Source organism: Massilia sp. IC2-278, assembly GCF_020708045.1.
Lineage (GTDB): Bacteria > Pseudomonadota > Gammaproteobacteria > Burkholderiales > Burkholderiaceae_D > Telluria.
In genome coordinates this window covers 342,777-400,447 of record NZ_JAJFES010000003.1, presented here as the reverse complement: position 1 = coordinate 400,447, position 57,671 = coordinate 342,777, and the positions used below count along the sequence as shown (strand labels likewise).

Annotated in this window: 50 protein-coding genes, 1 tRNA gene and 1 pseudogene (2 of these 52 cut by a window edge); 35 read left to right on the top strand and 17 right to left on the bottom strand. The window is 65.7% G+C overall.

Annotated features, from left to right (window positions below; all coding sequences use genetic code 11):
- The 3 genes from LK540_RS09480 to LK540_RS09470 form a co-directional block, all read right to left on the bottom strand.
- On the bottom strand, window positions 1-1,530 hold the 5' portion of the coding sequence (locus LK540_RS09480) for a S8 family peptidase (protein WP_229437021.1). It extends 420 nt beyond the left edge of the window; only the first 1,530 of its 1,950 coding nucleotides appear in the window; it begins with the start codon at window positions 1,528-1,530; its stop codon lies beyond the left edge, outside the window.
- Between the two features lie 70 nt (window positions 1,531-1,600).
- Complete coding sequence (locus LK540_RS09475; protein WP_229437019.1) at window positions 1,601-1,876, bottom strand: splicing factor ESS-2 family protein; 276 nt, start codon at window positions 1,874-1,876, stop codon at window positions 1,601-1,603.
- Between the two features lie 112 nt (window positions 1,877-1,988).
- Entirely contained in the window at window positions 1,989-3,320 is a 1,332-nt protein-coding gene (locus LK540_RS09470) for a hypothetical protein (protein WP_229437017.1), read from the bottom strand.
- A 345-nt stretch (window positions 3,321-3,665) separates the two neighbouring features.
- Here LK540_RS09470 and earP point away from each other — a divergent pair, with 345 nt between their 5' ends.
- From earP to LK540_RS09455, 3 genes are all read left to right on the top strand, one after another.
- Window positions 3,666-4,832 carry an elongation factor P maturation arginine rhamnosyltransferase EarP gene (earP, locus tag LK540_RS09465; RefSeq protein ID WP_229437015.1) on the top strand — a complete coding sequence of 389 codons (1,167 nt, stop codon included), beginning with the start codon at window positions 3,666-3,668 and terminating at the stop codon, window positions 4,830-4,832.
- A 65-nt stretch (window positions 4,833-4,897) separates the two neighbouring features.
- A complete protein-coding gene (locus tag LK540_RS09460) occupies window positions 4,898-5,473 on the top strand; it encodes an elongation factor P (RefSeq protein ID WP_229437013.1) in 576 nt (191 codons plus the stop codon).
- Window positions 5,474-5,601: 128 nt separating this feature from the next.
- Complete coding sequence (locus tag LK540_RS09455; protein ID WP_229437011.1) at window positions 5,602-7,218, top strand: amidase; 1,617 nt, start codon at window positions 5,602-5,604, stop codon at window positions 7,216-7,218.
- A gap of 14 nt (window positions 7,219-7,232) precedes the next feature.
- On the opposite strand, the gene LK540_RS09450 is transcribed toward LK540_RS09455, so the two are convergent.
- The 7 genes from LK540_RS09450 to LK540_RS09420 all read right to left on the bottom strand — a co-directional run bounded on the left by LK540_RS09450 (window position 7,233) and on the right by LK540_RS09420 (window position 12,496).
- A complete protein-coding gene (locus tag LK540_RS09450; RefSeq protein ID WP_229437009.1) occupies window positions 7,233-7,709 on the bottom strand; it encodes a TssQ family T6SS-associated lipoprotein in 477 nt (158 codons plus the stop codon).
- Between the two features lie 3 nt (window positions 7,710-7,712).
- On the bottom strand, window positions 7,713-9,173 hold the full coding sequence (locus LK540_RS09445) for a PEGA domain-containing protein (RefSeq protein WP_229437007.1): 1,461 nt from the start codon (window positions 9,171-9,173) through the stop codon (window positions 7,713-7,715).
- A gap of 102 nt (window positions 9,174-9,275) precedes the next feature.
- A complete protein-coding gene (gene dbpA / locus LK540_RS09440; protein WP_229437005.1) occupies window positions 9,276-10,682 on the bottom strand; it encodes an ATP-dependent RNA helicase DbpA in 1,407 nt (468 codons plus the stop codon).
- Window positions 10,683-10,696: 14 nt separating this feature from the next.
- Window positions 10,697-10,933: a hypothetical protein gene (locus LK540_RS09435; RefSeq protein ID WP_229437003.1), complete on the bottom strand. Its 237-nt coding sequence runs from the start codon at window positions 10,931-10,933 to the stop codon at window positions 10,697-10,699.
- 75 nt (window positions 10,934-11,008) lie between these two features.
- Window positions 11,009-11,085, bottom strand: a tRNA-Met gene (locus LK540_RS09430).
- Between the two features lie 60 nt (window positions 11,086-11,145).
- Entirely contained in the window at window positions 11,146-12,285 is a 1,140-nt protein-coding gene (locus tag LK540_RS09425) for a class I SAM-dependent methyltransferase (RefSeq protein ID WP_229437001.1), read from the bottom strand.
- A gap of 1 nt (window position 12,286) precedes the next feature.
- A complete protein-coding gene (locus LK540_RS09420) occupies window positions 12,287-12,496 on the bottom strand; it encodes a hypothetical protein (protein ID WP_229436999.1) in 210 nt (69 codons plus the stop codon).
- Between the two features lie 162 nt (window positions 12,497-12,658).
- On the opposite strand from LK540_RS09420, the gene LK540_RS09415 reads away from it, so the two are divergent.
- Complete coding sequence (locus LK540_RS09415; RefSeq protein ID WP_229436998.1) at window positions 12,659-14,056, top strand: hypothetical protein; 1,398 nt, start codon at window positions 12,659-12,661, stop codon at window positions 14,054-14,056.
- 26 nt (window positions 14,057-14,082) lie between these two features.
- On the opposite strand, the gene LK540_RS09410 is transcribed toward LK540_RS09415, so the two are convergent.
- The 3 genes from LK540_RS09410 to LK540_RS09400 form a co-directional block, all read right to left on the bottom strand.
- Window positions 14,083-14,682: a DUF1287 domain-containing protein gene (locus LK540_RS09410; RefSeq protein WP_229436996.1), complete on the bottom strand. Its 600-nt coding sequence runs from the start codon at window positions 14,680-14,682 to the stop codon at window positions 14,083-14,085.
- 67 nt (window positions 14,683-14,749) lie between these two features.
- Window positions 14,750-18,514: an AAA family ATPase gene (locus tag LK540_RS09405; RefSeq protein WP_229436994.1), complete on the bottom strand. Its 3,765-nt coding sequence runs from the start codon at window positions 18,512-18,514 to the stop codon at window positions 14,750-14,752.
- The gene (locus LK540_RS09400) at window positions 18,511-19,749 is read right to left on the bottom strand and encodes an exonuclease SbcCD subunit D C-terminal domain-containing protein (RefSeq protein ID WP_229436992.1); all 1,239 of its coding nucleotides are present in this window, start codon (window positions 19,747-19,749) and stop codon (window positions 18,511-18,513) included. Before LK540_RS09400 ends, LK540_RS09405 begins: the two co-directional genes overlap by 4 nt.
- Before the next feature lie 137 nt (window positions 19,750-19,886).
- On the opposite strand from LK540_RS09400, the gene LK540_RS09395 reads away from it, so the two are divergent.
- From LK540_RS09395 to yiaA, 7 genes are all read left to right on the top strand, one after another.
- Entirely contained in the window at window positions 19,887-21,131 is a 1,245-nt protein-coding gene (locus LK540_RS09395) for a DNA glycosylase AlkZ-like family protein (protein WP_229436990.1), read from the top strand.
- Window positions 21,128-22,108: a DUF2804 domain-containing protein gene (locus tag LK540_RS09390; protein ID WP_229436988.1), complete on the top strand. Its 981-nt coding sequence runs from the start codon at window positions 21,128-21,130 to the stop codon at window positions 22,106-22,108. Before LK540_RS09395 ends, LK540_RS09390 begins: the two co-directional genes overlap by 4 nt.
- 244 nt (window positions 22,109-22,352) lie before the next feature.
- A complete protein-coding gene (locus LK540_RS09385; protein ID WP_229436986.1) occupies window positions 22,353-22,946 on the top strand; it encodes a hypothetical protein in 594 nt (197 codons plus the stop codon).
- 353 nt (window positions 22,947-23,299) lie between these two features.
- Window positions 23,300-25,927 (top strand): DUF349 domain-containing protein, encoded by a 2,628-nt coding sequence (locus LK540_RS09380; RefSeq protein ID WP_229436984.1) that lies wholly within the window; start codon window positions 23,300-23,302, stop codon window positions 25,925-25,927.
- 1 nt (window position 25,928) lies between these two features.
- A complete protein-coding gene (gene moaE / locus LK540_RS09375; protein WP_229436982.1) occupies window positions 25,929-26,387 on the top strand; it encodes a molybdopterin synthase catalytic subunit MoaE in 459 nt (152 codons plus the stop codon).
- A complete protein-coding gene (gene crcB / locus LK540_RS09370) occupies window positions 26,372-26,758 on the top strand; it encodes a fluoride efflux transporter CrcB (RefSeq protein ID WP_229436980.1) in 387 nt (128 codons plus the stop codon). The genes moaE and crcB overlap by 16 nt, the downstream gene beginning before the upstream one ends.
- 106 nt (window positions 26,759-26,864) lie before the next feature.
- Complete coding sequence (gene yiaA / locus LK540_RS09365; protein WP_229436978.1) at window positions 26,865-27,296, top strand: inner membrane protein YiaA; 432 nt, start codon at window positions 26,865-26,867, stop codon at window positions 27,294-27,296.
- Between the two features lie 60 nt (window positions 27,297-27,356).
- Here the strand turns inward: yiaA and LK540_RS09360 are convergent, their stop codons facing one another.
- Entirely contained in the window at window positions 27,357-28,343 is a 987-nt protein-coding gene (locus LK540_RS09360; protein WP_229436976.1) for a TerC family protein, read from the bottom strand.
- Between the two features lie 4 nt (window positions 28,344-28,347).
- A complete protein-coding gene (locus LK540_RS09355) occupies window positions 28,348-28,761 on the bottom strand; it encodes a TerB family tellurite resistance protein (RefSeq protein WP_229436974.1) in 414 nt (137 codons plus the stop codon).
- A gap of 201 nt (window positions 28,762-28,962) precedes the next feature.
- On the opposite strand from LK540_RS09355, the gene clpB reads away from it, so the two are divergent.
- From clpB to LK540_RS09320, 7 genes and pseudogenes are all read left to right on the top strand, one after another.
- Window positions 28,963-31,587 (top strand): ATP-dependent chaperone ClpB, encoded by a 2,625-nt coding sequence (gene clpB / locus LK540_RS09350; RefSeq protein ID WP_229436972.1) that lies wholly within the window; start codon window positions 28,963-28,965, stop codon window positions 31,585-31,587.
- A 140-nt stretch (window positions 31,588-31,727) separates the two neighbouring features.
- Window positions 31,728-33,911, top strand: coding sequence for a metallophosphoesterase (locus tag LK540_RS09345; RefSeq protein WP_229436970.1), 2,184 nt, complete (start codon window positions 31,728-31,730; stop codon window positions 33,909-33,911).
- A gap of 169 nt (window positions 33,912-34,080) precedes the next feature.
- Entirely contained in the window at window positions 34,081-35,472 is a 1,392-nt protein-coding gene (locus LK540_RS09340; protein ID WP_229436968.1) for an alpha/beta hydrolase, read from the top strand.
- A 102-nt stretch (window positions 35,473-35,574) separates the two neighbouring features.
- On the top strand, window positions 35,575-36,783 hold the full coding sequence (locus tag LK540_RS09335) for an MFS transporter (RefSeq protein ID WP_229436966.1): 1,209 nt from the start codon (window positions 35,575-35,577) through the stop codon (window positions 36,781-36,783).
- A 384-nt stretch (window positions 36,784-37,167) separates the two neighbouring features.
- Window positions 37,168-38,466, top strand: coding sequence for an isocitrate lyase (gene aceA, locus LK540_RS09330; protein ID WP_229436964.1), 1,299 nt, complete (start codon window positions 37,168-37,170; stop codon window positions 38,464-38,466).
- 178 nt (window positions 38,467-38,644) lie between these two features.
- Window positions 38,645-39,517, top strand: a pseudogene (locus LK540_RS25395) (23S rRNA (adenine(2030)-N(6))-methyltransferase RlmJ); the annotation flags it as partial.
- Between the two features lie 746 nt (window positions 39,518-40,263).
- Window positions 40,264-41,532, top strand: coding sequence for an EAL and HDOD domain-containing protein (locus tag LK540_RS09320; protein ID WP_229436960.1), 1,269 nt, complete (start codon window positions 40,264-40,266; stop codon window positions 41,530-41,532).
- Window positions 41,533-41,717: 185 nt separating this feature from the next.
- On the opposite strand, the gene LK540_RS09315 is transcribed toward LK540_RS09320, so the two are convergent.
- Both LK540_RS09315 and LK540_RS09310 read right to left on the bottom strand, forming a co-directional pair.
- Window positions 41,718-42,467, bottom strand: coding sequence for an SAM-dependent methyltransferase (locus LK540_RS09315; protein WP_229436958.1), 750 nt, complete (start codon window positions 42,465-42,467; stop codon window positions 41,718-41,720).
- An 18-nt stretch (window positions 42,468-42,485) separates the two neighbouring features.
- Complete coding sequence (locus LK540_RS09310; RefSeq protein WP_229436956.1) at window positions 42,486-43,100, bottom strand: Maf-like protein; 615 nt, start codon at window positions 43,098-43,100, stop codon at window positions 42,486-42,488.
- 225 nt (window positions 43,101-43,325) lie between these two features.
- Here LK540_RS09310 and LK540_RS09305 point away from each other — a divergent pair, with 225 nt between their 5' ends.
- The 17 genes from LK540_RS09305 to rnc form a co-directional block, all read left to right on the top strand.
- Window positions 43,326-43,823 (top strand): DUF177 domain-containing protein, encoded by a 498-nt coding sequence (locus LK540_RS09305; RefSeq protein WP_229436954.1) that lies wholly within the window; start codon window positions 43,326-43,328, stop codon window positions 43,821-43,823.
- Window positions 43,824-43,997: 174 nt separating this feature from the next.
- Window positions 43,998-44,180 carry a 50S ribosomal protein L32 gene (gene rpmF / locus LK540_RS09300; protein ID WP_028104096.1) on the top strand — a complete coding sequence of 61 codons (183 nt, stop codon included), beginning with the start codon at window positions 43,998-44,000 and terminating at the stop codon, window positions 44,178-44,180.
- A 170-nt stretch (window positions 44,181-44,350) separates the two neighbouring features.
- Complete coding sequence (gene plsX / locus LK540_RS09295; RefSeq protein WP_229436952.1) at window positions 44,351-45,376, top strand: phosphate acyltransferase PlsX; 1,026 nt, start codon at window positions 44,351-44,353, stop codon at window positions 45,374-45,376.
- 33 nt (window positions 45,377-45,409) lie between these two features.
- Complete coding sequence (locus LK540_RS09290; protein ID WP_229436950.1) at window positions 45,410-46,399, top strand: beta-ketoacyl-ACP synthase III; 990 nt, start codon at window positions 45,410-45,412, stop codon at window positions 46,397-46,399.
- A gap of 39 nt (window positions 46,400-46,438) precedes the next feature.
- Entirely contained in the window at window positions 46,439-47,377 is a 939-nt protein-coding gene (fabD, locus tag LK540_RS09285; protein ID WP_229436948.1) for an ACP S-malonyltransferase, read from the top strand.
- 33 nt (window positions 47,378-47,410) lie between these two features.
- On the top strand, window positions 47,411-48,148 hold the full coding sequence (gene fabG / locus LK540_RS09280; RefSeq protein ID WP_229436946.1) for a 3-oxoacyl-ACP reductase FabG: 738 nt from the start codon (window positions 47,411-47,413) through the stop codon (window positions 48,146-48,148).
- Window positions 48,149-48,328: 180 nt separating this feature from the next.
- On the top strand, window positions 48,329-48,568 hold the full coding sequence (gene acpP, locus LK540_RS09275; protein WP_020653257.1) for an acyl carrier protein: 240 nt from the start codon (window positions 48,329-48,331) through the stop codon (window positions 48,566-48,568).
- Between the two features lie 27 nt (window positions 48,569-48,595).
- Entirely contained in the window at window positions 48,596-49,843 is a 1,248-nt protein-coding gene (gene fabF / locus LK540_RS09270; protein WP_229436945.1) for a beta-ketoacyl-ACP synthase II, read from the top strand.
- Between the two features lie 92 nt (window positions 49,844-49,935).
- A complete protein-coding gene (locus LK540_RS09265; protein WP_229436943.1) occupies window positions 49,936-50,427 on the top strand; it encodes a protein YgfX in 492 nt (163 codons plus the stop codon).
- A 169-nt stretch (window positions 50,428-50,596) separates the two neighbouring features.
- Window positions 50,597-51,199, top strand: a complete 603-nt coding sequence (gene rpoE / locus LK540_RS09260; protein WP_229436941.1) for an RNA polymerase sigma factor RpoE — start codon at window positions 50,597-50,599, stop codon at window positions 51,197-51,199.
- 63 nt (window positions 51,200-51,262) lie between these two features.
- Window positions 51,263-51,565 carry an RseA family anti-sigma factor gene (locus tag LK540_RS09255; protein ID WP_229436939.1) on the top strand — a complete coding sequence of 101 codons (303 nt, stop codon included), beginning with the start codon at window positions 51,263-51,265 and terminating at the stop codon, window positions 51,563-51,565.
- A gap of 250 nt (window positions 51,566-51,815) precedes the next feature.
- Complete coding sequence (locus tag LK540_RS09250; protein ID WP_229436937.1) at window positions 51,816-53,270, top strand: DegQ family serine endoprotease; 1,455 nt, start codon at window positions 51,816-51,818, stop codon at window positions 53,268-53,270.
- The gene (locus LK540_RS09245) at window positions 53,270-53,530 is read left to right on the top strand and encodes a glutaredoxin family protein (protein WP_229437140.1); all 261 of its coding nucleotides are present in this window, start codon (window positions 53,270-53,272) and stop codon (window positions 53,528-53,530) included. Before LK540_RS09250 ends, LK540_RS09245 begins: the two co-directional genes overlap by 1 nt.
- A gap of 490 nt (window positions 53,531-54,020) precedes the next feature.
- The gene (gene lepA / locus LK540_RS09240) at window positions 54,021-55,814 is read left to right on the top strand and encodes a translation elongation factor 4 (protein WP_229436935.1); all 1,794 of its coding nucleotides are present in this window, start codon (window positions 54,021-54,023) and stop codon (window positions 55,812-55,814) included.
- Entirely contained in the window at window positions 55,811-56,728 is a 918-nt protein-coding gene (lepB, locus tag LK540_RS09235) for a signal peptidase I (protein WP_229436933.1), read from the top strand. Before lepA ends, lepB begins: the two co-directional genes overlap by 4 nt.
- 22 nt (window positions 56,729-56,750) lie before the next feature.
- Complete coding sequence (locus tag LK540_RS09230) at window positions 56,751-57,143, top strand: DUF4845 domain-containing protein (protein ID WP_229436931.1); 393 nt, start codon at window positions 56,751-56,753, stop codon at window positions 57,141-57,143.
- 165 nt (window positions 57,144-57,308) lie between these two features.
- Window positions 57,309-57,671 carry the beginning of a ribonuclease III gene (rnc, locus tag LK540_RS09225; RefSeq protein WP_229436929.1) on the top strand. Its footprint extends 468 nt past the window's final position, so the window shows 363 of its 831 coding nt (coding positions 1-363); it begins with the start codon at window positions 57,309-57,311; its stop codon lies beyond the right edge, outside the window.

The following is a 57,671-nucleotide window of genomic DNA, read 5'->3' as shown; positions in this document are numbered from 1 at the left end:
CAGGATCAGCGCCGCCAGCCCGGTGATGTGCGGCGCCGCCATCGAGGTGCCGTCCCAGGCCGCGAAGTTATTCGGCGGCACCGACGAGACGATCGCCACCCCCGGTGCGCAAACGTCGACCTGCGGCCCGAAGCAGCTGAACTTGGCGCTGTAGTAGCCCTGGCCATCGGCGTCGGGACTGACGGTTTCGGTGTGATAGCTGTCGGCCGGGAACTCGCCCAGCTTGCCCAGCGCCGCCACGGCCAGCACGTTCGGCGAGGCGGCGGGATACTGCACCGGCCCGCCGGAATTGCCGGCGGCGGCGATGCAGGCCACGCCGGCCTGGCGTGCACGCACGATCTGGCGTTCCAGGGCTTCGGACGGCGCGCCCCCGCCCAGGCTCATGTTGACGACGTCGATCCCTTGTTCGATGCAGTATTCGAGCGCCTCGATCAGCTGGCTGACCTGGCCGCCGGGGAAGAGCTTGCAGACATGGATCTCGGCCTCGGGTGCAAAGCCGCGGATGCCCCAGGCCGGGTCGCTGGCCGCGATCACGCCGGCGCAGTGCGAGCCGTGGCCCAGCGTGTCCTCGCTCCAGGTGTTCGGGTCGGTGCGCTTGTTGATGATGTCGAAGCCGGCGCGGATGCGGTTCAGGTTGCCGTGGCTGAGCGCCGCACCCGAGTCGATGACGGCGATCTTCACGCCCTGGCCGCGGAAATGGGGCGGTAATTGATCCAGGCGCATGGCGCGCGCACCCCAGCCGAGGGCGTTCTGGCGCGGGAAGCCCTGCAGCGACGGCGATTCGGACAGCGCATGCAGGGTGACGAGGTTCGGCTCGTCCATGCTGAGGTCGGGATCGCGCTGGTAGAAGCTCCAGTAGTCGACGCGCGGCTTCACGTACAGGCCGCTGATGGTGCGCGGATCGTCGCCGTACAGGCGCAGCTGGACCATGCCGTTGGTGTCGGTGACGCCCGAGGCCGGCAGCATGCCGCCGAACAGCGACACTTCCGCCTCGGGCAGGGGCTTGCCGTCCTGGCCCGCCACGGAAATGGTGACGTCGACGGCCGGGCTGCTGTACGGCGTCAGCGAGGACACCAGGTCGGGCCGGCGCAGCATCGGGTCGAGCAGTTGCAGGTGCTGGTCGCGCTCGACCAGCAGGCGCCCACCGCCACGCCCGTGCAGGTCCGCGGCCTGGCGGTCGGTCATGCGCGCCACCAGCACGCCTTCGCTGCCGCCGCCATTCATGCCGGAGGTTTCCAGCGAACTGCGCGGGGCGATCTTGTCGACCACGTCGATGTCGGGGCTGGCCTGCAGCGCCTGCTCGACCATCGACAGGGACAGCGGCGCCAGGCCCGCGGCTTCCAGGCCCAGGGTGCCGAAGCCGCCCAGCGGCTGGCGCGGCGCGACCAGGTATTTTTTCTTGCGTTCGGCCACGGTGCGGCCGCGCGGTTCCCGTGCTGCGCCGTCGACGCCAGCGGCGCCGTCGGGGCCATTCGGCTGGCCGCCGTGCTCGGGAGTATCGCCGGGGCCGCCTTGAGGAGTTTTCGGCATGTCGTTTTCCTTTCTTTCGTTTTTGTCGGGGCCTCCTGGCCGGCCGTCCTGACCAGCCGCCTCGGCCGCATCAGAACAGCGACAGTGGGCTGTCGGGTTCGAACATCAACTGGTTGCGGGAGCGTTGCTTCCATTCTTCGGCGGTCGCCGGGTCGGTTTCGACGACGACGGTGTGCGGCGGCCCGGCGCTGGGACCGATGGTGTCGACCAGGCGTACCGCCGGGTCGCTGCGGATGCTGACGACGAAATTGGCGAGTGCGCCGTCATCGTTGGCTGCGCGCACGATGTAACGGACCGGTCCTGCGCCAGTTGGTCCTGCGCTACCCGGTCCTGCGGAACTCGGCATCGGCATGTCCTCCTGTTCGAACCTCCCGCCCGCAGGCGGGAGGCGCCCGTCAGCCTGGCTGCAATGAGCGGCGGAGGCGACACCTGGCCGTTTCCGCCGCCGCCGGCAAGCGTCAATGCATGGTTTGCTGGCCGCCCATCTGCGCCATTTGCGCCAGCTGGGCCTGCTGCGCCTGCTGGGCGTAGGCCGCGTACGGGTCGACCGACTGCGGCAACATGCGGCCCAGCTGGCCGGTCAGTTGGCCGGCAATGCCGCCGATCTGGCTGCCCAGCTGCTGGTTGCCGAGCTGGCCGCCGATGAAGCCGCCGAGCGGCTGTGCGATCTGGCCGGCCAGGCCGGTCAAGTCGGTCAGCCAGCTCTGCGGTGCAATCTGGCCGCCGGCCTGCTGCGCCTGCTGGGCATAGGCCGTGTACGGGTCGACGGACTGCGGCAACATGCGGCCCAGCTGGCCGGTCAGCTGCCCGGCGATGCCGCCGATCTGGCTGCCCAGCTGCTGGTTGCCGAACGCGCCACCGATGATGCCGCCAACGGGCTGCGCGAGCTGGCCAGCCAGGCCGGTCAGGTCGCTCAGCCAGCTTTGCGGTGCAATCTGGCCGCCGGCCTGCTGTTGCTGGGCATAGGCCGTATACGGGTCGACGGACTGCGGCAACATGCGCCCCAATTGGCCGGTCAGCTGGCCGGCGATGCCGCCGATCTGGCTGCCCAGCTGCTGGTTGCCGAACGCGCCACCGATGAGGCCGCCAACGGGCTGCGCGAGCTGGCCAGCCAGGCCGGTCAGGTCGCTCAGCCAGCTCTGCGGTGCAATCTGGCCGCCGCCCTGTACCTGGGCCTGCGCCTGGGCCGACAGCTGGCGCTGCAGTGCCACGGCCTGTTGCTGCACCTGTTGCAGTGCCTGCTGCAGCTGTTGCTGCTGGGCCTGGAGTTTCTGCAGCTGCTGGACCAGCGGATGCTGTTGCTGCTGCATGCCGCCCTGGGCATCGACGGATTGCGGCAGGAAGCCGCCGATGGTCTGCAGGCCGCCGCCGACGATGCCGCCCAATGAGGGATTGCGGGTCACCTGGCCGACCACGGCGCCGGCGGGTTTGGCCAGTTTCCTGACCCAGCTGCCCAGGCCTTGCGGAGCAAATTGATCGGCCTGCCCCTGCTGCTGCAATTGCTGCAACTGCTGTAGCTGCTGTAGCTGTTGCAGTTGCTGTAGTTGCTGGACCTGCTGTGGGTCCTGCTGCTGGCCGTAGGCGGCTGTTGGGTCGGCGCCGAACGGAGACAGACTGCCGATGAGGCCACCGGCAAACTGGCCGATGCGGCTGCCCAGATTCGGGTTGCCGAAGATGTCGCCGACGCCGCGGCCAACGGCGCCACCGGCCGGCGCGCCGATCAGCCCGCCCAACAGGGATTGCGGGGCGATCTCGGGCTGGCCATATCCGAACTGCTGGAATTCGTTCATGCTTGACTCCTTGTATGGAATGCGGCTGCCGGCAACGACGCCGACGTTGGGCACGCGACGGCGTGCCTGGCTGATGTCGATTTTCCTCGCCCACGCGTTGCAAGCGGCCGCGTACGTGGATTCCGCGCGCCGCATGAGGCCGGAGCGTGGACAAAGGGCAGGGGACGAATCGGTGTCCGCCTTCCTGCGGGTATGGATTGGACCGGGTGTCTTCCATGAAGTTTGAAGCGATTCGGTGCTATGCCCGGTTTGCGGAGAGTGGTTTGCGCTGGCGCAGACAAGCGGCAGTCAGGCCCGATGAATGGGTTAGAATGGCGCGCTTTTCCGCAGTAATCCTCTCCAAACATGTCCCAGAATCCACCCCAGACCACCCTGACCATCTTCTGCAAGGTCGTCGACAACTATGGCGATATCGGCATCTGCTGGCGCCTGGCACGCCAGTTGCGGCACGAGCACGGCGTGGCCGTCACCCTGTGGGTGGACGACCTGAAGAGTTTCCGCCGCATCTGCCCGGACGTGGATGTCCACGCCGCGCAGCAGGAGGTGCAAGGGGTGCGGGTGCGCCACTGGCTTGGCCAGGACGGCAGCTACACGCCCGCCGAGGTCGACGACATCGTCATCGAGTTCTTCGGCTGCGACCTGCCGCCGGGGTATGTCGAGGCAATGGCGCAACGCAGCCCGCGCCCGGTCTGGCTGAACTACGAGGGGCTCAGCGCCGAGGAGTGGGTCGAGGGCTGCCACCGTTTGCCGTCGATGCACCCGCGCCTGAAGTTGACCAAGCATTTCTTCTTTCCCGGCTTCACGAACCGGACCGGCGGCCTGCTGCGCGAGCGCGCGCTCGGCGCCGAGCGGGGCGCCTTCCAGTCCGAACCGGGCCGGGCGCAAGCCTTCCTGCGCGGGCTGGGACTGAGGGAGAGCGAGATCGCTGCCTTCAAGGTGTCGCTGTTCTGTTACCCCTTCGCCCCGGTGGCCGCGTTGTTCGGGGCCTGGGAAAGGAATGCCGCACCGATCGCCTGCCTGGTGCCGGAAGGCGTGGCAGCCGATGCCGTGGCCGCCTTTTTCGGCAGGGCCGCGCAGGCCGGCGACTGCGCCACGCGCGGGGCGCTGACCGTGCGCGTGCTGCCTTTCGTGGCCCAGCCCGATTACGACCGCCTGCTCTGGGCCTGCGACCTGAACTTCGTGCGCGGCGAAGATTCCTGGGTGCGCGCCCAATGGGCGAACCGGCCCTTCGTCTGGCATATCTATTTGCAGGACGAGAATCTGCACCACAAGAAACTGCGCGCTTTCCTCGACCGGTATGCGCAGGGGCTCGACAGTTTGCGCGATGTTTCCCTGCACTGGAACGGCACCGGCCCGGGCTTGGCCGAAGAGCAGGACTGGCAGGCGCTGTGGCTGGCGCTGCAAGCCGAATTGCCTGCCATTGCCGGGCGGGCAGGAGCGTGGGAAGCGGAAATGCTGGAGAACGGCGACGTGGCGTCGAACCTGCTCGGCTTTGCCGCTTCACTTCGTTAGGCACGCCGCACATAACATGATATGATGCTCGGTTACTGCAACCCCTTTTTTCGATCATAATTCATATGAAACCCGCAAAAGAAATCCGTGTCGGCAACATCATCATGGTTGACGAGAAGCCTTTTATCGTGCTGCGTTCCGATGTCAACGGATCGAGCCGCACGGGCTTCACCTACAAGTGGAAGATGAAGAATCTTCTGACGAATGCTCCGCTGGAAAACGTGTTCCGTGGCGATGACAAGTTCGACGTCGTCGTGCTGGACAAGAAGCCGGTGACCTACTCGTACTTCGCCGACCCGCTGTACGTCTTCATGGATGAAGAGTACAACCAGTTCGAAATCGAAGAAGAGAACCTGGGCGACGCACTGCACTACCTGAAAGACGGTATGGAATGCGAAGCTGTGTTCTACGACGGCAAGGCGATCTCGGTCGAACTGCCGACCATCATCGCACGCCAGATCGTGTACTCGGAGCCAGCCGTCAAGGGCAACACTTCGGGCAACGTCCTGAAAGAAGCGAAAATCGAGAACGCCATCGAAGCCCACCAGCACACCGTGATGGTGCCGCTGTTCGTCAGCCAGGACGACGTCATCGAGATCGACACCCGCACCAACGAATACAAGAAGGTCGTTCGTAACTGATCGATTGCACTGTAAAAAAACGCTGCCCCTCACGGCAGCGTTTTTTTTCGTCCTTGCGCGGCGCGGCAGGGCCGTCTCCGGTCCGTGGCGCTGCTATTCTATTGCTCTAACAATATAAAGGAGCGGAAATGGATCGTAGGGACTTTGTTCGGATTGGCGTCGTTGCCGGCTCGTTTGCCGGCGCACTGGCCGGCGCGGCAGGAGCGGCCTCGGCGGTGACGCCCAAGCCCAGGCCGCGTGCCGAATCGGACATCCTCGAAGCGGGCGTGCGCGAACAGTCGGCGGCGATGGCGGCCGGGACCATCACTTCCCAGGCCCTGGTGCAGCGCTACCTGGCGCGCATCGCCGCCATCGACAAGGCCGGCCCGCGCCTGAATGCAGTCATCGAAACCAATCCCGAGGCGGTGAAGATTGCCCAGGAGCTCGACCGCGAGCGCGCCGGCGGCAAGCTGCGCGGCCCGCTGCACGGCATCCCCGTGCTACTCAAGGACAACATCGCCACCGGCGACCGCATGTGCACCACCGCCGGTTCGCTCGCGCTCGACGGCGTGCGCGCCAGCCGCGACGCCTTTGTCGCGGCGCGCCTGCGCGCGGCCGGCGCCGTCATCATCGGCAAGACCAACCTGTCGGAATGGGCGAACATGCGCTCGACCCATTCGGTAAGCGGCTGGAGCGCGCGCGGCGGCCAGACCCGCAACCCGTACGCCCTTGACCGTAACCCGAGCGGGTCCAGTTCCGGTTCCGGCGCGGCAATCGCCGCCAGCCTGGCGACCCTGGCAGTCGGCACCGAGACCGACGGCTCGATCGTCTCGCCGGCCTCGAGCTGCGGCATCGTCGGCCTGAAGCCGACCCTCGGTTTGGTCAGCCGCAGCGGCATCATCCCGATCGCCCACTCCCAGGATACCGCCGGCCCGATGACGCGCAGCGTGGCCGACGCCGCCCTGATGCTGGCCGCCATGACCGGCGTCGATACCGAAGATGGCGTGACGAAAGAGAGCCAGGGCAAGGTCGCTGACTATGCGGCGGCGCTGCGGCTTGATGGCCTGCGTGGCAAGCGCATCGGTGTGGCGCGCAATTTCTTTGGCGGCAGCACGGCGATCGATGCAATCGTCGACAAGGAACTGGCGCTGCTGCAGGCGCAAGGCGCGGTGCTGGTCGACGTCACGGTCCCGAACACCGACAAGTATGGCGAAACCGAAATCGAGGTGCTGCTGCACGAGTTCGCGCCGGATCTAAAGGACTGGCTGGCGGCCTACGCCCCGCATGCGCCGGTGAAGAACATGGCCGACGTGATTGCCTTCAACGAAAAGCAGGCGGCGCGCGAGATGCCGTATTTTGGCCAGGAGCATTTGATTGCGGCCCATGCCAAGCGCGGGCTCGACGCCAAGGTCTACCGCGAGGCCCTGGCCAATAACCTGCGCTATGCGCGCGAGGAGGGCATCGACCAGGTGCTGCGCGCGCATCGCCTGGACGCCCTGGTGGCGCCGACCGGCGGCGTGGCCTGGCTGACCGACTACATCAACGGCGACCACTACGGCATGAGCTTTTCCTCGCCGGCGGCGGTGGCGGGCTATCCGCACATCACGGTGCCGGCCGGGCAGACGCGCGGCTTGCCGGTCGGGCTCTCCTTCGTCGGCACGGCCTGGAGCGAGGCCACGCTGATCGGCATGGCCTATGCCTACGAGCAGGCTTCGCAGCGGCGCCGCGCGCCAGGCTTCCCGGCCACGGTGAACGTGCAGGTGTAAGCCTGCAGGCGCGCTCAGCCGCGCTTGGCGCGCTCGAAGGCCGGGCCCCACAGCGGGTGGCCCTGTTCGCCCGGCTCGAGCGAAAAGTCGGGGTCGATCTTCAAGGCCTTTTCAAAGGCCTGCTGGCATTGCTTGGGACGCGAGGTGACACAATAGCTGAAGGCCGTGTATTTCAGGGCCGTGGTGCGGGTCTGCAGCGGGGCGCCGCTGCGGATATCGTTCGAGTTCAGGCGCTTGATGGCACCGTTGAAGTCGCCTTCGTTGTACAGGCGGATGCCTTCGCGCAGGGCCAGCTGTTCGCGCCCGTTCGACGCGTCGGGGCGGGTGTCGGCGCGCGGACGGCTTTCGCTGCGCGGCTCGGGGCGCGACTCGGCTTTCGGATGCTGGCTCGATGGGTTGCGTTCGAGCAGGGGCGCGATCTGGGCGCAGCCGCCCAGGGTGCTTCCGGCGAGGATGGCCAGCAGCAAGCGATGGCAAGTGTTTCGGTTCATCGTTTATCGGCCTCCTTCGGCTTGCGCCGCAAAATCGTGTTCGATGGTCGCGCTTTCCGCGGTGCCGGCATTGACGGTCATCACGTGCTCCGCAAAGTTCGGGTTGACGATGCGGATCGTGTGCTCGCCCTGGCCCAGCGTCAGGCGCTTGACCGGCGGACTGACGCCGCGGTCGACGCCGTTCACGTACACCGTGCCCCAGGGCTTGATCAGCAATTTATAGGTGGTGCCGTTGACGACGGCGTCGGCCTGGCGGGCGGCCGGCGCGGCGGTGTTGTGCGGGAGCGCGGCGGCGTTGCCGGCATCCGGCAGCGTGCCGGGCGTGGTATCCGCATCCGTGGCGGCGGCGGGCTGCGCTTCGGACGGGGTGTCGCCGCCTGCTGTGGCGCCGGCGCTCGCGGCGGGCGGCGTGACCACGGCTTCGCCGGCGTCCAGTCCCTGCGCGGCCTGTTCCTGCGGCAACGACAGCGCCAGGGTGTCGTCGGAATTGTCCTGGTTCAGGTGGACATACAACGCGCTGCCGGCCGCCAGCAGCACGATGGCGGCGCCGGCGATCATGGCCCAGCGCTCCACGCCGCCTTTCTTGCGGGCAGGCTGGGACGGCGTGCGGGCTGGTGCACGCGCTGGCGCGGCAGCGGCCATGGCAGGAGCAGCTGCGGAAGCAGCCGCTGTGGAAGCAGCCGCGGGCACGGAATGGGCCGAGGGCTTGAGCGGCGTGGCCGCAATCGGCTTGTCGGATTGCGCTTCCCGGGCTCGGGCTGGTGATGGCATGGCGGCAGGGGCGGCGGGCGCCTCTTGCCGGGCCGGCGCAAGCACCGGCTCGACAGGCTCCGACGCTTCCGCCTTGCTCAGCTCGAACGGCGGGTTGAGCGGCGTGTCGAGCGGCACTTCGAGGACGGCCGGCACCGGCACGCCTGGCGCCGCGTTTTCTGCCTGCGCCGCCTCGAATGTGGGCGCAGGAGCAGCCGGTTCATTGGCAGGCACGGCGGGCTCAGCCGCAGCGGCACCGATCCCGAGCATGGCGCGCAGCTCGGGAATGGTTTTCGGCCGCAGCCGCAGGTTCGGCCCCAGGCAGCGGTCTATCGTCCGGGTCAATTCATCGCTGTAATTGTCGTACAGGCGCGGGCCGAGCGGGCCTTCGGGCGGGAATTCGGCGCTGATGGCATAGTGGATGACCAGGGCCAGGGCGTGGATGTCCTGTGCGCTGTCGGCTTCGTCGGAGGCGAGCCCGTCGGGCGATGGCAGCAGCAGCGCCTCGCCGCTCTCCAGCACGGCCAGGCTGTCCGGCGTGATGATGCGGTGCGGCGCGTTGTTGGCGTATTGCTGCTCCAGCGATTGCAGGATGTGCTGCACGATCTGGCGGCACCACGCTTCGCTCACGAGCGCAGGGCTGTGCTCGACGATGTCGCGGACCGTGCGTCCGCCTGCGAACGGCGTATAAAGGACTGTGTTTTGGCTGGTCATTTTGCTAACCGTTTATTTTTAGCAAAACTATGCCAGATTTGGCGCGAGCGTGTCGCTGCTGAGTCAACCGTGCGCACTGGCGGCGCACGGTCGGGAACCGCGTTATACGTCGAGGAAGCGCATCTTGAAGTTGCGCCCCTTGATGGTGCCAAAGTCCGGTCCCAGGCGGTTGCCTGCATTCAGGCGGTCGAATGCGTCGTGCGCCATGCGGCGGTCGATCGCCACATAGGTCTGGAACTCGGACACATTGATCTTGCCAACCTGTTCCTTCAGCAAGCCGGCGTCGCCGGTCAGGGCGCCGAGCACGTCGCCCGGACGCAGCTTGTCCTTCTTGCCGCCGGAGATGACCAGCGTCACCATCGGCGCCGGATCGGCGGCCAGGTCGTTGTCGCCCAGTTCGTCCAGCTTGTGCCAGGCGACAGGTGCGTTCTGGTATTCCTCGATCAGGCGCACCCATTTCTTTTCGTTCGGCGCGCACAGCGACAGCGCCAGGCCCGATTCGCCGCCACGGCCGGTGCGGCCGATGCGGTGCACGTGGACTTCGGCATCCTTCGACACGTCGACGTTGATCACCGCTTCCAGGTTCGAGATGTCGAGGCCACGCGCGGCAACGTCGGTTGCCACCAGCACCGAGCAGGAGCGGTTCGCGAACAGGATCAGGATCTCGTCGCGCTCGCGCTGCTCGAGTTCGCCGTACAGGGCGAGGGCCGAGAAGCCCTGGGCGCGCAGCGAGTCGGCCAGTTCGCGGCAATGGGCCTTGGTGTTGCAGAAGGCCAGGGCCGAGACCGGGCGGTAGTGGCTCAGCAGGCGCGCGACGGCCTCGTCGCGGTTGTCGAAGCCGACTTCATAGAAGCGCTGCTCGATGGTCGACTCGTCGTGCTGGCTCTCGACCACCACTTCCAGCGGGTCGCGCAGGAAGTGCGAGGTGGCGTGGCGGATGTCGTCCGGGTAGGTGGCCGAGAACAGCAGGGTCTGGCGGCGTTCCGGGCAGGCGCGCACGATGTTCGCGATCTCGTCGTAGAAACCCATGTCGGTCATGCGGTCCGCTTCGTCCAGCACCAGGGTCTGCACCTTCGACAAGTCGAGCGTGTTGCGGCCCAGGTGATCGCGGATGCGGCCCGGGGTGCCGACCACGATGTGGGCGCCGTGTTCGAGCGAAGCGATCTGCGGACGCATGGCCACGCCGCCGGTAAGGGTCAGCACCTTGACGTTGCCGACGCCGCGCGCCAGGCGCCGCAACTCGCCGGCCACCTGGTCGGCCAGCTCGCGCGTCGGGCACATCACCAGGCCCTGGACCGCGAACCACGCCGGGTTCAGCTTCTGCAGGATGCCGATGCCGAAGGCCGCCGTCTTGCCGCTGCCGGTGGCGGCCTGGGCGATGAGGTCGCGGCCTTCCAGCACGGCGGGCAGGCTTTCGGCCTGGATCGGCGTCATCTCGCGGTAGCCGAGGGTGTCGAGATTGGCGAGGAATTGCGGTGCCAGCGGCAGCGCGGAAAAGGGATGGGTCATGGAGATTCCAGCGGTTAGGCCGGAGTCGCCGGCGCCCAGACCGGCAGGCCGGTCAAATCGAGGTTGTCGTCGCGGCGCCAGACTGGCAGGCCGGTGGTGTCGGTTTCTTCGAGCAGGGTCAACTGCTCCTGTTTCATGGAGGCACGACGAGGACGGGAAGCGCGCTTCGGCTCGACAACGCTGGGTTCGAGCGGTGCGGCCGCCTCAAAACCCGGCAGGTCGAACGTCGCGTTGTCTTTCTTGTCTCTCATCGGCGTATCTGGTGTTGGTGCCCCAGAAAACAAAAGCCCGGCTACAAGAGTCGGGCTCGTTTCGTGCTAAGTGTTTGGTTGCGGGGACAGGATTTGAACCTGTGACCTTCGGGTTATGAGCCCGACGAGCTGCCAGACTGCTCCACCCCGCGTCTGAGGCAAGCATTGTACCGCGTCTGGCGGCCTGACGCAAATGCCGCTTGGGATTGCTTCTAGGCGACGCGCAGGCGCCACAAGGAAGTCACCTCGCGCGAGCGCGCCGCGTGCAAGGGATCGTCGGCATCCTGGGCCTTGCCGTGGGTCGGTTGCACGTCGTGACGGCCGGCCACCTGCAGCCCGGCCTCGCTTATCCAGTTCAGCAATTGCTCGCGCGTACGCAGGCCCAGGTGCTCTGCCAGGTCGGAAATGATCAGCCAGCCTTCGCCGTGTTCGGCCAAGTGGGCCTTCAGCCCGCCAAGGAAACCGCGCAGCATGCGGCTGTCCGGATCGTAGATGGCGTATTCGATGGCCGAGCTCGGCTTACCCGGCAGCCAGGGCGGATTGCAGACCACCAGGTCGGCCTGGCCTTCGGGGAAGAGGTCGGCTTTCACGATCTCGACCTGCTTCGACAGGCCTAGGCGCTCCACGTTCTCGCGCGCACAGCCGAGGGCGCGTTCGTCCATGTCGGTGGCCACCACGCGCTGCAGGCCGCGCCGCGCCAGCACGCTCGACAGCACGCCGGTGCCGGCGCCGATGTCGAAAGCCAGCTTCGCATGCGCCGGCAGCGGCGCCTGCGCCACCAGGTCGACGTATTCGCCGCGCACCGGCGAAAACACGCCGTACCAGGGGTGGATGCGGCCGTCGAGCGCCGGGATGTGCACGCCTTTGCGGCGCCATTCGTGGGCGCCGATCAGGCCCAGCAGCTCACGCAGCGAGGCGACGCTGGGTTCAATGGCTGGCCCCCAGGCTTCGCGGCAGGCTTCCTGCACCTCGGGCGCGCGGCGCAGCGGGATCGTGTAGTCGGCGTCGAACGGGATCAGTAGCATCGCCAGGGTGCGGGCGCGCTGCAGCTGCGACAGGCGGTGGCGGTGGAACCCCTCGGTCGGCGTCGGCGCGGCCTTGCCGGCCTTGGCCCGCCTGGAGTGCGATCCCTTGTGGTCGATGCGGCGCGCCAGCGCCTGCACCAGCTGGCGTGCATTCTGGAAGTCGCCGCGCCAGAGCAGGGCGGTGCCGTCCAGCGCCAGGCGGTAAGCCGTGTCGGCGGACATGGTGTCGTCGGCGAGCACGACCTTTTTCGGCGCCGGCCAGCCGCTTTCCGAGCGCCACAGCGCCGAGCGTTGCTGGCCGCCTTCCACCCATTCGATCTGCGTCATATTAATGGTGGTGGTGCCAGTTGGTGCCGTTCGAGTCGAGGAAGGACTTCACGGCATCGGCGCTGCCGGTGGCGTGCAGCTTGACTTCGCCGCAGCCGCAGATGCCCTGGTAAGGCTGGATGTGCGAGCAGGCCGAGACCTTTTGCAGGTAGACGGTGACAGGTTTCGCGCACTTGGCGCATTTGAAGGTGAGGGTGCGTGCGGGTTTCATGGCTATGAAGGTTTTTTTGTGCAAAGGGCGCATTGTACAAGGGGACGCAAGGGAACTGAGCGCCGTCTGCGCTAATCCGTCTCGCGGTTTGCGCCAGACGGCATGCCAGGATTGGCTTCACGACTAGGATTGATTCCCTGTGGAAACTATCAGGGGGAGCAAATGACGACGACCGATGCGGTGTCCTGTTTTTCGCGCCTGGAGGCGCTGGGCCTGATCGATGACGAGCAGTGTGCAAACGCAGCGGTGCGTCCGCGGCGCGACGATGCTGAAGCGATGGGGGACCCGGCCCGGCAACTAATCTGGATGGTAAGCCAGCGCATTGTCTCGCATGCCGATGTGGTGGCGATTGCGCAGCAGTCGCTGAATGCGGTGGAGGATGGTCCCCAGCGCGAACGCAATGCCGTACTGTTGGAGGTCTTGCCGCGGCTGGAAGCGCTGAGTGCCAGCCTGGATGCGCAGCTGTTCGATGCCTTGCTGGCGGACGGCCTGATCACGCAGGACCAGTGCGCGCGCATGAAGGCCAGGCCGTCCACGCTTGCCCTGGACAGCGAAGCACATGCATTGGCGGTGATGGTCGACTCCGGTGTACTGGCAGAGTCTGGCTTCGACACACTGATGGCACGAGTCGAGTCGGAGCAAGCCCGTGACGGCGGTGCAAGGCGCATGCGCATCATGGAGGATGCGCATGCCAGGTTCATTGCGATCCGTGCGGTGAGGCAGGCGGTCATTGACGCATCGCAGTCCGCGAACAAACGCAGGCTTCCGGTTTCGATACTCGGCGCCGTTGCCATGCTCTTCGTGGGCTATCACGTATATGCCTGGATGGGCGCGGTCCCTGGCTGTGACGACTTATCCACCCGCCACACGGTCAACGGGATGATCTCGCGCGTGGTGGGCAGTGCGGATCCTGGCAGTGCCGGTATGCCCAGGCTCAGCCAGATTCGCGAAGTCGGCTACGCACCGGCACGGGAGCAGCGTGGATGCAGCGCCAACCTGGAGGTAATGGGCGAATCCATCCCCTACGCCTATGTCATCGCGCCGGTCGAAGGCAAGGGGGGGCGTTTCAGTATCGGCGGCGCCCAGCCTGCGCTGGTTGAGGCACGTTTTGGCAAGATCGGCGAGGATGGCGACTTCGGAAACAAGGCAGAGCCGATCGGTCGCGTCCAGCTTGAGGCGGCAATGCGCGCCGCCCTCGAAAGCAAGCGTTCAGCGCTCGCGGATGTGATGGCCGGCGCTGCCGCGGTGGAAGCGGCATTTGCGGGCATCGACCTCGATCGCACCCGGGAAATCGCCGATATCGAGCCGCTCGGCGCATGCCGCGTCTTGCGGGGCGGCGCCAGCTATGCCTGCCGGGTCATGGTGGAGCGCAATGATCCCATGCTGTCCATGTTCGGCCAGCCGTCCGAAATCGTCGAAGGCGAGTTCACGTTCGAACGTGCCCAGGACGGCAAGGCATGGCAGGTATCCGAGGATTTCGGCGATGCATTCGCGCGTGCACTTGCCGAGTCGCGCGCCAGGACGGAACGTGACGAAAAAAACGCAGCGGAAGAAAGCTGATCTCGAAACAGGGTGGCCTGCACCTGTTACCGGTCCTGTCTGCTATTCTCCGGGAACCGGTAATGCCCGGTGATCGTATAGGCAAACAGCCGGTCTTCCATGCGCGTGCCGTTCCCGATGTTGTGGATGATGAGCGGCACGCCGGCAGCCGCGCGCACGTCGGCAACCAGGCCGATGTGCGGCAGGCCCGGCGGCACTTGCCAGGTCACGATGTCGCCCGCCGCGTAATCCTTCGCATCCTTGCTCACGCCCAGCGCCACGCCGTGGCGGCTGAAGAAGGTGGCGAGGTTGGGCACCCTGCGGTGGTCGATGTTGGTGTCGGGCCGCTTCAGCTTCCAGTTGGCCGGATGCGGGTAGGCCGTCCAGGCCTTCTTCATGTCGCGATGCACCAGTTCCTGCAAATCGTAGCCGACGCGCCGGAACGCCCGCACCACGACATCGGTGCACACGCCGCGCTCGATCGGCACGTCGCCGCGCGGGTAGGCCAGCTTGACGTAGGCCGGATCGTAATGCAGCGTGACGCCGATCTGCTCGCGGGCGGCAGCGACCAGGTCCTGCGGTTCGGCATGGGCTGCGCCGGTGGCGGATAACAGCAGCAGGGCGGCAAAGACGGGCAAGCGCGGCATGTTCATTTCTCCTGAAGTGAAGGGCCAGTATCGGCGCCCGGCCCCGCGCCCCGTTTGACGCACATCGTTACAGCACCGTCACCGCGCTGCTCCCGCCTCCGGCGCGCCGCACCTGGATCTTGGCCGCGATCCGCTCGGTCATCTCGTGCACGTGCGAGATCACGCCAACCTTGCGGCCCATCGACTGCAGCGCATCGAGCGCATCCATCGCTACCGTGAGGGTGTCGCTGTCGAGCGACCCGAAACCCTCGTCGATGAACAGCGATTCCACGCGCACCCGGTTCGACGACAGCGAGGCCAGCCCCAGCGCCAGCGCCAGCGACACCAAGAAGGACTCGCCGCCCGACAGCGAATTGACGGAACGGATTTCGCCGCCCATGTCGTGGTCGCGCACCATCAGCGCCAGCGACGGGGCGCCGGCATTGTCCACGCGCTCCAGGCGGTAGCGCTTGGCCAGGTGGGCCAGGTGGCTGTTGGCGTAGCCGAGCAGCACCTCCAGCGTGAACTGCTGGGCGTAGTTGCGGAACTTCTTGCCGTCGGCCGAGCCGATCAGCTCCGACAAGCGTCCCCAGCGCGCCTCGATGGCTTGCTGGCGCTCGATCTCGGCCAGCATCGCCTGCGCCTTGACGCGGCGTTCGTCGTCCTGCGCGGCTTGCAGGCGCAGCGTCGTGGCCTGCTCGTGCAGGCCCTGGCGCTCGTCCAGCACCTTTTGCAATGCGGCGGCAACCGCATCGGCATCCTGCGCGGCCGATGACGGATCGGCGCTGGCCTCGTGCAGCGCGCGCTGGTTCTTGCGTTCGGCCAGCACGGCGGCGGCCCTGGCAATGGCGCCGTCGATCTCGCCCAGCGCCGCGCGCTCGTTCGACATCCACTGCGCGCCGACGGCCAGCAATGTGGCCAGGGCCGCCCCGTTCTCCACCGGCTCCAGGTCCGCATGCTGGGCGGCATACTCCTCGATCCAGTCGGACAGGCGCGTGGCGGCATCGCGCGCTTCGCCCTGCAGGGTGGCGATGCGCTCGCCGGCCTGGGCGATGCCGGCGCGAATGCGGGTTTCCTGCTGGGCCGCCTCGTTGCCGGCCAGCTGGCGCGCCGCGAGGGCATCGCGTGCGGCCGCTAATTTCTGGCGCAAGCTTGCCTCGACGTCCTGCACCGCGCGGCCTTCGAACAAGGCGGCGCGTTCCAGGCGGCGCTCGCGCAGGGCGGCCTCGCTGCGCGCCCAGGCTTCCTGCGCGGCGTTCGCGGCTTGCGCGGCATGCTCGGCGCGCACGCCGGCTTCGCGTGCCCTGGCCTCGATGGTGCCGAGTGCGGCGCGCTGCTCGGCCAGCTGCGCAGACTGCGCCGTCCAGGCTTGCGCCTCGCTTGCACGGTCCCGGTGCCAGCCGGCGGGATCGGCGCGCCAGCCTGTCTGCCAGCCATCGCCGCAGGAGGCGCACATGCTTGGGTCGAGTTCGGCCAGCAGCGCGGCCAGCGTTGCCGCGTCGCGCTCGGCCTGCGCGGCTAGCGTCGCCTGCGCATGCTGGGCTTCAAGCTGCGCCGCCGACGCCAGCTGTGCCGCGTCTTGCACGCGCTTGAGTTCCGCATTGGCGGCGTCGAATGCCGCCTGGGCCGCATCGCGTGCCTGGAAGGCGCGCCGCGCCGCCCCTTGCTGCAAGTCGTTGGCGCGCAAGGCTTCGCGCACTTCGAGCAGCTGGGCGCCGAACCAGTCGGCCCGCGCCGCTGCCGACGGGGCTTGCATTGCCAGCGGATGCGCGTTCCAGGCGCTGTCGAGTTCCTGGACGTCGTCCTGCAAACCGGCGCGTTCCTCGCCCAGCAGTTCCAGGCGCTCCTGGCCCGCGGCCAGTCCGGCGCGGTGCGTGGCCTGGGCCGACAGGTTGGCCTGCACCTGCGCGCGCAAGCCGTCGAGCTGGTCGCGCAGGGTGTCGAGCACGGCGTGCAGGCGCACGTCGGGATGGGCGTAGGGGTGCGCTTCGCTGCCGCACACGGGGCAGGGTTCGTTCTCGACCAGCCGGCCGCGCAGGTCCTCGACCTTGGCGGCGCAGGCCAGTTCGGCGGCGCTGAGCGCGGCCTGGGCCTGGGCCGCGGCAGCCTTGAGTGCCGGTGCGGCATCGGCGGCGGCGGCCAGCGCGGTGTCGGCGGCCAGGCGCGCGGCGGCGGTCTTTTCCAGCTCCTGGTCGATGCGCTGCAGGCGCTGGCGGGCGCTTGCCAGGCCGTGCCAGATTTTCTCGGCGGCGGACAAGGCATCGCGCCGCGCTTCCAGTTCCGCGCGGCCTTCCAGCAGGCCGTCGAGGTCGAACTGGGCCAGGGCCTGCACGGCCTGCGCGCGTGCGCTTTCCTGCTGTTCGATGCGGGTGGACGCCGCCAGCACCGCTTCCTTGCCGGCCGTGGCGCGGGCGGTGGCGTCGAGCAGGGCGCGCTCGGCCTGCGCCAGCCGGGTGGCATTCGCGCGGCTGGCCTGGGCGGCGCTATCGAGCTGGCCGAACAGCTTGTCCCAGCGCGGCCATTGCGCAGCGAGCGCTTCGAAACGGCGGTTGGCGTCGAGCCAGGCCGCGCTGCGTTGCTCTTGCGCGCGGGTGGCGTCCAGCTGCTGGCCGGCCTGCGCCAGCGCGGCCTGGGCCTGAGCGGCGGCGCCTGCCGCTTCGTCGCGCTGGGCCGTCAGCTTTGCATGGGCTTCGCGCAGGGTCGTGATGGTGGCGTCGAGCGCCTTGGCCGCGTCCAGCTGCGGAGCGGCTCCCTGCTGGGCGGCCTCGGCGTCGTGGACCGCATCGGTAGCGAGGGTCACGTCCTGCACCGCCTGGCGCGCCGCGTCCTGCACGCGCTGCAAATCGCGCTGGCCGTTGGCAAGCGCCGTCTCGGCCTCCACGCGTTCCTTTTCGAAGCGCACCAGGTCGGCCATCAGCGGCCGTGCGTCCTGCACCACGTCGAGCGTGGCCAGGCGGATGCGGCGCTCGCGGGCGCCCTCGAAGTCGACCCGGGCCTGGGCCAGCAGGGCTTGCGCATCGAGCTCGTTGCGGCGCAATTTGTCGCGTTCCTGGTGCCAGCGCAACTGGGTTTCCAGCAGCGTGCGCTGGACATCGATTGCTTGCAGGGCCGCTTCGGCAGCGGTTCTGGCGGCGTCGAGTTCGGCCCGCGCCTCCAGCGCCAGCGGGGTCTGGTCGGCCAGGCGCGCGCTGATGCGGCGCACGTTTTCCTGTTCCAGCTTGTAGCGCTCGTAGGCGCGCTTCGAGATCTCGCTGTAGACGGCGCTGCCGGTCAGGGTTTCCAGCAGCTCGCCGCGCTCGTTCTCGTCGGTTTTCAAGAAGGCCGAGAACTCGTTCTGGGCCAGCAGCACCGAGCGCGTGAACTGCTCGAACGACAGGCCGACGCGCTGGGCGATCTCCTGCGCCGCCTCGGTCTTGGTCGCGCCCAGCGCCACCATTTCCGGCAGGCGGTGCAGGCTCATGGCGGGCGGCTGCAGCAGGCCGCTGGCCTTGTTGCGCGAGCGGCGCACGCTCCAGCGCGCGCGGTAGCGCAGGCCGTCGTTGCCGACGAAGTCGACTTCGGCATAGCCCTCGGCGGTGCCGCGGCGCAGCAGGTTGCGCGGATCGAAGGTCGAGACGGTGTCGCCGCCGGCGTCGGGCAGGGCGCTGCCGCCACGGCCGCCGCTGCGTGGCAGGCGCGGGGTGTTGCCATACAAGGCCAGGCAGAGGGCGTCGAGCAGGGTGCTCTTACCGGCGCCGGTCGGGCCGCTGATGGCAAACAGGCCGCTCGACGCCAGCGGCTCCGCCTCGAAATCGACGCAGAAGTCGCCGGCCAGCGAAGCCAGGTTGCGTCCGGCGATGCGCAGGATCTTCATGCACCCTCCCGGTCGCCGGGCAGCATCAGCTCGGCAAAGGCCGAGAGCTGGTCGTCGGGTGCATCCTCGCCATAGCGCTGCTGCCACAGGCGCCGGAAGATGTCGTCGGGCTGGAGCTGGGCCAGCTGGTCCAGGGTCAGCGCCTCGGCCGCTTCGCCGGCAACGGTCTTGCGGGTCGGCTCGATCTTCGCCAGGCGCACCGGTTTATTGGCGATGGCCGCTTCCACCTGGGCGCGCAGGCCCGGTTCCGGGCCGTCGAGCAGCACGCGTACTTCCAGGTAGGGGTGGCAGGCGGGCGGCAAGTCGGGGTCGAGTTCGAGCGACTCCAGCGCGGCCAGCACTTCCGCCAGCGGCGCCGGTTTCGCCGGCACGCGCAGCATCTCCACCGCGCGCGGCACCAGGATAGGCGTGACTTCGCGCGCCACCGCACCCTCGAGGTCGATGCGCAGCACCTGGTGCTGGTAGCCGACTTCGGCGAACGACAGCGGCAGCGGACTGCCGCAATAGCGCAGGTGTTCCTTCTTGCCGACGCGCTGGGCCAGGTGCAGGTGGCCCAGGGCGGCGTAGGCAATCTCGGCGTCGAACATCGAGGCCGGCAGCGCCTCGGTGCCGCCGATCACGATGCGGCGCTCCGAGTCTTGCGAAGACTGGCCGTCGACCATGTGGCAGTGGCCCATCGCCAGGATCGCCTGGCCTTCTTCGCGACGTGCTACCGCCAGCTCGAAGGCCTGGCGGTAGAGGGCGGCGATGCCGTTCAGGTAAGCGTCGCCCTCGGCGTCCACGCGCGGCACGTCGCCCGGGCGCAGGAAGGGAATGCCGAGGCACCAGGCGCGGGTGGCGCCATCCTTGTCCTGCAGCGGCACCAGCAGGCGTTCAAGGTCGATGGCGCCGTCGCGCCCGCGCACCACGTTGCCGATCACGACCGTGCCGTGCGCTTCGAGCAGCGGCCCCGGCGCTTCCAGGCGGCCCGGCGAATCGTGGTTGCCCGCGATGACGACGATCTGCAGGTGCGGCGTGCGCGCCCGCGCCCTTTGCAGGAAACCGTAGAGCTGGCGCTGGGCGGCGGAGGACGGATTGGCGTTGTCAAAGATATCGCCGGCAATCAGGAGGGCGTCGGCCTCCTCGCTCACGATGGTGTCGAGCAGCCAGTCGAGGAAGCACTGGTGTTCGTAGGTCCGGTCGTAATTGTGCAGGGTCTGGCCGAGGTGCCAGTCGGAAGTGTGCAACAGCCGCATGGGGAATCGGAAATGGGGAGAGAGGGAAGAAGAGTCGGCTGAACTATAACGCAGCTGGCGCGCGTCCACAAAAAAATGTCCCGCCGGCGCGGCAGGTGATGCTGAAAAATCATTAGAATAATTGCATGAGTATTGACGTGAATAAGTTGCACTTAACTATAGCCGGCGCCCGTGCCCTGCACCTGGCGGCCCAGGGCTTGCTGCAGCCGCGCCGGCGCAAGGCGGTCAAGGCCGACGTGCTCGATACCATCCGCCGCATGGAGATGTTGCAAATCGACACCATCAACGTCGTGGCACGCAGCCCCTATTTCGTCTTGTGGAGCCGGCTCGGCGATTACCCGCCGGAATGGCTGGACGCATTGCTGGCCGAAGGCAAACTGTTCGAATACTGGGCCCACGAAGCCTGTTTCCTGCCGATCGAGGATTACGGCCTGTACCGCCACCGCATGCTCGACCCGGCGGCGATGGGCTGGAAGTACTCGGCCACCTGGATGCGCGAGCGCGCGGGCGAGGTGGCGGCGCTGCTGGCGCATATCCGCCGGGAGGGGCCGGTGCGTTCCTCGGACTTCGAACGCCTTGAGGGCAAAAGCGGCGGCTGGTGGGAGTGGAAGCCGGAAAAGCGTTCGCTCGAAGTGCTGTTCACCTCGGGCGCGCTGATGATCGCCCGGCGCCACAATTTCCAGCGCGTGTACGACCTGGCCGAGCGCGTGCTGCCCGGCTGGGACGATGCGCAGTTACCAGAGCTGCCCGAGGTGCGCCGCAGCTTTGCGCTGCGCACCGTCAAGGCCCTGGGCCTGGCGCGCGCCGCCTGGATTCCCGACTACCACCGCACCCGCCGCCCGCACGTCGACCCGGCCGCGCTGGCGGAGCAGGGCCTGCTGCTGCGCGCCAGCGTCGAAGGCTGGGCTGACCCGGTCTACATCCATCCCGACCATGCCGAACTGGCGCGGCGCGCAGCCGATGGTGCGCTGGCGCCGACCCTCACCACCATCCTCTCGCCCTTCGACCCGGTGGTCTGGGACCGGCGCCGCGCGCTGGAACTGTTCGGCTTCGATTACCGCCTCGAATGCTATACGCCGGCCGCCAAGCGCCGCTACGGCTACTTCACGCTGCCGATCCTGCGCCGCGGCGCGCTGGTCGGCCGCATCGACGCCAAGGCACATCGCCGCGCCGGCATCTTCGAGGTCAAGGCGGCCCTGTTCGAGCCCGGCCTGCGCGCCAGCGACGCCCTGCTGCGCGAGGTCGCCGGCGCCTTGCTGCGCTGCGCGCGCTGGCATGGCTGCGCCCAGGTCGTGCTTGGGCGCACCGAGCCTGGCGAGATGGCCGGGCGGCTGGCGCTGGCGCTCGAGGGCGGCACGGCGCCGCGCCAGGCAGCCGCATGAGCCTGCCCGCCGCCCCGCTGGACGTGGTGGGCGCGGACGGGCTGCCGCTGTGCGGACGCTACCAGGGGCTGGCCGGGGCGCCGGGCTGGGAGCGGCTGGCGCCACCGTTCGCGCGCGGCGCCTTGTGGCGGCGCCTGCACCACAAGCGCTGGCACTTCGTGTCGCTGGTCACCGACGAACTCTTCGTCGGCCTGGTCGTGATCGACATCGGCTGGAACAACAGCGCCTTTGCCTATGCCTTCGACCGTACACTGGGGAAGGTGGTCGAGGCATTTTCTCCGGTCGGCTTGCCGGCCTTGACGGCCGAGGTCGGCGCCACGGTGGCTGCCGGCGCGCGCTTCGCGATGCCGGGCCGGCGCATCGTCATCGAGGCCGATGGCGCATGCGGCCACCGTTTGCGCCTGCGTGCCGGCAATTTCCGCATCGACGCCGAGTATGGCGGGCCAGCGCCGAGCCTGCTGGCGGTGGGGCCGGTCTTCGACGGCGGCGCCGTGCACAGCACGCAGAAGTCGCCCGGCCTGCTGCTGCACGGCACGGCCGACGCCGGCGGGAGGCGCTTCCGCCTCGACGGCGGGGTGGCCAGCTACGATTATTCGAACGGCATGCTGGGCCGGCGCAGCGCCTGGCGCTGGATCTCGGCGCATGGGCGCGGCCTGGGCGTGAATTTGCAGAGCGGATACTTTGGCGACGCCGAGAACGCGCTCTGGCTGGACGGCGAACTGATCGCGCTCGGCGCGCTGGACTGCCGCATCGAGGCCGACGGCGCCTGGGCGATGACAACGGACGACGGCCTGCTGGCCCTGCGCTTCACACCCGAGGGTACGCGCCGGGACGACAAGCAATTGCTCCTGGCCAGCAGCCACTTGTGCCAGCACCTGGGCTGCTTCGACGGCTGGGTCCGGGCCGCGGCCGATGCGCCAAAACGCGCGGTGACGGGCCTGAGCGGCCTGGCCGAAGACTACCGCGCACGCTGGTAAGGGCCCGTTTAGCGCCCGCGTTCGCCAACGCGGCAGGCTTCGTATGGTTGACTGTCGCTTCCGCGTCCTTCGGTCCGAGTTTGAGCCAGATCAAACGCCGGCCAGGGTGCGCTCCTTACACTACGAGTTCTTTCGGGCTGAAGAAAAACACAACAAGCACAGCCTGTCCAAAACCAGACTTCCCGCCATGCCGCGCTCCCTTGCGGAGCATGCGCTTGCGTTGGAGAAATCGAGAGGAGACCGAATGCTTACCGCTACCTACACGCTCGTGGCGTTGTCAGTTGAACAAACGAATATGCGCGTCAGTCTGCATGCCGTCCAACAACTCGTCCAGAAAAGCTATGCACGCCAGACGGCATTGACGACCGGGCAGGCCGAATACGTCTGCGATACCCTGCGCGGCCTCTACGAAAGCTGCCAGCGCCGCAAGCTCGACCGCTTTCTGCTGCCGGCCCTGCGCCGCGCCAGCGCGAATGCCGATGCGCTGGTGGCCGAGCTCGAGCAGCTCAGCCGCGACGCGGTCGAGGCCCTGGCTACGGCGAACGGCCTGCTGCAGGGCGGCATCGACAGCGAAGAGGGCGTGGAAGCCTTCTGCACAGCCGTCGAGCGCTTCTGCGCCGCGCTGACGCTGCGTTTCGAGCGCGAGGAGCTGGAACTGTTCCCGGTGGCGCGCGTGGCGATTGCCGGCGAAACCTGGTTTGCAATGGCGCACCAGATGCTGGCTCACGATGCCTACCGCGAGGAACACCGGGTGCACCTGGTCACGCCGCCGGCCAGCCGGGCGGCTCGCGTCGAGCACAGCCACCGCCAGGCGCCGCCGGTGTCGTATGTGCATTGAGCCTGCGTAGCGACGATTAAATAATGAAAGACGACGGATGAAGAGCTAACCCGGCTGCGTGCATCCGTGGCAGGCAGTGCGTGGAGCAGGCCTGCACCATCGCCGGCAGCCAGGCCGGCACCGCGGCAGGCAGCCATGCCGGTAGCCACGCCGGCAGCCACGCCGGCAGCTGCGCCGGCACTCCTGTCAGCCGTCTGACCCTTGCCTCGGCCAGCAGCCCGCGCTTTTGCGCGTGCTGCCTAGCGGCAAGCTTTAGCTGCAAGCACCCGACAACAGCCCGCGCGCCTGTCGAGTGCGCCCAAAACTGCCATGGTTCTTTGTTATGATGGGGGTTTTGGAAGTGCGATTTCATCATGTTCGAATTCCTATTCAAGCGCCAGGGCGACAAGCCCGGCAATGCGCCGGCCGCGGCAGGCGGCAAGGCTGCCGACAAGGAGGCCAAGCCTGCAGCCGGGGCCGCGCTGTCCGCCCCCGGCGCGGCGCAGGGCGCGCCAGGCCAGGCCAGGCCGGCCCAGCAGGGGCGCGAACAGCAGACCGAAGCGTTGCGCCAGCTCGACGGCGATGAAACGCGCGCCGTGGAATTTATCCTGCAAGCCGATTTTTCCGAACTGCGCCTGGCTGCCGCCGAGCATGTCCACAGCCGTGCAGCCCTGGAGCGCGTGCATGCGGCCATGCGCAACGTCGACCGCCGCGTCGCCAAGCTGATGCAGTCGCGCCTGGATGCGATCCGCCACCACGACGCCGAACTCGCCCGCGGCCAGGCCACCCTGGATCAGGCACGCTCCCTGTTGCAAGATCAAGTGCTCACCCCAAACCATGTTGCCGAGCTCGACCGTAAATGGGCGGTCATCTCCGCTCCCGAGCTGGCCGACGAATTCACGTCCGTGCGTGCCCAGCTGGGCAAGCGCCTGGAAGCGCAAGTGCAGCTGCAGCGCGCCATGATCGACCGCGTGGCCAGCCTGCGCGCCCTGGAAACGGCAGGCCTGAACGCCGCCGAACTGGCCGCGCGCCTAGATGCGCTGCAGCAGGAGCAGAACGCGGCGCTGGCCGCGCCGGAACACGCCGCGCTGCCGCGTGCGCTGCCGGCCGAGTTCGTCAACGAACACGCTCGCCTGAGCGCCAGCCTCGCCACGCTGGAACAGGCCCAGGCCGCCCTGGCCGCGCGCGAAGCCGCGCTCGCCGAGTGGCGGGCCCAGCCCGTTGCCGAGCTGCAGGCCGACAAGCTGCGCCAGGCCTGGCAGAAATTGCCGGCGCTGCCGCAGGCCGCCGCTGCCGCCGCCTTGCAGGAAAGCTTCGATGCCCTGCTGGGCACGCTGCCGCAGCCCGTGCGCAAGCCGGCGCCGGCGTCGCCGGCCGTGCAAGCCACGGCGCAGTCCGTCAAGCCGGTGCAAAAAGGCGCCGACCAGGGCTTCATCGACACCATGGATGCGCTGGAAGCGGCCCTGCAGCAAGGTTCGCTCGGCACTGCCGCCGAACTCGACAAGGCGCTGAAGGAAACCAAGGGCAAGGGCATGCGCCTCTCCGCGGCCCAGGCCGACCGCCTGAGCCACCTGCGCGCCGAACTGAAGCGCCTGTCGGACTGGGCGCGCTGGGGCGGCAACGTTTCGCGCGAAGAACTCATCAAGACCGTGGAAACCCTGTCCACCCAGAACCTGCCGATGGCCGAACTGGCCAAGAAGGTCGGCAGCATGCGCGACCGCTGGAAGGCGCTCGACAGCCTGTCCGGCGCCGCCCCGAAAAGCCTGTGGGAACGCTTCGACCACGCCTGCACCGTGGCCTACGCCCCGGCCGCGGCCCACTTCAAGCACCTGGCCGACGAGCGCCACACGAACGCCGCGCGCGGCGAAGCCCTGGTGGCCGAGGCCCAGGCCGAGATCGCCAGGCTGGAATCGGGTGAGGCCGACTGGAAACACGTGGCCGGCACCGTCCAGCGCATGCGCCTGGCCTGGAGCCACCTGGGCGCCACTGACCGCAAGGACAAGAAGCGCCTCGACCAGCAGTTCGCCGCCGCCCTGACCACGCTGCAGGGTCCGCTCGAAGAGCAGCGCAAGGCCGAGATGGCCGGGCGCGAGCAATTGATCGACGAAGTGGCGAGCATCGACCCGCACGACCGCCACGCCGTCGACCGCCTGCGCGACATCCAGGCCCGCTGGCAGGAGCATGCGCGGGCGCTGCCGCTCGAGCGCAAGGCCGAGCAGGCGCTGTGGCAGCGCTTCCGCGCCGCCTGCGACGAACTGTTTGCCGCCCGCAAGGAAAGCGCGCATGCCGCCGACACCGAGCGCCGTGCCCACGAGGCCGCCAAGGAAGCGATCACGGCGCGCCTGGAAGCGGCAGCGCCCGACGCCACGCCGGCCACTGCCGGCAAGTTGCTGCGCGAAGCGGCGGCCGAATGGCATGCCATCGGTCCGGTGCCGCGTGCCCACGAGGCGCGCGTGGAGAAGCGTTATCACGAGGCCGTGGCCAAGGTGCAGCACCATGCCGACCTGGCGCGCCGCGCCGCCGGGCTGGCGCTGGCCGGCGCCCTGCGCGACAAGCTGCGCGCCTGCCAGGAACTGGAAGATTCGCTGGCCCAGCCGGGACAGACGATCAGCGCCGACGACTGGCGTGCGCGCTGGGCAGCCTTGTTGCCGGCCGGCGCCGAATACGACCCGGTGCTCGATGCCCGCTTCGAGGCGGCGCTGAACGCCGTCGATGGCGACCGTGCCGGCTATGCGCGTTTGCTGGAAGCCAACCGCGCCACCCTGTTGCAGGAATTGCTGCGCCAGGAAGTGGCGGCCGGCATCGACAGCGGCGCCGAGTTCGCCCGTGATCGCCTGAAACTGCAGGTCGAGGCCCTGCAATCGACGTTGAAGGCGGGCGAAAAGCCGGGCCACAAGACGAGCGGCCTGCGCCAGCTGTGCGCGCTGCCCGCCCTGGTCGACGACCGCACCGCGCTGCGCATCGAACAATTGCTCATGCGTACGGCCCGGGAGGGCAAGTAACATGAGCAAGGTGCGGGTACAAACCGCCGACTTCGACCTCGGCCAGGAACTGGCGCGCCTGCGTGCAGGCGATGCGCGCGTCGGCGCCGTGGTCAGTTTCGTCGGCACCGTGCGCGACATGAACGACGGTTCCTCGGTGTCGGAAATGGAGTTGGAGCACTATCCCGGCATGACGGAAAAGGCGCTGGAAGACATCGTCGCCCAGGCCGAGGCGCGCTGGCCGCTGTACAACGCGCTGGTGATCCACCGCGTCGGCCCGCTGGCCCCGCTAGAGCAGATTGTGCTGGTCGCCTGCAGCGCCGCCCACCGCGGCGAAGCCTTTGCCGCCTGCGAGTTCATCATCGACTACCTGAAGACCGACGCGCCGTTCTGGAAAAAGGAACAGACGCCCGAGGGCGCGCGCTGGGTCGATGCGCGCCTCTCGGACGACTCCGCGAAAGCCAAGTGGGCAACCCCCTGAGCTGGCTGGCGGTGGGGGCGGGCGCCGCCATCGGCGCCTGGCTGCGCTGGGGACTGGGCCTGTGGCTGGCGAACGTCCACGCCCAGGTCCAGGCCGGCACCCTGGCCGCCAACCTGGCCGGCGGCTACCTGATCGGCATCGCGCTCGGCTTTTTCAGCAGCCATCCCCACCTGTCGCCCGAGTGGCGCCTGTTCATCGTCACCGGCTTCCTGGGCGGGCTGACGACCTTTTCCAGCTTTTCCGGCGAATCCGTGGCGCTCCTGCAGCGTGGCGCATACGGCTGGGCGCTGGGGCATACCTTGCTGCACCTGGTCGGCTCGATCCTGCTCTGCATTGCCGGCTTTGCGACCTGGCGCGTCCTGCGCGCTTGACCCCCGGGTAGCGCCGCGCGATACGGTGTGAGTAACCGGCAATTACGCAACCCAGGCGATTATCTTGGTGCTAGACTTGCCGCCAGACAAACAACTGGAGCCCGCCGTGACCACTGTTCAACGACCGACCGCCGCGTTTGTCGGCGCTTCCTGGGGTGCCTTGCTGATCGGCGCCATCGCCTTCCTCTGGGGATTGTGGAATGCAACGATGCCGCTGAACGAAAAGGGTTATTACTTCACCTTGCTGCTGTACGGCCTGTTTTCCGCGATCTCGCTGCAGAAGTCGGTGCGCGACCGCAGCGAGGGCATTCCCGTCACCGGCCTGTATTTCGGCATCTGCTGGTTTTCCCTGATCGCGGTCATGACGCTGCTGACGATCGGGCTCTGGAACGCCACCCTGGCGCCGAGCGAAAAGGGTTTCTATGCCATGGCCTTCGTACTCAGCCTGTTTGCCGTGGTGGCGGTGCAGAAGAACGTGCGTGACGTGAACGGCCTCGAATCCGATAGCGCAAGCGCGATACGCTCGAGCGAACTGTAAACGCACGCAGGGTCGACAGCGGCAGCCCGCCACTTGCGGACTGCCGCTTTCTATTTGCCCCTACGCCGCTTCTTCTTTCGCTTCGCCCCTGCTGCGCCACAGCGAATAGGCAATCCCGGCGGCGATCAGCACCACCGTCACCGCCAGCGACAGGCTCGCCGGCACCTTGCCGCCGAACACGAAGTCGCCGAGGAAGATCTTCGAGCCGATGAACACCAGCACCGCCGCCAGCGAATACTTCAGGTAGCGGAAGCGCTGCACCACGTCCGCCAGCGCGAAGTACAGGGCGCGCAGGCCCAGCACCGCGAAGATGTTCGAGGTGTAGACGATGAACGGATCGCTGGTAATGGCAAAGATCGCCGGCACGCTGTCCACCGCAAAGATCACGTCGGTAAATTCCACCATCAGCAGGGCCAGCAGCAGCGGCGTCGCGTACAGCAGCTTGCGGCCCGGCTGGTTCGGATGCGGCAGGCGCACCAGGAAGTCATGGCCGTGGGTGGTGGGGCTGACGCGCAGGTGGCGCCGCAGCCAGGCGAGCAGGGCGCTGTCGCGCACCTGGTTCGGGTTCTCGGACACGAACAGCATCTTGATGCCGGTCACGACCAGGATCGCCCCGAAGATGTACAGCACCCAGTAGTAGCTGGCCACCAGGGCCGAGCCGGCGCCGATCATGATGCCGCGCGTGACGATCACGCCCAGGATGCCCCAGAACAGCACGCGGTGCTGGTAGAGCGGCGGAATGGCAAGTGTGGAAAAGATCAGCGAGATCACGAAGATATTGTCGAGCGACAGGCTCTTCTCGATCAGGAAGCCGGTATAGAACTGCAGCGCCTTTTCGCTGCCGAAACCGTGCCAGACCCATAGCCCGAAGGTCAGGCCGGCGGTGAGGTAGAGGGCCGAGAGTTTCAGGCTCTCGGCCACGCCGATGACGTGGTCGTCGCGGTGCAGGACCCCCAGGTCGAAGGCCAGCAGCAGGACGACGACAGCCAGGAACACCAGCCACATCCACACCGGTGCGCCCAGCCAGACGACACTCAGGAAGTCCATGGCATCACTCCTCCATCAGGGCGTCAGCCAGCGCCGGCGTCGACCACTTGCGCTGGGCGCGCTGCAGCAGCAAATGCTCGCGGCTGTCGATCTGGCGGTCGGCATGCACGATGTCGAGCATGGCCTTCAGCACGTGCATGCGCAGCAGCGGATCGGCGACGTCGTCGAGCAGGCGGTCGAGGGTCGCGTTGTCGATCTCGACGTCCTCGCGGCCATGGCGGCGCGCCGAGGCCAGCAAGTCGTCGCACAGGGCCACGACGGCATCGTCGAAGCGGTCGGCATCGACGCCGAGGCGTTCCAGGATGGCGCTGTGGTGCAGCGCCTTCATCTCGGATGGGGCCAGGTGGCCGTCCACGATCATCGACAGGGCCAGCAGGCGGCAGACGGCGTCGGGACTATCGGTAGCACAGAATCGCATGGTGTTCTCACTCGGTTGTTATTGACGGATTCAGCTTAAGTTCCCGTGATCAAATGAGAAACCGAGGTTTCCTTGAGTATTGTTCAGGTTTTTTCGAAGTATTGGCAGCATGTGTTGCGCATCGTGCTAGACGATCTTGAAAAGTGGGTCCGCATCCCAATTTTCTTTTCCAGTTAAGAACAATCTCTAGGGAGCACTACCATGCGGCAAGACAAATTGACGACCAAGCTCCAGGAAGCGCTGGCGGATGCCCAGAGCCTGGCGGTCGGCAACGATAACCAGTACATCGAACCGGTCCACCTCCTCACCGCCCTGCTGAACCAGGACGACGGCGGCGCGCGCTCGCTCTTGCAGCGCGCCGGCGTGAACGTGGGCGGCCTCACCAATGCACTGCGCAACGCTTTCGAACGCCTGCCGAAAGTCTCGGGCACCGGCGGCGAGACCCAGGTCGGGCGCGAACTGATGTCGCTGCTGAACCTGGCCGACCGCGAATCGCAAAAGCGCGGCGACCAGTTCCTGTCGAGCGAAATGATCCTGCTGGCGCTCGCCGACGACAAGTCCGACGCCGGCCGCTTGGCGCGCGAACACGGCCTCACCCGCAAGGCACTGGAGGCGGCGATTGCCGCCGTGCGCGGCGGCGAATCCGTGAATTCGCAGGACGCCGAAGGCCAGCGCGAGGCGCTGAAAAAATACACGCTCGACCTGACCGAGCGTGCGCGCCTGGGTAAACTCGACCCGGTGATCGGCCGCGACGACGAAATCCGCCGCGCGATCCAGGTGCTGCAGCGCCGTACCAAGAACAACCCGGTGCTGATCGGCGAACCGGGCGTCGGCAAGACCGCCATCGTCGAAGGCCTGGCGCAGCGTATCGTGAACGGCGAAGTGCCCGATTCGCTCAAGGGCAAGCGCGTGCTGTCGCTCGACATGGCGGCCCTGTTGGCCGGCGCGAAATTCCGCGGCGAGTTCGAGGAACGCCTGAAGTCGGTGCTGAAGGAACTGGCCCAGGACGAAGGGCAGACCATCGTCTTCATCGACGAAATCCACACCATGGTTGGCGCCGGCAAGGCCGAAGGCGCCATGGACGCCGGCAACATGCTCAAACCCGCCCTGGCGCGCGGCGAGCTGCACTGCGTGGGCGCCACCACGCTCGACGAATACCGCAAGTACGTGGAAAAGGACGCCGCCCTCGAGCGCCGCTTCCAGAAGATCATTGTCGACGAGCCGAGCGTGGAGGCGACGATTGCCATCCTGCGTGGCCTGCAGGAGAAATACGAGCTGCACCACCAGGTAGAAATCACCGACCCGGCCATCATTGCCGCGGCCGAGCTGTCGCACCGCTACATCAGCGACCGCTTCCTGCCCGACAAGGCCATCGATTTGATCGACGAAGCGGCTTCGAAGATCAAGATCGAGATCGACTCCAAGCCGGAAGTGATGGACAAGCTGGAGCGCCGCCTGATCCAGCTGAAGATCGAGCGCGAAGCCGTGCGCAAGGAAACCGACGAGTCCTCGCTGCGCCGCCTCGACTTGATCGGCGAGGAGATCGCACGCCTGGAACGCGAGTACAACGACTTCGAGGAAATCCTGAAAGCCGAAAAGGCGGCGGTGCAGGGCACGACCCACATCAAGGAAGAGATCGAGCGCATCCGCCACCAGATGGAGGAAGCCAAGCGCCAGTCGAACTGGCAGCAGGTCTCGGAATTGCAGTACGGCCGCCTGCCGGAGCTCGAGGCCCAGCTGAAGCACGCTGAAGAAGTCGCCAGCCGCAACGAAGGCGAGGCGGAAAAACCGAAGCTGCTGCGCACCCAGGTCGGCGCCGAGGAAATCGCCGAAGTGGTGTCGCGCGCGACCGGCATTCCGGTCTCGCGCATGATGCAGGGCGAACGCGACAAGCTGCTGCACATCGAGGAAAAGCTGCACGAGCGCGTGGTCGGCCAGGACGAAGCCATCGAGGCGGTGTCGGACGCTATCCGCCGCTCGCGCGCCGGCCTGTCGGACCCGAACCGTCCTTACGGCTCCTTCATGTTCCTGGGCCCGACCGGCGTCGGCAAGACCGAGCTGTGCAAGGCGCTGGCCGCCTTCCTCTTCGATACCGAGGAAGCCCTGATCCGCATCGACATGAGCGAATTCATGGAGAAGCATTCGGTCGCCCGTTTGATCGGCGCGCCGCCGGGCTATGTGGGTTACGAGGAGGGCGGCTATCTCACCGAAGCCGTGCGGCGCAAGCCCTACAGCGTGATCCTGTTAGACGAGATCGAGAAGGCGCATCCGGACGTGTTCAACGTGCTGCTGCAGGCTTTGGATGATGGCCGCATGACCGATGGCCAGGGCCGCACGGTGGACTTCAAGAATACCGTGATCGTGATGACCTCGAATTTGGGTTCGCACAAGATCCAGTCGATGGACACCGACGAGCCGGCGGTGGTGAAGCTGGCCGTGATGGCCGAGGTGCGCGGACACTTCCGCCCCGAGTTCATCAACCGCATCGACGAGATCGTAGTCTTCCACGCCCTCGACGAGCGCAACATCGGCGACATCGCCCGCATCCAGCTGCGCAACTTGGAAGGCCGCCTGGCGAAGATGGACATGGCGATCGACATCGACGACGCGGCCCTGCAGAAGATCGCGGAAGCCGGTTTCGACCCGGTGTACGGCGCGCGGCCTCTGAAGCGCGCGATCCAGCAGCAGATCGAGAATCCGCTGTCGAAGGCGATCCTGTCGGGCCGCTTCGGGCCGAAGGACACCATCCCGGTGCGCGTACGCGGCGGCCAGCTGGTGTTTGGCGAGGAATCGGACAACCCGGCACAGGTGGAGCTGGCCAAGTAAGCGGGTTCGGAACCCACGAAAAGGGCGCAGCGATGCGCCCTTTTTTACGTCCGCGCTGCTCCATGCCCGGTAAGCTTTTGTCATCACCCAGTCATCGACGAGTGCCACCATGCCCGCACTTTCATCGACTGGAGATATGCATGTCCCGTTCCCTCGTCTCGTGCGCCGGTACCGCGATCGCTGCGCTGGCCCTGCTGTCCGCCTGCGGCAGCGACCATGACGACACGCCCGAGCAAGCGCCGGTAGCCCAGCAGCCGGCGCCGACCACGCCGCCGGCCGCCGCTGCCAACACCAGCGTCGCCTTCATGTCCGACGTCCACTTCCACGACGTCTACGGCGACCTGAAAAGCACCCAGTTCTCCGGCATCCCCACCAAGGACGGCAAGAGCGCCACCATCCGCACGATGTACGCGCAGCTGACCTCGACGCGCCTGTTCAACGAAAACTACTTCGCCTTCCGCACCGCGCTCGACGACGCCTACGCCAAGGGCATCCGCATCGTCGCCTTCCCGGGCGACTATTCCGACGACGCCCAGCCGATGAACGTCGACGGCATCGCCACCGTGCTGAAGGAATACCAGGCCAAGGGCATGCGCTTCTTCCTGGCACCCGGCAACCACGATCCGGTCGAGCCCTACGACGACCTGGAAGCCGGCAAGAACGACTTCCTCACTAAGGACGGCAAGGAACAGAAGGTCTACGCCACTTCGAACGCCGCCTGCGTGGCCAAGGACCCGAGCGTGGTCTGCACCGACCAGTTGATGGAGCAGGGCTACGAAAAACTGATGGCCAAGCTGGGCGAGTTCGGATTCAACCCGAACAAGGCCGACCTGCACTGGGAAACCCCATTCAGCAAGTACACCGGCGGCAAGTACAGCTACGAGGAAGCCGTGGCCCAGTCGGCGGTAGCGAAGCGCGAATTCGAGATCTGCGCCGAAGGCGCGGGCGGCGCGTACAAGGCGGCCGGCGAAGCGAAGCTCGGCAAGTCGTACACGCGCTGCACGAACATGGTCGACAGCAGCTACCTGGTCGAGCCGGTGAAAGGCCTGTGGCTGCTGGCGATCGACGCCAACGTGTTCATCCCGAACGCCAAATTCGACCCGGCCAATCCGAAAGTCTTCAGCGGCTACGACGGCGCCGGCAACGCGGGCTGGAACAAGGTGCTGACGCACAAGATGCACCTGGTCGAGTGGATCAAGTCGGTGTCGGCGCGCGCCAAGGCCGAGGGCAAGCAGTTGATGGCCTACTCGCATTATCCGACCATGGACTTCTACGCCAACCAGACCGAGGCGATGAAGGCGGCCTTCAAGCCGGGCGCCTTCCAGACCGCGCGCGTGCCCGATGCGGCCACCGCCGCCGGCGTCGCAGCTACCGGCCTGCGCTGGCACGTGGGCGGCCACATGCACTTCAACGGCACCAACGACTTCGCCGACGCCAACGGCAACTACCTGGTCAACGTGCAGTCGCCGTCGCTGGCGGTATATGGCGCGGCCTACAAGATCATCACCTACAAGGACCTGGATACGGTCGACGTCCAGACCGTGGCCCTGAAGTCGGTGCCGCGTTTCAATGAGCTCTTCCCCTACTACCAGGTGGAATACGATTACCTGCGCGGCAGCGTGCTGCCGGCCGACGTGGCCAAGCGCTGGGAGCGCGGCATCCTCGATACGCGCTCGTACGGCGAGTTCACCCACACCTACTTCGGCGAACTCTCGCGCCTGCGCTTCATGGACGAATACTGGCCGTGCGAGATGAAGGAAGCGGCAATGGCGCTGAACGGGCGGCAGATGCTGATCCTGTCGCAGCTGGAGTCGCGCGTGACGCTGGCGCAGTTGAAGGAGAATCCGGGCGTGGTGCCGCTGACCGCAAACTGCGCCGCCACGGGTACGCCATCGGGCACGGCGGTTGCCGCCGCCCAGCTGACCGCCGACTGGCGCGAAGCCACGGTGCGCGCCGAGCTGCTGGCCGCCGGCGCCGGCCTGAAGCTCGACGACTTCGCGAAGATCACGCCCTACGATTTCTATGGCGACTTCCACCGTACCGTGTATGCCGGCGAACTGGCGCTGCGCGACATGGGCCAGGAGCGCGTGAACCAGTACAAGCTCCTGATGCGCGCCTTCCCGGCCAACCCGGCGCCGGTCGTGCGCATCGGCGACAAGGTTTCGGACCAGAACCCCGTGCAGGTGGCATACCAGAACCAGTTCAAGCAGGTGTTTGCCATCTTCAAGGGCCTGGGTTCGGGCAAGCCGAGCGACCGCTTCACGATCGACCTGAAGGGCAAGAAGATCGGGAATGCGGATAGCGCCAGCATGAGTTTTAACTGAGTCAGCTTCAATCGAGCAGCTTCAACTGAGCAGCTTCAGCCGAGCGGCCGCCCGCGCCGCTGAAACTGCAGTTCGGCGCGCCGTTTCGACCGTCTGTCTCATCCTGCCGATCGCGTGGGTTGCCTGGCTCTACAGTGCCAGGCATTCCCATTTTCGAAGGGCATGCTCGATGAAGACGATGTTCCACAGGCTGACTCCGATCGCTTTCCTGCTGGCTTTGCATGCGGGCGCCCAGGCCGGCGTCGTTGCGGATCACCCCGGCTACTGGATGGGCAATCTGACGCTGCCGGATGGCCAGGTGTTGAAAAGCGGCGTCGAACTGTTCAAGCGCGCAGATGGATCGCCATGGGCCAGCTTCTCCAGTCCCGACCAGGGCGCCTACGACATCCCGGTCAGGAGCATGAAGGAGCAGGGCGAGACGGTCGAGCTCGACCTGGGCTTCGGCACGATGCACATGGCCTGGCAGGGCGACCGCTTCAAGGCCGAGTGGAAGCAGGGCGGCGCCACGTTTCCGGTCGAGCTCCAGGCGGTTGCCGGCTTCCCGAAAAAGGCGCGTCCGCAGGATCCGGCCGCACCCTTTCCGTATGCGGACGAAACCCTGGCCATCCGCAGCAAGGATGGCGTCACGCTGGGCGCGACGCTCTCGGTTCCCAAGGGCGTGGCCAGGCCGACGGTCGTCATCCTCGTGCCGGGCTCGGGTCCGCTGACGCGCGACGAAGAAGTGGCGGGCCACCGCGTGTTCGCCGTGCTGGCCGATCACCTGCTGCGCCAGGGCGTCGCCGTGCTGCGCTACGACAAGCGCGGCGTCGCGCGCTCGACCGGGAACTACGACAGCCATACCCAGGCCGACCTGGCCGACGACCTGGAAGCCGTCGTTGCCGCCACCAGGGCGCGCGGGCAGTTCGGCCGCCTGGGACTGGTCGGGCACAGCGAAGGGCCGATGATCGCCGCCAGCGTTATCGGAAGGCAACCCGCCGCGGTCGACTTCCTGGTGTCGCTGGCCGGCGTCGGCTTGCCGGGCCTGGACATGCTGCTGCTCCAGGATGGCCTGCTTGCAAAAGACCGCGGCGCCTCGCCCGAAGAGGTGAAGCAATTGCTCGGCTACATAAGCCGCTGGTACGCCATCGTCATGGCCGAGCCCGATAGCGCCACCCGCGTGGCGGCCCTGAAAGCCTTGCAGGCATCCTTGCCCGAGAGCGACAAGGCGCTGATCGCCAAGTACAAGATGCACGGCGGCACCCTGTCGCTGGACATGGCGGCGCAGCCGGCGCTGCCCGTCATGCTGAAGGCCGATCCACAGGCCGACTGGCGGCGCGTGCGCTGTCCGGTGCTGGCGCTGAACGGCAGCCTCGACTTGCAGGTGCCGCCGGAAAGCCTGGGCGGCATCGTGGCGTCGCTGACGCAAGGTGGGAACAAGCGGGTCGAGTCGGCCGTCATGCCCTCGCTGAACCACATGTTCCAGACCGCGCAGACCGGCAGCGAAAGCGAGTACGCGGCGATCGAGGAAACCATCGCACCGGTGGCCTTGCAGCGCATCGCGGCGTTCGTGCGCAAGCAGTAGCCGGTCCGGCTTGCGACCCCGGCGAGGGGGATTGGCCGGGCGCCAGCAAAGTCGCGCGCTTTTGACTACACTGGCAGCTGTCTTTATTTTTGGGAAACAAAAATGACCGATAGCCAGAGCCTGCGCCAGGACGCCCGCGTCATCGGCCTGGTCGGCACCTCGCACGGGGTGTCGCACTTCTACCACCTGATCCTGGCCGGCCTGTTTCCCTGGCTGAAGGAAGCCTTCGGGCTGTCCTACTCCGAGCTGGGCCTCTTGATGACGGTGTTCTTCGTGGTCTCCGGCGTCGGCCAGGCCCTGTCCGGCTTCGTGGTCGACCGCGTCGGCGCGCGCCGCGTGCTGTTCACCGGCCAGGCCTTGCTGGGCGTGGGGGCGCTGGTGCTGGCCTCGGCGCCGAGCTATGCCGTGCTGGTGATTGGTTCCTTCGTCGCCGGCTGCGGCAACGCGGTGTTCCACCCGGCCGGCTACACGCTGCTGAACCATGGCGTCTCGAAAGACCGGCTGGCCTACGCATTCTCGGTGCACGGCATTTCCGGCAACATCGGCTGGGCCACGGCGCCGATTTTCCTGGCCGGCGTCGCCACGCTCTCGAGCTGGCGCGTCGCATTGCTCTCGGCCAGTGCGATTCCCTTCCTGATGCTGCTGGTGCTGTTCCTGAACCGCGCCGTACTGCCGAATGAAGCCACCGTGGCCAAGCCCGGCGCGGAGGGCGGCAGTGCCTTCGGCTTCCTGCGCCTGCGGGCGGTGTGGATGTGCTTCGGCTTTTTCTTCCTGACCTCGGTTGCGCTGGGCGGTATCCAGGCCTTTTCCTCGACCAGCCTGGTGGCGCTGTACGGTATCACGTTCGCCACCGCCGCCACCGCCTACACCACCTTCATGCTGTCCTCGGCGGGCGGCATGATCGCGGGCGGCTTCCTGGCGGCGCGCGCCCACAACCACGACCGCACCATCACGGTGGCCTTTCTGTTTGCCGCCGCGCTGGCGCTGGTGCTGTCCGCCAGTGTCGTACCGGGGCCGCTGGTCGTGCTGGTGATGGGGGCGATCGGTTTCGCCACCGGCGTGGCCGGCCCTTCGCGCGATTTGCTGATCCGCGCCGCGGCGCCGCCGAACGCCACCGGACGCGTGTTCGGCGTCGTGTATTCGGGGCTGGACACCGGCATGTCGGTCGGCCCGCTGCTGTTCGGCATGCTGATGGACGGCGGGCACCCGGCGTCGGTATTCATCGGCGTGGCCCTGTTCCAGACCCTGGCGATTGCCACGGCTGTTGGGGCAGGCAATAGCCGCCGCGCACCGCTAGCGCACAAGGCATAAACCGGTCTGCCCGCGGGCGGCAAGACAAAACGCGCGTCGCTGCAGAGCACGCGCGTTTTTTGTTGCCCGTTCTCAACTCAAAGAATGATGCAGAGGCTGAAGATTCAACGTTGCGCGGCCATCGATAGTTGGCTGAAATTTCACATTATGAAACAGTGTTGTCATCTTGTGAAAAGCCTGCGCCGGCTCATCTTTAACGTTTCTCTCATTCTGAGAAATTTCGTTTCGTATCATGGAATGCATTGTGCAAGTATTTGAATTTAAAGCATAAAAAATAGTTTTGCTGTCTTATATAAGAGTGATTGTGCTCTGCACAAACAGGGCTATGATTCATCTAACGGATTTCACTTCGCAATCAGCTAAACCTTTCATCAGGAGAACAACATGGCAACTCGTGAACAGCAAATCGCCGCACTGCAAAACGACTGGGACACCAATCCACGCTGGAAAGGTGTCGTGCGCAATTACACCGCTGAAGACGTGGTGCGCCTGCGTGGCTCGGTCCAGATCGAGCACACGCTGGCCAAGCGCGGCGCCGACAAGCTGTGGACGCTGGTCAACGAAGAGCCCTTCGTCAACGCCCTCGGCGCCCTGACCGGCAACCAGGCCATGCAACAGGTGAAGGCCGGCCTGAAAGCGATCTACCTGTCGGGCTGGCAAGTCGCCGGCGACGCCAACCTGGCCGGCGAAATGTACCCGGACCAATCGCTGTACCCGGCCAATTCGGTGCCGATGGTCGTGCGCCGCATCAACAACACCTTCCAGCGCGCCGACCAGATCCAGTGGTCGGAAGGCAAGGACGACATCGATTACTTCGCACCGATCGTGGCCGATGCCGAAGCCGGTTTCGGCGGCGTGCTGAACGCCTTCGAGCTGATGAAGTCGATGATCGAAGCGGGCGCCGCCGGCGTGCACTTCGAAGACCAGCTGGCCTCGGTGAAGAAATGCGGCCACATGGGCGGCAAGGTGCTAGTGCCGACCCGCGAAGCCGTGGAGAAACTCACCGCAGCGCGCCTGGCGGCCGACGTGATGGGCACCCCGACCCTGGTCGTGGCCCGTACCGACGCCGAAGCGGCCGATTTGCTGACCTCGGACGTGGACGACAACGACAAAGCCTTCTGCACCGGCGAGCGCACCGTCGAGGGTTTCTACAAAACCCGTCCGGGCATCGAGCAGGCGATCTCGCGCGGCCTGGCCTACGCACCGTTCGCCGACCTGGTCTGGTGCGAGACCGGCAAGCCGGACCTGGCTTTCGCCAAGCAGTTCGCCGACGCCATCCACGCCAAGTTCCCGGGCAAGATGCTGGCCTATAACTGCTCGCCTTCGTTCAACTGGAAGAAAAACCTGGACGACGCCACCATCGCCAAGTTCCAGAAAGAGCTGGGCGCGATGGGCTACAAGTTCCAGTTCATCACCCTGGCCGGCTTCCATGCCCTGAACTACGGCATGTTCAACCTGGCCCACGGTTATGCGCGCCGCCAGATGTCGGCCTTCGTCGAATTGCAGGAAGCCGAATTCGCCGCCGCCGAGAAGGGCTTCACCGCCGTGAAGCACCAGCGCGAAGTCGGCACCGGCTACTTCGACGCCGTGACCCAGACCATCCAGCAAAACCAGAGCTCGACCACGGCGCTGCACGGCTCGACCGAAGACGAACAATTCTTCGACGAAAAGAAAGTCGCCTGATCCGGCGCACCTGATCCAGCCGATTCGATTCGGCTGGTTGGCAAAAGCCGCGGGCAGTTGTCCCGCGGCTTTTTTCGTTTCGATGCCGCCGATTTGGGCAGTCCGGGCTTTCTAGGCGATAATGACGCCTGTTACCGCCGTTCGCCCGAACGGCGCTTTGATTTTTAGGATTCCCATTATGTTGAGCTACCGCCACGCCTTTCACGCGGGTAATCATGCCGACGTCCTCAAGCATTTCGTCCAGGTGCAGCTGCACCTGTACATGAACCAGAAGGACGCCGCCTATACCTATATCGACACCCACTCGGGGGCCGGCGTGTATGCGCTCGACAGCAATTTCGCCACGAAAAACGCCGAGTTCGATACCGGCATCGGGCCGCTCTGGAACCGCAGCGACGTGCCGCCGGCGCTGGGTGAGTACCTGAACCTGGTCAAGGGCATGAACCCGAGCGGCAAGATGCGCTACTACCCGGGCTCGCCGTACGTCGCCGACCAGATGACGCGCCTGGAAGACCGCCTGCGCCTGTTCGAGCTGCACCCGGCCGACAGCAAGATCCTGGCGGACAACTTCCGCAAGGCCGAGGCGCACCGCGCCGAGCAGGGCGAGCGCGCCCGCGGCCGCCGCGTGATCATCGAGCGCGGCGATGGATTCAATAGCCTGAAAGCGCTCCTGCCGCCGCCATCGCGGCGCGCCCTGGTGCTGATCGACCCGCCCTACGAGGTGAAGGACGATTACCGCAAGGTCAAGGATGCGCTGGAAGAAGCGCTGGGCCGTTTCCCGACCGGCATGTATGCGGTCTGGTATCCGGTGTTGCAGCGCATGGAGTCGCGCCAGTTCGCCGACAGGCTCAAGCGCCTGCCGGCCAAGGAATGGCTGAACGTCACGCTCACCGTATCGACCCCGGGTCCGGATGGTTTCGGTTTGCACAGCAGCGGCATGTTCATCCTGAACCCGCCGTACACGCTGGAGCCGATGCTGCGCGAAGTCATGCCTTACCTGGTGCAGGTGCTGGGCAAGGATGCGGGCGCCAGCTTCGTCATCGAGACCGGCACCCAGGTGACCGGCGCGGCGGCGGCGCGCCTGGGCAACAGCAACGGCCCGCGCGTGCCGGTCGGGAATGCGCGCCGCGCCAGCCCGCTGTCGGGCACGGGCAGCCTGCGCCTGCCGGGCCAGGCGATGCCGCAGCGTTCGGCCGAGAAGGCGCCAACGGACGCTGCGGCGGGCGCCAAGGCGGGCGCGGCCAGCCGTGCGAAGCGCTTCTCGCGCCCGGAGGGTGGGGCGGTTGAGCGTGGCGAAGGCCGTCCGGTGTCGCGTTCGCGCGACAATGCAGCCGGCGGCAATGCGCGTCCCGACGAACGCTTCGATCCTTCACGCGGCGACAACCAGCCGCGTTATGCCGACCAGCGCCGTCCCGCCGCTGCCGGCAAGGGCGCCGGCAAGAGCGCCGGTCCGCGCCGCGAGGGCGGCCCAGGCGGCGAGGGCGCCCGCCCTGGACGCCCCGCAAATGGCCGGCCGCGCAGCGGCGGTCGCGGCTGAGGCGGCTGCGCGATGAAGGGCGTGACGCAGCGGCCCCAGGCAGCGTTGTAGTGCAGCTGTGTAATGGAGCTGAGTAATACAGCTCCATTGCGCAGCCGTGTAACGCAACGGCCTAACGTCTCCCCGACGCACCTGCATCGCGCACGTTTCGATGTAAAAATATAAATATTTACGTTCTGTAGTATAGTCGGCAAAGGCTCGCGTGCGCGTGGGCCTCGTGCTGCGCGTGCCGCACTTCAAAAGTTTCTGGGAGTTTTTACATGCATGCCGAAGCAACGGCAGTCTCATCCATGCCGTCCGACGAATTCTTCCTAGCGCGCCAGCCTATCCTGGGGCGCGACCAGCATCTGGTTGCCTTCGAGCTGCTGTTCCGTGCCGCCGGCGAGCACGAGGATGCGCGCCTGACCGACGGCGCCGCCGCCACCGCGGCCGTCATTTCCCACGCATCGCAGCTCGGCCTTGAGCAGGTGGTCGGAGAACAACTGGCCTTCATCAACGTCGATGCGGACGTGCTGATGAGCGATTTCGTCCGTTTTCTGCCGCCGCGTAAAGTTATCCTCGAAATCCTGGAAACCGTCAAGCCGACTGAGCCGTTGTTGGCGCGCGTCGCCAAGCTCAAGGAACTCGGCTTCACATTCGCTCTCGACGACGTGATCGGCCATACCGACGAGGTCGACAAGCTGCTGGGCCTGGTCGACGTCATCAAGATCGACCTGAAGGGCGTGGAACGCCATGCCTTGCCGGCGCTGGCGGCGTCGCTGCGCGCGGCGAACAAAAAACTGCTCGCCGAAAAAGTCGAGACCGTCGAGGAATTCAACCTGTGCATGGAACTCGGCTTCGAGTACTTCCAGGGCTATTACTTTGCGCGTCCCGTGATTCTCAGCGGGCGCAAGATCACGCCGTCGGAAATGGTGATCCTGCGGCTGTTGGAGCTGCTGCATGCCGAGGCCGACGACGCCGCCATCGAAACCGCCGTCAAGCGTGATGCCTTGACCAGCCTGAATTTGCTGCGCCTGGTGAACAGCCGCGCCAGCAGCGGGCGGCGCATCGAAACGGTGAGCGAGGCGATTGCCAAACTGGGCCGCAAGCAATTGCGGCGCTGGCTGCAGATTTTGCTCTACGCTACCTCGGGCAGCCCGGTGGAACTGCATTCGCCGCTGCTGCAACTGGCCACCACCCGCGGCAAGCTGCTCGAACTGATGTCGCTGCACGTGCATCGGGACAACGCCGTGTGCGCCGAGCGGGCTTTCACAGTGGGCATCATGTCGCTGGCCGACGCGCTGTTCTCGATGCCGATGGGCGAGATTCTCGAGAACGTGGAACTGGCCGACGACGTGCGCGCCGCGCTGCTGCAGCGCGAGGGCACGTTCGGGGCGATGCTCGACGTGGTCGAGCGGCTGGAGAAGGCCGATACCGGGCCGGTGTTCTCGGCGGCGCTGAAGCGGCTAGGCCTGACCGCGAAGAAGGTGCGCGAGATCGAGCTGGAAGCCTTTGATTGGGTGCGCGAACTGGCCTGCGAAGCGGCGTAGGGGTTCGGCGATTTTGGTTGGGTGGGCGCGGCCGGCGTAGGCACTTGTGCCCACGCGGTTTCATCGACGGATCATACGCAGCTTATCCAGCGATCGGCGGCGGTGGCAACCCTTTGCCGACGTCGCATTTGATCAACCGGTGAGACAGCGTGGGCACAGGTGCCCACCCTACAACATCCGGCCGTTTACTGCCCCAGGAACAAAAACACCGTCGGCTTCTTGTGAAAATCCGGCGCCTTGCCCGCCGCCAGTTGCGCCTTCCACTTCGCCGCCGTCATCGTCCGCACCGATTCGCTCGCCAGCGACAAATCCGTCGCCACGCACACCAGCGTACCCGGCTGGCAGCTTGCCACCAGCGCGTCGAGCATCTGCCCGTTACGGTAGGGCGTTTCGATCAGCAACTGCGTCTGCTTTTCACCCCGCGAGCGTGCTTCGAGTTCTCGAATCCGCTTGGTGCGCGCCGCCGCATCGGTCGGCAGGTAGCCGTTGAAGGCAAAGCTCTGCCCGTTCAGTCCGCTCGCCATCACCGCCAGCAACAGGGACGACGGCCCCACCAGCGGCCGCACCGTGATCCCGTGCCCATGCGCCAGGCGCACCAGGTCGGCGCCCGGGTCGGCCACCGCCGGCACGCCGGCTTCCGACACCAGCCCCGCATCTTCGCCCGCCAGCAAGGGTTCGAGCAGGGCCGACAAGGCCGCTGCCGGCGTATTCACGTTTAGCTCGGCAATGCGGATCTCTTGCAGCGGACGCGACAGCGGATGGTCGAGCGCCACCAGTTTTAGAAAAGCGCGCGCCGTCTTGGCGTTCTCGGCCACGAAATAGCCGAGCTGCGAGGTAATCGCCTGCACCTGGCCGGGCAGGACGCTGTCCAGGGCGCCGGCGTGGGCTTCGGTGGGACCGAGGGTATTGGGAATCAGGAAAAGGGTACCGGGCATATCGTCAGTAGGAAAAAATCAAACGCCAAAAAAGGAAACGCCGGCGCGGCGCAGCATGCCGGTCAGGGCGATCAGGGGCAGGCCGGTGAGGGCGGTCGGGTCGGACGACTCGATGCGTTCGAGCAGGGCAATGCCCAGACCCTCGTTCTTGGCGCTGCCGGCGCAATCGTAGGGCTGCTCGATGCGCAGGTAGGCGTCGAGCTCGGCATCGGGCAGGTCGCGGAAACGCACGAAGACCTGCACGTTCTCGACCTGCGCCGCTTGTGCGGGATCGGCCACGCGCCCATCCCACAGGCACAGCGCCGTATGGAACACGACTTCGCGCCCGCGCATCGTCTGCAGCTGGGCCAGGGCGCGCGCATGGTCGCCGGGCTTGCCGATCTGGGCGCCGTTGAGCGTGGCCACCTGGTCCGAGCCGATCACCAGCGCACCGGGGTAGAGCCGGGCGATGGCCTCGGCCTTGGCGCGGGCCAGGCGCAGGGCGGTCTCCTGCGGCGCCTCGCCGGCCTGCGGCGTCTCGTCGATGTGCGGTGCGATGGCCTCGAACGGCAACTGCAGGCGAGACAGTAATTCGCGGCGATAGCTGGAACTGGAAGCGAGAATGAGGCGCGGCGGGGCAGAACTTGGTATCATGTCGGCGCTGTCGAGATATAAAGCGGGAAGTATAAGCAAAACAGATGGATGGCTGGTCCTGGCAAGCAAAGCCGATAGTTCATCGGCAATGAAGCAGAGACAGGGCGGCCAGGCAGGCACATCGTGCAACAGCGCGCCGCCGCCATCCCGAAAAATCGCGTAAGTCTTTGACTGCACGAGGACAAGCCTGTTATTATCGCAGGTTTTCCGGGGACGTTTTCTGCAATGAGCGCTTTTGTCATCGACGCCTTTGAATTTTGCCGCAACCATGGCTATCGCGAAGGTGTCACGCCAGTGGCGGAAATGACCCGCCTGGCCGCCGACTGCGCAGATGCCAGTGGCGATATTACCTGGTCCATCCAGGGTGGCACCACGCCCGAGGGTTATCCGACGATGACCCTGTCGGTGGCGGGCCCAGTCCAGTTGTCCTGCCAGCGTTGCCTGGCGCCGTTCGGCTACGAGATCGACTCGTCCACCCAGCTGGTGCTGGGCGTCGACGACGAGGAAGCCGACGGGATCGAGGAAGTCCTCGACGATGAAAGCATCGACGTGATCGTCGGCAGCCGTGAGTGCGACCTGCTCCAGCTGCTCGAAGACGAAGCACTGCTGGCCCTGCCGCAGTCGCCGAAGCACGATGTGTGCCCCGACACGAAGCTGTTGGATGCACTGAAGTCCGAAAAGGTATCGCCGTTCGCCGGCTTGAAGAACCTGAAATCCGAATAAGTAGTAAGCAGTTGTAGTACGTCAGAACGTGTCAAACGCGTGCACAGTCGAGTATGTCAGGGCAGCGTTTCATACAGAGTCGGCAATCGAAGGATTGCCGGTGGGATACTCGATGCGCATGTTTTTGCAAATCGAATGTGTTAGAATTTTAGAACTTTAGTATTAGGAGTCATCATGGCAGTTCAGCAGAATAAGAAGTCCCCATCGAAGCGCGGTATGCACCGTTCGCACGATTTCCTGGTTGCCCCTAACCTGGCAGTCGAGCCGACCACCGGTGAAACCCATCTGCGTCACCACATCAGCCCGAACGGCTTCTACCGTGGTCGCAAAGTCCTGAAGACCAAGAACGACGAGTAATCGCCGTCTTGTTTTTCTGTACCATGAAAGCGGTGCAACGTATGATGAGTGCGTGGCGCCGCTTTTTCTTTGTCCCCGGCTGCACCATCCGCACCGTCATTGCCCTGGCCTGGCGCCCCGCCGGCTTGTATCCTGCCGCCTGCTCCTGAGCCGCGGCTCGTATTCCCAAAATGACAATTAAAATTTCCATCGACTGTATGGGCGGAGACCACGGTCCTTCCGTGACAATCCCTGCAGCAATTTCCTTCCTGAAGAAGCAGCCCGAAGCCGAACTGATCCTGGTCGGTCTCGAAGACGTGCTGCGCGCGGAACTGAAAAAACACCATGCCGACGCGAATCCGCGCCTGACCGTGAAACACGCCTCCGAAGTGGTGGCGATGGACGATCCGGTCGAGGTTGCCCTGCGCCGCAAAAAAGATTCCTCGATGCGCGTGGCGGTCGAGCTGGTCAAGGACGGCACGGCGAATGCCAGCGTCTCGGCTGGCAACACCGGCGCGCTGATGGCCGTTTCGCGCTACGTGCTGAAAACCATGGCCGGCGTCGACCGCCCGGCGATCTGCTCGATCCTGCCCAATCAGAAGAACGGCCCGACTTACATGCTCGACCTCGGCGCGAACGTCGACTGTTCGCCGCACCACCTGCACCAGTTCGCCATCATGGGCTCGGTCCTGTTCTCGGCCATGGAAGGCGTGAAAAAGCCGACCATCGGCCTGCTGAACGTCGGCACCGAAGAGATCAAGGGCAACGAAGTGGTGAAGAGCACCGCCACGCTGCTACGCGCCGACCACGAGCGCGGTTCGCTGAACTTCTATGGCAACGTCGAAGGCAACGACATCTTCAAGGGCACCACTGATGTGGTCGTGTGCGACGGTTTCGTCGGCAACGTCACCCTGAAGGCGATCGAAGGCCTGTCGCGCTACATGAAGTCGGTATTCAAGAGCAGCCTGCTCTCGATGCTGGGCGCCCTGATCGCGCGCGGCGCGCTGAAAAAGCTGAACCCGGAGCGCTACAACGGCGCCGGCTTGCTGGGCCTGAAGGGCCTGGTGTTCAAGAGCCACGGCAGCGCGAATGCCTATGCTTTCGAGTGGGCGATCAAACGCGCCTACGATGCGGCAAAATATAATGTACAAGAGCAATTGTCGGCGATGATAGCCGAACTCATGCCAGAAGCACCTGACGCCCCGCGCCAGGTCTGACTCATTGAATACGCGGAACAAGGTGGAGACGCAATGACTGTCTACAGCAAAATCATCGGCACCGGCAGCTATTTGCCTGAACGCAGGGTCACGAATGCGGACCTGACCGCGCAACTGGCCGCCAAGGGCATCGAAACCTCGGACGAATGGATCAGCTCGCGCAGCGGCATTTCCGCGCGCCACTACGCCGCCGTCGGCCAGAATTCCTCGGACCTCGCTGTCGAAGCGGCAAAACGCGCGCTCGAGATGGCGGGCAAGACCCCGCTTGAGGTCGACATGGTGATCGTCGCCAGTTCCACGCCCGACTTCCAGGGCAGCTTCCCGAGCACCGCCTGCATCGTCCAGCGCAAGCTCGGCATGGCCAACAACAGCGCCGCCTTCGACGTGCAGGCCGTGTGCAGCGGCTTCGTCTACGCGGTGGCAACCGCCGACGCTTTCATCAAGGCCGGCGTGCACAAGACGGTGCTGGTGATCGGCGCCGAAGTGTTTTCGCGCATCCTGAATTTCGAGGACCGCACCACCTGCGTGCTGTTCGGCGACGGCGCCGGCGCCGTGGTGATGAGCGCATCAAGCGAGCCGGGCATCCTGGCCACGCGCCTGCACGCCGATGGCACCCACGCCGACATCCTGTCGATTCCGGGCCATCCGGAAGGCGGCCCGGCCGCGGCGAATGCCGGCTTCCTGCACATGGATGGCCAGGCCGTGTTCAAGCTGGCCGTGACTGTACTGGAAGAAGTCGCCGGCGAAGTGCTGGACGCGGCGCAGATGGCGCCGTCCGACATCGACTGGCTGATCCCGCACCAGGCGAATATCCGCATCATGAAGAGCACCGCCAAGAAGCTCGGCCTGCCGATCGAGCGCATGGTCGTCACCGTCGACGAGCACGGCAACACGTCGGCCGCCTCGATCCCGCTGGCGCTCGACATCGCCGTGCGCGATGGCCGCATCAAGCCGGGCAACAATATTCTGATGGAAGGCGTGGGCGGCGGCTTTACCTGGGGCGCCATTGTCGCGCGCATGTAAGGCAGCCCGCCTGTCATCCTTAACAAGGAGAATAACAAGATGAGCAAATTCGCATTCGTGTTCACCGGCCAGGGCGCGCAAGCGGTCGGCATGCTGAACGGCTTCGCCGGCAACCCTGTCGTCGAGCAAACCGTGGCCGAAGCCTCCGACGCCCTGGGCATGGACCTTGGCCGCCTGATCGCCGAAGGCCCGAAGGAAGACCTCGATCTCACCACCAACACCCAGCCCGTCATGCTGACCGCCGCCGTCGCCGTCTACCGCGCCTGGATCGCGGCCGGCGGCCCGGTGCCGAACGTGGTGGCTGGCCATAGCCTGGGCGAATACTCGGCCCTGGTCGCCGCCGGCGTGATCGACTTCAAGGACGCCGTGCCGCTGGTGCGCTTCCGTGCGCAATCGATGCAAGAAGCGGTGCCGGTCGGGCAGGGCGGCATGGCCGTCGTGCTGGGCTTGCAGGCCGACGACGTGCGCGCCGTCTGCGCCGAGGCAGCGCAAGGTGATGTGGTCGAAGCCGTGAACTTCAACGAACCGACCCAGATCGTGATCGCCGGCCACGCCGCCGCGATCGACCGCGCCTGCGAGATCGCCAAGGCGAAAGGCGCCAAGCGCGCCATGAAACTGTCCGTTTCGGCGCCGTTCCACTCCTCGCTGCTCAAGCCTGCTTCGGACCGCCTGCGCGAGTACATGGGCAAGCTCACGTTCAACGCGCCACGTATTGATTTGATCAATAACGTCGATGTCGCTATCCTGAACGATCCGGAGCAAATCAAGGATGCCCTGGTGCGCCAGGCTGCCGGCGCCGTGCGCTGGGTCGAGACCATGCAGAAGATGGCCGCCGAGGGTGTGACCCAGGTCATCGAATGCGCCCCGAGCAAGACCCTGATCGGCATGGCCAAGCGCATCGACCCGGTGCTGGTCGGCGAAGCCCTGGTCGACCAGGGCTCGCTCGAGCGCGTGCTGGCAACGATCAAGGGCGCGTGAAGCATTACGTACTTAGATAAGGACAAGAATTAGATGAATTTGCAGAACCAAGTTGCTCTCGTCACCGGCGCCTCGCGCGGTATCGGCAAGGCCATTGCCCTTGAGCTGGCCCGCCAGGGCGCGAAAGTCGTCGGCACCGCCACCAGCGAATCCGGCGCCGAAGCGATCACCGCCTACCTGGCCGAATTCGGCGGCAAGGGCGTGGTCCTGAACGTCACCGATGCCGAGCGCTGCGGCGCCGTCGTCGACGAAGTGCAAAAGACCTTCGGCAGCCTGTCCATTCTCGTCAACAATGCCGGCATTACCCAGGACAATCTGGCCATGCGCATGAAAGACGAGGAGTGGGACAGCGTCATCACCACCAATCTTACCGCCGTCGGCCGCCTGTCGCGCCTGGTACTGCGCGGCATGATGAAGGCAAAACAAGGCCGCATCATCAACATCACCTCGGTGGTCGGTTCCGCCGGCAACCCGGGGCAGATGAACTACGCCGCCGCCAAGGCCGGCGTGGCCGGCATGACCCGCGCCCTGGCGCGCGAGATCGGCAGCCGCAACATCACCGTCAATTGCGTGGCCCCCGGCTTCATCGACACCGACATGACCAAGGGCCTGGGCGACAGCCAGCACGAAGCGCTGCTCACGCAAATCCCACTGGGCCGCCTCGGCCAGCCGGAAGACATCGCGAATGCGGTGGCCTTCCTGGCCGGTCCGACTGCCGCCTACGTCACCGGCACGACCTTGCACGTGAACGGCGGCATGTACATGAATTGATGCGGAAAGTGCCGGGTGCGACGTTTTCTATGCATAGCGTGATTTAATTACCCGGCGAATTCTCATCTTTTAGCAGGAGTTTCGGCTGAAATAGCGTCAGACGCCGAAAATAGTTTTTCGGCGCGCAAACCTGATAAAATGCGCGCACTTTCCGCAACACATACCTAATGGAGCCATAACATGTCGGATATCGAACAACGCGTTAAAAAAATCGTCGCTGAGCAACTGGGTGTTGCAGAAGCCGACATCAAAATCGAGTCCTCGTTCGTTGACGACCTCGGCGCAGATTCCCTGGACACCGTTGAACTGGTGATGGCCCTGGAAGACGAGTTCGAAATGGAAATCCCTGACGAGCAGGCTGAGAAGATCACCACCGTCAAGCAAGCCATCGACTACGCAACCGCGCACGTCAAGGCCTAAGCTGTCTTTAGTTTTCGGGAGAATCGCTTGAGTCGTTCACGCAACCGCCGCGTCGTCATTACCGGCCTGGGCTGCGTTTCACCTATCGGCAACACCGTTGCCGAAGCGTGGGATGCGGCACTGGCAGGCAAGTCAGGCATTGCCAACATCACCAGGTTCAATGCCGAGCCGTTTTCGACCCGTTTCGCGGGCGAGGTGAAGAACTTCAATATCGAAGATTACCTGCCGGGCAAGGAAGGCCGTCACATGGATACCTTTATCCATTACGGCATGGCTGCCAGCATCCAGGCACTGCAGGATTCGGGTATTCAGGTTACCGAGGAAAACGCCGACCGCATCGGCGCCATCGTCGGTTCGGGTATCGGCGGCCTGCCGATGATCGAAGCGACCAAGGAAGAATACGACGGCCGCGGCCCGCGCCGCATTTCGCCGTTCTTCGTCCCGGCCTCGATCATCAACATGATCTCGGGCGACCTCTCGATCAAATTCGGGTTGCGCGGGCCGAACCTGGCCATCGTGACCGCCTGCACCACCGGCCTGCATTGCATCGGCGCGGCGGGCCGCCTGATCGAATACGGCGACGCCGACGTCATGGTGGCCGGCGGCGCGGAATCGACGATTTCGCCGCTGGGCCTGGGCGGTTTCGCCTCGGCACGCGCACTGTCGTCGCGCAACGACGATCCGGCCACGGCCTCGCGTCCATGGGACCGCGACCGTGACGGCTTCGTGCTGGGCGAGGGCGCAGGCGTGCTGGTGCTGGAAGAATACGAGCACGCGAAAGCGCGCGGCGCGAAGATCTACGCCGAGCTGCTCGGTTTCGGCATGAGCGCCGATGCGAACCACATCACGGCGCCGGTCGAAGACGGTAGCGGCGCGAGCCGTTGCATGGTCTCGGCACTGGCGAATGCCGGCCTGAACGCCGACCAGGTGGATTACATCAACGCGCACGGCACCTCGACGCCGCTGGGCGACCTGGCCGAAGTGCAGGGCATCAAGCGCACCTTTGGCGACCACGCCCACAAGCTGGTCGTCAACTCGACCAAGTCGATGACCGGCCACCTGCTGGGCGGCGCCGGCGGCCTCGAGTCGGTGTTCACGGTGCTGGCGATCCACAACCAGGTGTCGCCGCCGACCATCAACCTGTTCAACCAGGATCCGGCCTGCGATCTCGATTTCGTGGCGAACACCGCACGCGATATGACGATCAACTACGCCGTGAAGAACAACTTCGGTTTCGGCGGTACCAACGGTACCCTGATCTTCGCCAAAGTCTGAACCTGCCGCGCCCGTTCCTGTCTAATGGAACGGGCGCCTGACCCTGCCGCACCCCGCGCGCGGCAGGCGTTCCGTTTTATTTTCCCTTTTTCATGTCTTCGATCGCCGTCAGTGCGCTCGTCCTTCCCTCACGCCGTTTGCGCCTTGCGCTCGGTGTGTATGCGCTCGCCCATCTCGGCGCGAGCTGGCTCTGCCTTGTGGTCTTGCCGCAGCGCCTGCTTTTTTCTTCCGTCTGCGCATTGTTTTTCCTCATTGCAGCACTCTTCTTGCTGCACGGATGCACCCGCCCCGATAAGACGCACCGGATTGATGTATCTGGAACCGGCGCCCTGCGCCTGACGGTACAACAGAAGCTGGGAACCGGCCCTGCGGCCGCTACCGACATCGCCGTGAGCCTGTTGCCTGGGAGCCTGTTATGGCCGCAACTCATGCTCTTGCGCCTGGGCGATGCGGGTGGCGCCACGCACACGGTGCCGGTGCTGCGCGACAGCCTGAGTCCCACCGAATACCGGCGCCTGCGCGTCGCGCTCGGCGTCCTCGATGGACGGGTGGCGCGTTCCGCAACAGGCATCGAAATACTTTGAACTTATTGCAGCGGGCCAACTCTTAAGCGAGAGGCGGTTCAAGAAACCGTAGCGGATCGGACGGTAGCAGGCGAGGGCGCAGCTGGCAGGGCGCGCATCGCAGGCCGCCAGTCCGGCGCAGGTCGATTGAGCCAGCTTGCCCGGTTGCGAGCTGAACGGGATGCGGTCAGTGACAACAGAACGCGAGGGTGATCAATTGCTGGTCGAACGCGTCCAGGCCGGTGACAGGCAGGCGTTCGATTTGTTGGTGGCAAAGTATCAGCGCCGGCTGATGCGGCTGGTGTCGCGCCTCGTGCACGACCCCGCCGAAGCCGAAGACGTGGTGCAGGAAACCTTTATCAAGGCCTTCCGCGCATTGCGCCACTTCCGCGGCGAGTCGGCCTTTTATACCTGGCTGTACCGGATAGGCATCAACACGGCAAAGAATTTTCTCGTCACACAGGGCAGGCGCGCGCCAACCTCGACCGAGGCAGATACGGAACGTGCTGAAGCGTTTGACGATGCGGACAGCTTGCGCGACATTAACACACCCGAATCCGTGTTAGCGAGCAAGCAGATCGCGTATACGGTGAATGCCGCGATGGAAGCGCTGCCGCTGGAACTGCGGACCGCGATTGTCCTGCGCGAAATTGAGGGTTTGAGCTACGAGGAAATCTCCGAAGTGATGGCCTGCCCGATCGGCACGGTGCGCAGCCGGATCTTCCGGGCGCGCGAAGTCATCGCCGAAAAATTGAAGCCTTTGCTCGATATTTCAGGTGATAAACGTCGGTAGCGATGATTGCACCACAACCTGTTTAACTTTTTGGATCACACGACTACCGTGACGGAATTGCCGATGGATACGAACAAGAAAAACCGCGAACACATCTCCGCGCTCAGCGACGATGCGTTGCCGGAAGAAGACCTGGAACTGGCGGGCCTGGCCCTGCGCACAGCCGATGGGGCTGGAGCGTGGGAAGTCTACCACCTGATCGGCGACACCTTGCGCACGCTTGAGACGCCGCCGCTCTCGCACGGCTTCGCGAGTAGCCTCGCCGCACGGCTCGCCGCCGAGCCCCTGCACGCGCGGCGCAGCAGCGGGGCCGAGCTCGATACGGGCAAGCCGGCGGTCCTGGCGGCCTCGGCGCCCTCGTCCTGAGCCGGCAGGGCGGGCGTGTCGCGGCGCGTGCTGCGTGGCCGCCTTGCCCGCGCTCCGTCCACATTCCTTGCGTGTTCCTTGCGCGCTGTTCCACGCCTCTTCCGCGCTCTTTGCGCGTTCCTTCCGCGTTTCCTCCGCAGCTGAGATTGCCCCCTGCGCCGGCCTCGAACATCCCGACGGCGGCCTGCGCGACAAGGCGGCAGGATTTGGCTTACCATAACGTCAATTCCTGACCTGAGTCCCCACTCCCATGACAAGCAAATCCCTTCGCGTTGTCCTCTCTGCACTGCTGATGGCCGGCGCCGGCCTGTCCCTGACCAGCCCGGCCCTGGCCGCCGCCCCGGTGCCGACCCCGGTCGTGACCGGCCTGCCCGATTTCTCCGACCTGATCGACAAGGCCGGCCCGGCGGTGGTCAACATCCGCACCACCGAGAAGGTGCGCCTGGGGCAGGGCGGTCCCGGTGAGGAAGAGATGCAGGAATTCCTGCGCCGCTTCTTCGGCCAGCCCATCCCGCGCCGCCGCGCGCCCCAGCAGCAGCCCCAGGAAGAAGAAGTCGAGCGCGGCGTCGGCTCCGGTTTCATCATTTCCGACGACGGCTATGTCCTGACCAATGCCCACGTGGTCGAAGGCGCCGACGAAGTCACGGTCACGCTCACCGACCGCCGCGAATTCAAGGCCAAGGTGCTCGGCGCCGACCGCCGCTCCGACGTCGCCCTGCTGAAGGTCGGCGCCACCAACCTGCCTTACCTGCGCACCGGCGACTCGAGCAAGATCCGGGTCGGCGAATGGGTGATCGCCATCGGCTCCCCGTTCAACCTGGATAACACGGTCACCGCCGGCATCATTTCGGCCAAGTCGCGCGACACCGGCGAATACCTGCCGCTGATCCAGAGCGACGTGGCCGTGAACCCGGGCAATTCCGGCGGCCCACTGATCAACATGCGCGGCGAAGTCATCGGCATCAACTCGCAAATCGCCACCCTGTCCGGCGCCTACAACGGCATCTCGTTCGCGGTGCCGATCGACGAAGTCATGCGCGTGGCCGACCAGCTGAAGAAAACCGGCCGCGTAACGCGCGGGCGCCTGGGCGTGCAGATCAGCGAAGTTACGCGCGACGTCGCCGAGTCGCTGGGCCTGGGCAAGGCGCGCGGCGCCGAGGTCTCGATGGTCGAGCCGGGCGGACCGGCCGAGAAGGGCGGCGTGAAGGTCGGCGACATCATCCTGAAATTCAACGGCCAGGCGATCGACACCACGCGCGACCTGCCGCGCCTGGTCGGGGCGAGCAAGGTCGGCACCAAGGCCACCGTCACCGTCTGGCGCCGTGGCGCCCAGCTCGACGTGCCGGTGACCATCGTCGAGCTCGAGGACGAGAAGACCGCCTCCACAAAACCGACACCGAACAAGCCGGCGCCGGGGCCCGCCCCGAACGCGCTCGGCCTGCACGTGTCGAACCTGACGCCCGAACAACGGCGCGAATTGCGCATCGAAGGCGGTGTGCTGGTCGATTCGAGCGAGGGCAGGGCGGCCACGGCCGGCGTGCGTCCGGGCGACCTGATCCTGCAGATGAACAATGTCGAGATCAAGGATGCGGCCCAGTTCAATGCACTGGCCGGCAAGCTCGATCCGAAGAAGAGCGTGGCAGTGCTGGTGCGGCGCGAGAACGTGACCCAGTACCTGGTCGTGAAGCCGGCTGCCGCGAAGTGATCCGCTTCACGCTCTATTCGCGCAGCTGGTGCCACCTGTGCGAGGACATGCTGGCGGCCTTGCGCGCGCTGGCGCACCCCGGGCAGGCGTTCGACGTCGAGGTGATCGATGTCGATGCCGACCCGGTGCTGGAGGCGCGTTTCAACGAGCTGGTGCCGGTGCTGTATGGCGATCTGGCGGAGCCGGAGCTATGCCATTACTTTCTCGACGAAGCCGCGGTGCGCGCCTACGTCGAGCGTCAAACGGCATTGTCGGCATGATCCGTACGGTGGGGTCATCGATTCCGGGGGAATCGATGACGTGCCCACGCGAAGATGTGCATGGTGTTGGCGGCTGGACGCGGAGAAGCCGTCCGTGAGCCATGGAGGCGTTCGCGGATCATCCCCGGACGCCGCCGCAATCATGCTGCTTTTCGGGTGCAAACCGCGCCGACCTAAACGCCAGCTTCCGCGTGGGCACGGCGTGCCCACCGTACGGTTCCTGCCGCCGACTCCGGTTGCGATGCTCACCTCGGCCTCTCCAATGCCAATTTCCCTCACAAACCGGGCTTTCTACCCTGAAATCCGGTAAAATGCCCCGTTTGGAAAAGCTTCTGTCGATAGCACATCAGCTTCTCATGTAGCGATAAGGCGCTCGCCTGAGGACGGACCAGTCCGCACGGGGCGCTTTTTTCGTATTGCGCTGGCATCATCGCGGCGCCGGTCACCGCCTGGTAACCTGCCTCGCCTTTTTTGGTTTTGAGCTTTGTTAATGAACAACATACGTAACTTCTCCATCATCGCCCACATCGACCACGGCAAATCGACCCTGGCCGACCGCATCATCCAGTTGTGCGGCGGCCTGTCGGACCGCGAAATGGACGCGCAGGTGCTCGACTCGATGGACCTGGAGCGCGAGCGCGGCATTACCATCAAGGCGCAGACCGCGGCCCTGCAATACAAGGCGCGCGACGGCCAGACCTATAACCTGAACCTGATCGACACCCCCGGCCACGTCGACTTCAGCTATGAAGTCTCGCGCTCGCTGTCGGCCTGCGAAGGCGCGCTGCTGGTGGTCGACGCGTCCCAGGGCGTGGAAGCGCAGACGGTCGCCAACTGCTACACCGCGCTGGATCTCGGCGTGGAAGTGGTGCCGATCCTGAACAAGATCGACCTGCCGCACGCCGATCCCGACAACGCCAAGAAGGAAATCGAGGACGTCATCGGCATCGACGCCAGCGACGCCACGGTGTGCTCGGCCAAGACCGGCCTCGGCGTGGAAGACGTGCTGGAAACCCTGATCGCCAAAGTACCGCCGCCGCAAGGCGACCCGGACGCGCCGCTGCAGGCCCTGATCGTCGACTCCTGGTACGACCCGTATGTCGGCGTCGTGATGCTGGTACGCGTGGTGAACGGCACCCTGCGTCCGAAAGACAAGATCCTGCTGATGGCCACCGAATCGGTGAACCTGGTGGAAAACATCGGCGTGTTCACGCCGCGCTCGGTGTCGCTGCCGCAACTGACCGCAGGCCAGGTGGGCTTCATCATCGCCGGCATCAAGGAACTGACCGCCGCCAAAGTGGGCGACACCGTGACCCTGGTCAACAAGCCGGCCGCCGCGCCGCTGCCGGGCTTTAAGGAAGTGCAGCCGCAGGTGTTTGCCGGTTTGTTCCCGGTGGAAGCGAACCAGTACGACGCCTTGCGCGACTCGCTGGAAAAGCTCAAATTGAACGACGCCGCCCTGATGTACGAGCCGGAAGTGTCGCAGGCACTGGGCTTCGGCTTCCGCTGCGGCTTCCTGGGCCTGCTGCACATGGAAATCGTGCAGGAGCGCCTGGAGCGCGAATTCGACATGGACCTGATCACCACGGCGCCGACCGTGGTGTACGAGGTCGAGATGCGCGACGGTTCCATCATCCGCGTCGACAATCCGTCGAAGATGCCGGAAACCTCGAAGATCAACGAAGTGCGCGAGCCGATCGTCGACGTGAATCTGTACATGCCGCAGGAATATGTCGGCGCGGTGATGACGCTGTGTAACGGCAAGCGCGGCATCCAGATGGACATGGCTTACCACGGCCGCCAGGTGAAGCTGCACTACGAAATCCCGATGGCGGAAATCGTGCTCGACTTCTTTGATCGCCTGAAGTCGACCTCGCGCGGCTATGCCTCGATGGACTACGAGTTCAAGGAAAACCGCGCCGCCGACGTCGTGAAAGTCGACATGCTGATCAACAGCGAGAAGGTCGATGCGCTGGCGATCATCGTGCACCGCGCCAACGCCCCTTACCGCGGACGCCAGGTGGCGGCCAAGATGCGCGAACTGATCCCGCGCCAGATGTTCGACGTGGCGATCCAGGCGGCGATTGGCGCCACCATCATCTCGCGCGAAAACGTGAAAGCGCTGCGCAAGAACGTGCTGGCCAAGTGCTACGGCGGCGACGTCAGCCGCAAGAAGAAGCTGCTCGAGAAACAGAAAGCCGGTAAGAAACGCATGAAACAGGTGGGCTCGGTGGAAATTCCACAAGAAGCATTCCTGGCCATCCTTCAAGTGGAAGATAAATGAACCTGCAACCGATCCTGGGGAATTTCGCGCTCATCCTGTTCGTACTCATGGTGGTCACGGGCATCATCTGGTGCCTGGACGTCTTTGTATTGGCTAAACAGCGCCGCGCCGCGGCCGACGCTTCCCTGGCCGAGTACGACGAACGCAATGCCAAGCTGACGCGCGAGGGCATCAAGGTCGACACGAACGGCAACCGCGCGGCCATCGAGGCGGCGCACCTGCGCCAGCCGACCTGGGTCGAGTATTCGGGCAGCTTCTTCCCGGTGATCGCGCTGGTCTTCATCCTGCGCTCCTTCCTGTGGGAACCGTTCAAGATCCCGTCGAGCTCGATGGTGCCGACCCTGCTGGTAGGCGACCTGATCCTCGTGAACAAGTACACCTACGGTATCCGCCTGCCGATCATCAACAAGAAGATCATCCAGTTGAACGATCCGCAACGCGGCGACGTCATGGTGTTCAAGTATCCGAAGGACATGAGCCAGGACTACATCAAGCGCGTCATCGGTGTGCCTGGCGACAAGATCACCTATGAAAACAAGCGCCTGACGGTGAACGGCAAGGCGGTGGACTACACGCCGCTCGACGATTACCTCGACGAGGAGCGTCCGGTCTACCACAAGCAGTTCGTGGAAAAACTGCCGGGCAGCGAGCACCGCATCCTGAACGACGAGCCGGCGCGCTCGTTCAATCTGGACGGCGTGGAGAACTTCCCGAACCGCGAAGCCTGCGACTATTCGTACGACAAATTTACCTGTATCGTACCGGAAGGCAACTACTTCATGATGGGCGACAACCGCGACAATAGCGCGGACAGCCGTTACTGGGGTTTTGTGCCGGACAAAAATATCGTCGGCAAGGCTTTCCTGGTGTGGATGAACTTCGGTGATCCGAAGCGCATCGGCGGCATCCAGTAAGGCGGTTCGCAAAGGAGGCAGGATGGAACACCGCAGCATTCATCTCGGCAAGCAACAGGGCGTCTCGCTCACCAGCGTGATCCTGGTGCTGATCGTCGTCGGCCTGGTGGCCGTGGTCGGCATCAAGGTGTTCCCGTCCTGGCTGGAATACCGCTCGATCAAGGATGGCATCGTCCGGGTCAAGGCAGAAGGCGGCACCGTGCCCGAGATGCAGCGCGCCTTCGACAAGTTTGCGGACATCAACAACGTCGAGTCCGTGAAGGGACGCGACCTCATCATCAGCAAGGACGGCGGCGAGCCTGAAATCAGTTTCGCCTACCAGAAACGCATTGCGTTGACCGAGAAGGCCAGCCTGGTCATCGACTACGACGGCACGACCGACCCGAGCGGCGTCGTGGCTGCCAGCGCCGACTGATCGCCGGCCGCATTTGCCCGTATCATTTGGCAGCATCGGGCAGGCGCTTTTGTCGCCTGCCGTCAACGCAAAGCCCGGCATGCGCGCCGGAAGCCGAAATGCCGGTATCCTCGGTGTTTCGGCTGCGGCATTTCTGGAACCGGCCTGTACTACGAAAAATAAACAATGAATCTACAGTTATTGCAAACCCGCTTGGGCTACACGTTTCGGGACAGCGGCCTGTTGCGACAGGCACTGACCCACCGTAGCCACAGCAGCTTGCATAACGAACGCCTGGAATTCCTGGGCGATTCGATCCTCAACTGCGTGGTGGCCTCGATCCTCTACGAGCGTTTCAACAACCTCGACGAGGGCGACCTGTCGCGCCTGCGCGCCAACCTCGTCAAGCAGCAATCGCTCTACGAAATCGCCCAGAAGCTGGAACTCTCGCAGTTTTTGCGACTAGGGGAGGGCGAGCTGAAGTCGGGCGGTTTCCGCCGCCCGTCGATCCTGGCCGACACCCTCGAGGCCCTGCTCGGCGCGATCTTC

Excerpts from the sequence above, each read along its gene's own strand:
- LK540_RS09255 (WP_229436939.1), top strand. The coding sequence starts at position 51,263 with ATGGATACGAACAAGAAAAACCGCGAACACATCTCCGCGCTCAGCGAC.
- LK540_RS09340 (WP_229436968.1), top strand. The coding sequence starts at position 34,081 with ATGAAGACGATGTTCCACAGGCTGACTCCGATCGCTTTCCTGCTGGCT.
- LK540_RS09435 (WP_229437003.1), bottom strand. The coding sequence starts at position 10,933 with ATGAGAGACAAGAAAGACAACGCGACGTTCGACCTGCCGGGTTTTGAG.
- LK540_RS09475 (WP_229437019.1), bottom strand. The coding sequence starts at position 1,876 with ATGCCGAGTTCCGCAGGACCGGGTAGCGCAGGACCAACTGGCGCAGGA.
- aceA (WP_229436964.1), top strand. The coding sequence starts at position 37,168 with ATGGCAACTCGTGAACAGCAAATCGCCGCACTGCAAAACGACTGGGAC.
- LK540_RS09305 (WP_229436954.1), top strand. The coding sequence starts at position 43,326 with ATGAGCGCTTTTGTCATCGACGCCTTTGAATTTTGCCGCAACCATGGC.
- LK540_RS09450 (WP_229437009.1), bottom strand. The coding sequence starts at position 7,709 with ATGAACCGAAACACTTGCCATCGCTTGCTGCTGGCCATCCTCGCCGGA.
- LK540_RS09405 (WP_229436994.1), bottom strand. The coding sequence starts at position 18,514 with ATGAAGATCCTGCGCATCGCCGGACGCAACCTGGCTTCGCTGGCCGGC.
- LK540_RS09470 (WP_229437017.1), bottom strand. The coding sequence starts at position 3,320 with ATGAACGAATTCCAGCAGTTCGGATATGGCCAGCCCGAGATCGCCCCG.
- LK540_RS09335 (WP_229436966.1), top strand. The coding sequence starts at position 35,575 with ATGACCGATAGCCAGAGCCTGCGCCAGGACGCCCGCGTCATCGGCCTG.
- dbpA (WP_229437005.1), bottom strand. The coding sequence starts at position 10,682 with ATGACCCATCCCTTTTCCGCGCTGCCGCTGGCACCGCAATTCCTCGCC.
- LK540_RS09385 (WP_229436986.1), top strand. The coding sequence starts at position 22,353 with ATGCTTACCGCTACCTACACGCTCGTGGCGTTGTCAGTTGAACAAACG.
- lepA (WP_229436935.1), top strand. The coding sequence starts at position 54,021 with ATGAACAACATACGTAACTTCTCCATCATCGCCCACATCGACCACGGC.
- LK540_RS09415 (WP_229436998.1), top strand. The coding sequence starts at position 12,659 with ATGACGACGACCGATGCGGTGTCCTGTTTTTCGCGCCTGGAGGCGCTG.
- LK540_RS09290 (WP_229436950.1), top strand. The coding sequence starts at position 45,410 with ATGACTGTCTACAGCAAAATCATCGGCACCGGCAGCTATTTGCCTGAA.
- fabD (WP_229436948.1), top strand. The coding sequence starts at position 46,439 with ATGAGCAAATTCGCATTCGTGTTCACCGGCCAGGGCGCGCAAGCGGTC.
- LK540_RS09445 (WP_229437007.1), bottom strand. The coding sequence starts at position 9,173 with ATGACCAGCCAAAACACAGTCCTTTATACGCCGTTCGCAGGCGGACGC.
- LK540_RS09250 (WP_229436937.1), top strand. The coding sequence starts at position 51,816 with ATGACAAGCAAATCCCTTCGCGTTGTCCTCTCTGCACTGCTGATGGCC.
- LK540_RS09345 (WP_229436970.1), top strand. The coding sequence starts at position 31,728 with ATGTCCCGTTCCCTCGTCTCGTGCGCCGGTACCGCGATCGCTGCGCTG.
- clpB (WP_229436972.1), top strand. The coding sequence starts at position 28,963 with ATGCGGCAAGACAAATTGACGACCAAGCTCCAGGAAGCGCTGGCGGAT.
- fabG (WP_229436946.1), top strand. The coding sequence starts at position 47,411 with ATGAATTTGCAGAACCAAGTTGCTCTCGTCACCGGCGCCTCGCGCGGT.
- plsX (WP_229436952.1), top strand. The coding sequence starts at position 44,351 with ATGACAATTAAAATTTCCATCGACTGTATGGGCGGAGACCACGGTCCT.
- LK540_RS09230 (WP_229436931.1), top strand. The coding sequence starts at position 56,751 with ATGGAACACCGCAGCATTCATCTCGGCAAGCAACAGGGCGTCTCGCTC.
- LK540_RS09420 (WP_229436999.1), bottom strand. The coding sequence starts at position 12,496 with ATGAAACCCGCACGCACCCTCACCTTCAAATGCGCCAAGTGCGCGAAA.
- LK540_RS09400 (WP_229436992.1), bottom strand. The coding sequence starts at position 19,749 with ATGCGGCTGTTGCACACTTCCGACTGGCACCTCGGCCAGACCCTGCAC.
- LK540_RS09320 (WP_229436960.1), top strand. The coding sequence starts at position 40,264 with ATGCATGCCGAAGCAACGGCAGTCTCATCCATGCCGTCCGACGAATTC.
- LK540_RS09265 (WP_229436943.1), top strand. The coding sequence starts at position 49,936 with ATGTCTTCGATCGCCGTCAGTGCGCTCGTCCTTCCCTCACGCCGTTTG.
- LK540_RS09360 (WP_229436976.1), bottom strand. The coding sequence starts at position 28,343 with ATGGACTTCCTGAGTGTCGTCTGGCTGGGCGCACCGGTGTGGATGTGG.
- lepB (WP_229436933.1), top strand. The coding sequence starts at position 55,811 with ATGAACCTGCAACCGATCCTGGGGAATTTCGCGCTCATCCTGTTCGTA.
- earP (WP_229437015.1), top strand. The coding sequence starts at position 3,666 with ATGTCCCAGAATCCACCCCAGACCACCCTGACCATCTTCTGCAAGGTC.
- rpmF (WP_028104096.1), top strand. The coding sequence starts at position 43,998 with ATGGCAGTTCAGCAGAATAAGAAGTCCCCATCGAAGCGCGGTATGCAC.
- LK540_RS09310 (WP_229436956.1), bottom strand. The coding sequence starts at position 43,100 with ATGATACCAAGTTCTGCCCCGCCGCGCCTCATTCTCGCTTCCAGTTCC.
- moaE (WP_229436982.1), top strand. The coding sequence starts at position 25,929 with ATGAGCAAGGTGCGGGTACAAACCGCCGACTTCGACCTCGGCCAGGAA.
- LK540_RS09355 (WP_229436974.1), bottom strand. The coding sequence starts at position 28,761 with ATGCGATTCTGTGCTACCGATAGTCCCGACGCCGTCTGCCGCCTGCTG.
- LK540_RS09390 (WP_229436988.1), top strand. The coding sequence starts at position 21,128 with ATGAGCCTGCCCGCCGCCCCGCTGGACGTGGTGGGCGCGGACGGGCTG.
- LK540_RS09460 (WP_229437013.1), top strand. The coding sequence starts at position 4,898 with ATGAAACCCGCAAAAGAAATCCGTGTCGGCAACATCATCATGGTTGAC.
- LK540_RS09410 (WP_229436996.1), bottom strand. The coding sequence starts at position 14,682 with ATGCCGCGCTTGCCCGTCTTTGCCGCCCTGCTGCTGTTATCCGCCACC.
- LK540_RS09380 (WP_229436984.1), top strand. The coding sequence starts at position 23,300 with ATGTTCGAATTCCTATTCAAGCGCCAGGGCGACAAGCCCGGCAATGCG.
- LK540_RS09315 (WP_229436958.1), bottom strand. The coding sequence starts at position 42,467 with ATGCCCGGTACCCTTTTCCTGATTCCCAATACCCTCGGTCCCACCGAA.
- LK540_RS09425 (WP_229437001.1), bottom strand. The coding sequence starts at position 12,285 with ATGACGCAGATCGAATGGGTGGAAGGCGGCCAGCAACGCTCGGCGCTG.
- LK540_RS09455 (WP_229437011.1), top strand. The coding sequence starts at position 5,602 with ATGGATCGTAGGGACTTTGTTCGGATTGGCGTCGTTGCCGGCTCGTTT.
- acpP (WP_020653257.1), top strand. The coding sequence starts at position 48,329 with ATGTCGGATATCGAACAACGCGTTAAAAAAATCGTCGCTGAGCAACTG.